The 56,667-nt window shown below is 67.9% G+C and carries 51 protein-coding genes and 2 tRNA genes (1 of these 53 only partly in view); 22 read left to right on the top strand and 31 right to left on the bottom strand.

Annotation, left to right across the window (positions count from 1 at the left end; translation table 11 throughout):
* The 6 genes from EV675_RS14485 to EV675_RS14460 all read right to left on the bottom strand — a co-directional run.
* On the bottom strand, positions 1-655 hold the 5' portion of the coding sequence (locus tag EV675_RS14485) for an ABC transporter permease (RefSeq protein WP_130358069.1). Its footprint begins 161 nt before the window's first position; the window shows 655 of its 816 coding nt (coding positions 1-655); its start codon is at positions 653-655; its stop codon lies beyond the left edge, outside the window.
* Positions 652-1,206, bottom strand: a complete 555-nt coding sequence (locus EV675_RS14480; RefSeq protein WP_130358068.1) for a VOC family protein — start codon at positions 1,204-1,206, stop codon at positions 652-654. The genes EV675_RS14485 and EV675_RS14480 overlap by 4 nt, the downstream gene beginning before the upstream one ends.
* A gap of 9 nt (positions 1,207-1,215) precedes the next feature.
* Positions 1,216-2,220, bottom strand: coding sequence for an ABC transporter substrate-binding protein (locus EV675_RS14475; protein ID WP_130358067.1), 1,005 nt, complete (start codon positions 2,218-2,220; stop codon positions 1,216-1,218).
* A 51-nt stretch (positions 2,221-2,271) separates the two neighbouring features.
* Complete coding sequence (locus EV675_RS14470) at positions 2,272-3,207, bottom strand: fumarylacetoacetate hydrolase family protein (RefSeq protein ID WP_130358066.1); 936 nt, start codon at positions 3,205-3,207, stop codon at positions 2,272-2,274.
* Positions 3,208-3,457: 250 nt separating this feature from the next.
* The gene (locus EV675_RS14465) at positions 3,458-4,141 is read right to left on the bottom strand and encodes a GntR family transcriptional regulator (protein WP_130358065.1); all 684 of its coding nucleotides are present in this window, start codon (positions 4,139-4,141) and stop codon (positions 3,458-3,460) included.
* 139 nt (positions 4,142-4,280) lie between these two features.
* On the bottom strand, positions 4,281-5,474 hold the full coding sequence (locus EV675_RS14460; RefSeq protein WP_130358064.1) for a urate hydroxylase PuuD: 1,194 nt from the start codon (positions 5,472-5,474) through the stop codon (positions 4,281-4,283).
* A 239-nt stretch (positions 5,475-5,713) separates the two neighbouring features.
* Between EV675_RS14460 and EV675_RS14455 the strand changes: the two genes are divergently transcribed.
* The 3 genes from EV675_RS14455 to EV675_RS14445 all read left to right on the top strand — a co-directional run bounded on the left by EV675_RS14455 (position 5,714) and on the right by EV675_RS14445 (position 8,439).
* Positions 5,714-6,319, top strand: coding sequence for a DUF2242 domain-containing protein (locus EV675_RS14455; RefSeq protein ID WP_165404614.1), 606 nt, complete (start codon positions 5,714-5,716; stop codon positions 6,317-6,319).
* A gap of 69 nt (positions 6,320-6,388) precedes the next feature.
* A complete protein-coding gene (locus EV675_RS14450; protein WP_130358062.1) occupies positions 6,389-7,870 on the top strand; it encodes an NAD-dependent succinate-semialdehyde dehydrogenase in 1,482 nt (493 codons plus the stop codon).
* A 140-nt stretch (positions 7,871-8,010) separates the two neighbouring features.
* Positions 8,011-8,439 (top strand): GNAT family N-acetyltransferase, encoded by a 429-nt coding sequence (locus tag EV675_RS14445; RefSeq protein ID WP_242621548.1) that lies wholly within the window; start codon positions 8,011-8,013, stop codon positions 8,437-8,439.
* Here the strand turns inward: EV675_RS14445 and EV675_RS14440 are convergent.
* The 9 genes from EV675_RS14440 to scpB all read right to left on the bottom strand — a co-directional run bounded on the left by EV675_RS14440 (position 8,436) and on the right by scpB (position 21,691).
* Entirely contained in the window at positions 8,436-10,136 is a 1,701-nt protein-coding gene (locus EV675_RS14440; protein ID WP_130358060.1) for a methyl-accepting chemotaxis protein, read from the bottom strand. The genes EV675_RS14445 and EV675_RS14440 overlap by 4 nt on opposite strands.
* A gap of 193 nt (positions 10,137-10,329) precedes the next feature.
* Positions 10,330-12,150 carry a translational GTPase TypA gene (typA, locus tag EV675_RS14435; protein WP_130358059.1) on the bottom strand — a complete coding sequence of 607 codons (1,821 nt, stop codon included), beginning with the start codon at positions 12,148-12,150 and terminating at the stop codon, positions 10,330-10,332.
* Complete coding sequence (truB, locus tag EV675_RS14430) at positions 12,147-13,085, bottom strand: tRNA pseudouridine(55) synthase TruB (RefSeq protein WP_130358058.1); 939 nt, start codon at positions 13,083-13,085, stop codon at positions 12,147-12,149. The genes typA and truB overlap by 4 nt, the downstream gene beginning before the upstream one ends.
* A gap of 33 nt (positions 13,086-13,118) precedes the next feature.
* Positions 13,119-13,583, bottom strand: coding sequence for a 30S ribosome-binding factor RbfA (rbfA, locus tag EV675_RS14425; protein ID WP_130358057.1), 465 nt, complete (start codon positions 13,581-13,583; stop codon positions 13,119-13,121).
* Between the two features lie 17 nt (positions 13,584-13,600).
* On the bottom strand, positions 13,601-16,519 hold the full coding sequence (infB, locus tag EV675_RS14420; protein WP_130358056.1) for a translation initiation factor IF-2: 2,919 nt from the start codon (positions 16,517-16,519) through the stop codon (positions 13,601-13,603).
* A 44-nt stretch (positions 16,520-16,563) separates the two neighbouring features.
* Positions 16,564-18,042 carry a transcription termination factor NusA gene (gene nusA / locus EV675_RS14415; protein ID WP_130358055.1) on the bottom strand — a complete coding sequence of 493 codons (1,479 nt, stop codon included), beginning with the start codon at positions 18,040-18,042 and terminating at the stop codon, positions 16,564-16,566.
* Positions 18,039-18,548: a ribosome maturation factor RimP gene (gene rimP / locus EV675_RS14410; protein WP_130358054.1), complete on the bottom strand. Its 510-nt coding sequence runs from the start codon at positions 18,546-18,548 to the stop codon at positions 18,039-18,041. The genes nusA and rimP overlap by 4 nt, the downstream gene beginning before the upstream one ends.
* Before the next feature lie 462 nt (positions 18,549-19,010).
* Positions 19,011-20,783 carry a 23S rRNA pseudouridine(2605) synthase RluB gene (gene rluB / locus EV675_RS14405; protein WP_242621450.1) on the bottom strand — a complete coding sequence of 591 codons (1,773 nt, stop codon included), beginning with the start codon at positions 20,781-20,783 and terminating at the stop codon, positions 19,011-19,013.
* Positions 20,780-21,691 (bottom strand): SMC-Scp complex subunit ScpB, encoded by a 912-nt coding sequence (gene scpB, locus EV675_RS14400; RefSeq protein ID WP_130358053.1) that lies wholly within the window; start codon positions 21,689-21,691, stop codon positions 20,780-20,782. Before scpB ends, rluB begins: the two co-directional genes overlap by 4 nt.
* A gap of 305 nt (positions 21,692-21,996) precedes the next feature.
* Here scpB and EV675_RS14395 point away from each other — a divergent pair, with 305 nt between their 5' ends.
* Entirely contained in the window at positions 21,997-22,914 is a 918-nt protein-coding gene (locus EV675_RS14395; protein WP_130358052.1) for a DMT family transporter, read from the top strand.
* Between the two features lie 28 nt (positions 22,915-22,942).
* On the opposite strand, the gene EV675_RS14390 is transcribed toward EV675_RS14395, so the two are convergent.
* Positions 22,943-23,212: a DUF1488 family protein gene (locus tag EV675_RS14390; RefSeq protein ID WP_130358051.1), complete on the bottom strand. Its 270-nt coding sequence runs from the start codon at positions 23,210-23,212 to the stop codon at positions 22,943-22,945.
* Between the two features lie 245 nt (positions 23,213-23,457).
* Between EV675_RS14390 and siaA the strand changes: the two genes are divergently transcribed.
* The 6 genes from siaA (at position 23,458) to EV675_RS14360 (ending at position 29,511) form a co-directional block, all read left to right on the top strand.
* The gene (gene siaA, locus EV675_RS14385; RefSeq protein WP_130358050.1) at positions 23,458-25,464 is read left to right on the top strand and encodes a biofilm regulation protein phosphatase SiaA; all 2,007 of its coding nucleotides are present in this window, start codon (positions 23,458-23,460) and stop codon (positions 25,462-25,464) included.
* Positions 25,464-26,006, top strand: a complete 543-nt coding sequence (gene siaB, locus EV675_RS14380; protein WP_130358049.1) for a biofilm regulation protein kinase SiaB — start codon at positions 25,464-25,466, stop codon at positions 26,004-26,006. Before siaA ends, siaB begins: the two co-directional genes overlap by 1 nt.
* A gap of 18 nt (positions 26,007-26,024) precedes the next feature.
* The gene (gene siaC / locus EV675_RS14375; protein ID WP_130358048.1) at positions 26,025-26,402 is read left to right on the top strand and encodes a biofilm regulation phosphoprotein SiaC; all 378 of its coding nucleotides are present in this window, start codon (positions 26,025-26,027) and stop codon (positions 26,400-26,402) included.
* 11 nt (positions 26,403-26,413) lie between these two features.
* A complete protein-coding gene (gene siaD, locus EV675_RS14370; protein WP_130358047.1) occupies positions 26,414-27,202 on the top strand; it encodes a biofilm regulation diguanylate cyclase SiaD in 789 nt (262 codons plus the stop codon).
* A gap of 147 nt (positions 27,203-27,349) precedes the next feature.
* Positions 27,350-29,371 (top strand): FUSC family protein, encoded by a 2,022-nt coding sequence (locus tag EV675_RS14365; RefSeq protein WP_130358046.1) that lies wholly within the window; start codon positions 27,350-27,352, stop codon positions 29,369-29,371.
* A gap of 63 nt (positions 29,372-29,434) precedes the next feature.
* Positions 29,435-29,511, top strand: a tRNA-Met gene (locus EV675_RS14360).
* Positions 29,512-29,666: 155 nt separating this feature from the next.
* On the opposite strand, the gene EV675_RS14355 is transcribed toward EV675_RS14360, so the two are convergent.
* The 8 genes from EV675_RS14355 to EV675_RS14320 form a co-directional block, all read right to left on the bottom strand.
* Complete coding sequence (locus tag EV675_RS14355) at positions 29,667-30,080, bottom strand: type II toxin-antitoxin system HicB family antitoxin (RefSeq protein WP_124689985.1); 414 nt, start codon at positions 30,078-30,080, stop codon at positions 29,667-29,669.
* A gap of 72 nt (positions 30,081-30,152) precedes the next feature.
* A complete protein-coding gene (locus EV675_RS14350; RefSeq protein WP_130360091.1) occupies positions 30,153-30,350 on the bottom strand; it encodes a type II toxin-antitoxin system HicA family toxin in 198 nt (65 codons plus the stop codon).
* Between the two features lie 223 nt (positions 30,351-30,573).
* Positions 30,574-30,650: transfer RNA gene (locus EV675_RS14345), tRNA-Met, on the bottom strand.
* Between the two features lie 41 nt (positions 30,651-30,691).
* A complete protein-coding gene (gene kce, locus EV675_RS14340; RefSeq protein ID WP_130358045.1) occupies positions 30,692-31,627 on the bottom strand; it encodes a 3,5-dioxohexanoate:acetyl-CoA acetone transferase in 936 nt (311 codons plus the stop codon).
* Between the two features lie 21 nt (positions 31,628-31,648).
* Positions 31,649-32,518 carry a fumarylacetoacetate hydrolase family protein gene (locus EV675_RS14335; RefSeq protein ID WP_130358044.1) on the bottom strand — a complete coding sequence of 290 codons (870 nt, stop codon included), beginning with the start codon at positions 32,516-32,518 and terminating at the stop codon, positions 31,649-31,651.
* A gap of 11 nt (positions 32,519-32,529) precedes the next feature.
* Positions 32,530-33,462, bottom strand: a complete 933-nt coding sequence (locus EV675_RS14330; protein ID WP_130358043.1) for a VOC family protein — start codon at positions 33,460-33,462, stop codon at positions 32,530-32,532.
* A gap of 9 nt (positions 33,463-33,471) precedes the next feature.
* The gene (locus EV675_RS14325) at positions 33,472-34,452 is read right to left on the bottom strand and encodes a Bug family tripartite tricarboxylate transporter substrate binding protein (protein WP_130358042.1); all 981 of its coding nucleotides are present in this window, start codon (positions 34,450-34,452) and stop codon (positions 33,472-33,474) included.
* 48 nt (positions 34,453-34,500) lie between these two features.
* Positions 34,501-36,135 carry an FAD-dependent monooxygenase gene (locus tag EV675_RS14320; protein WP_130358041.1) on the bottom strand — a complete coding sequence of 545 codons (1,635 nt, stop codon included), beginning with the start codon at positions 36,133-36,135 and terminating at the stop codon, positions 34,501-34,503.
* A gap of 84 nt (positions 36,136-36,219) precedes the next feature.
* Between EV675_RS14320 and EV675_RS14315 the strand changes: the two genes are divergently transcribed.
* The 6 genes from EV675_RS14315 (at position 36,220) to EV675_RS14290 (ending at position 41,539) form a co-directional block, all read left to right on the top strand.
* Complete coding sequence (locus tag EV675_RS14315) at positions 36,220-37,167, top strand: LysR family transcriptional regulator (protein ID WP_130358040.1); 948 nt, start codon at positions 36,220-36,222, stop codon at positions 37,165-37,167.
* A 62-nt stretch (positions 37,168-37,229) separates the two neighbouring features.
* Entirely contained in the window at positions 37,230-37,847 is a 618-nt protein-coding gene (locus EV675_RS14310) for an NUDIX hydrolase (protein WP_130358039.1), read from the top strand.
* 17 nt (positions 37,848-37,864) lie between these two features.
* Positions 37,865-38,620 carry a leucyl/phenylalanyl-tRNA--protein transferase gene (aat, locus tag EV675_RS14305; RefSeq protein ID WP_130358038.1) on the top strand — a complete coding sequence of 252 codons (756 nt, stop codon included), beginning with the start codon at positions 37,865-37,867 and terminating at the stop codon, positions 38,618-38,620.
* 7 nt (positions 38,621-38,627) lie between these two features.
* The gene (locus EV675_RS14300) at positions 38,628-39,455 is read left to right on the top strand and encodes an arginyltransferase (protein WP_130358037.1); all 828 of its coding nucleotides are present in this window, start codon (positions 38,628-38,630) and stop codon (positions 39,453-39,455) included.
* 14 nt (positions 39,456-39,469) lie between these two features.
* A complete protein-coding gene (locus EV675_RS14295) occupies positions 39,470-40,513 on the top strand; it encodes a quinone-dependent dihydroorotate dehydrogenase (protein ID WP_130358036.1) in 1,044 nt (347 codons plus the stop codon).
* Between the two features lie 198 nt (positions 40,514-40,711).
* On the top strand, positions 40,712-41,539 hold the full coding sequence (locus EV675_RS14290; RefSeq protein WP_130358035.1) for an IclR family transcriptional regulator: 828 nt from the start codon (positions 40,712-40,714) through the stop codon (positions 41,537-41,539).
* A 30-nt stretch (positions 41,540-41,569) separates the two neighbouring features.
* Here EV675_RS14290 and EV675_RS14285 read toward each other — a convergent pair whose 3' ends face one another.
* The gene (locus tag EV675_RS14285; protein WP_130358034.1) at positions 41,570-42,310 is read right to left on the bottom strand and encodes an SDR family oxidoreductase; all 741 of its coding nucleotides are present in this window, start codon (positions 42,308-42,310) and stop codon (positions 41,570-41,572) included.
* Between the two features lie 195 nt (positions 42,311-42,505).
* On the opposite strand from EV675_RS14285, the gene EV675_RS14280 reads away from it, so the two are divergent.
* Positions 42,506-43,417 (top strand): LysR family transcriptional regulator, encoded by a 912-nt coding sequence (locus tag EV675_RS14280; protein WP_130358033.1) that lies wholly within the window; start codon positions 42,506-42,508, stop codon positions 43,415-43,417.
* 63 nt (positions 43,418-43,480) lie between these two features.
* On the opposite strand, the gene pbpG is transcribed toward EV675_RS14280, so the two are convergent.
* The 3 genes from pbpG to EV675_RS14265 all read right to left on the bottom strand — a co-directional run bounded on the left by pbpG (position 43,481) and on the right by EV675_RS14265 (position 46,686).
* Positions 43,481-44,527 carry a D-alanyl-D-alanine endopeptidase gene (pbpG, locus tag EV675_RS14275; RefSeq protein ID WP_130358032.1) on the bottom strand — a complete coding sequence of 349 codons (1,047 nt, stop codon included), beginning with the start codon at positions 44,525-44,527 and terminating at the stop codon, positions 43,481-43,483.
* Between the two features lie 194 nt (positions 44,528-44,721).
* Positions 44,722-45,717 carry a tripartite tricarboxylate transporter substrate binding protein BugD gene (locus tag EV675_RS14270; protein ID WP_130358031.1) on the bottom strand — a complete coding sequence of 332 codons (996 nt, stop codon included), beginning with the start codon at positions 45,715-45,717 and terminating at the stop codon, positions 44,722-44,724.
* Between the two features lie 105 nt (positions 45,718-45,822).
* The gene (locus EV675_RS14265; protein WP_242621448.1) at positions 45,823-46,686 is read right to left on the bottom strand and encodes a DMT family transporter; all 864 of its coding nucleotides are present in this window, start codon (positions 46,684-46,686) and stop codon (positions 45,823-45,825) included.
* A gap of 299 nt (positions 46,687-46,985) precedes the next feature.
* On the opposite strand from EV675_RS14265, the gene EV675_RS14260 reads away from it, so the two are divergent.
* A complete protein-coding gene (locus EV675_RS14260) occupies positions 46,986-47,552 on the top strand; it encodes a phasin family protein (protein WP_130358030.1) in 567 nt (188 codons plus the stop codon).
* A gap of 223 nt (positions 47,553-47,775) precedes the next feature.
* On the opposite strand, the gene EV675_RS14255 is transcribed toward EV675_RS14260, so the two are convergent.
* Both EV675_RS14255 and EV675_RS14250 read right to left on the bottom strand, forming a co-directional pair.
* On the bottom strand, positions 47,776-48,588 hold the full coding sequence (locus tag EV675_RS14255) for a competence/damage-inducible protein A (protein ID WP_130358029.1): 813 nt from the start codon (positions 48,586-48,588) through the stop codon (positions 47,776-47,778).
* Complete coding sequence (locus EV675_RS14250) at positions 48,585-49,364, bottom strand: EI24 domain-containing protein (RefSeq protein WP_130358028.1); 780 nt, start codon at positions 49,362-49,364, stop codon at positions 48,585-48,587. Before EV675_RS14250 ends, EV675_RS14255 begins: the two co-directional genes overlap by 4 nt.
* 83 nt (positions 49,365-49,447) lie before the next feature.
* Here EV675_RS14250 and EV675_RS14245 point away from each other — a divergent pair, with 83 nt between their 5' ends.
* A complete protein-coding gene (locus EV675_RS14245; protein ID WP_130358027.1) occupies positions 49,448-49,828 on the top strand; it encodes a thioredoxin family protein in 381 nt (126 codons plus the stop codon).
* A gap of 42 nt (positions 49,829-49,870) precedes the next feature.
* Here EV675_RS14245 and hrpA read toward each other — a convergent pair whose 3' ends face one another.
* Positions 49,871-53,773: an ATP-dependent RNA helicase HrpA gene (hrpA, locus tag EV675_RS14240; protein WP_242621447.1), complete on the bottom strand. Its 3,903-nt coding sequence runs from the start codon at positions 53,771-53,773 to the stop codon at positions 49,871-49,873.
* Here hrpA and argA point away from each other — a divergent pair.
* The 3 genes from argA to EV675_RS14225 form a co-directional block, all read left to right on the top strand.
* The gene (argA, locus tag EV675_RS14235) at positions 53,758-55,110 is read left to right on the top strand and encodes an amino-acid N-acetyltransferase (protein WP_130358025.1); all 1,353 of its coding nucleotides are present in this window, start codon (positions 53,758-53,760) and stop codon (positions 55,108-55,110) included. The genes hrpA and argA overlap by 16 nt on opposite strands.
* 145 nt (positions 55,111-55,255) lie before the next feature.
* Entirely contained in the window at positions 55,256-56,224 is a 969-nt protein-coding gene (locus EV675_RS14230; protein ID WP_130358024.1) for a Bug family tripartite tricarboxylate transporter substrate binding protein, read from the top strand.
* A gap of 137 nt (positions 56,225-56,361) precedes the next feature.
* Positions 56,362-56,667: alcohol dehydrogenase catalytic domain-containing protein (locus tag EV675_RS14225; RefSeq protein WP_165404613.1), on the top strand; the 306-nt coding region annotated here is incomplete at its 3' end.

The raw sequence follows: 56,667 nt of genomic DNA, 5'->3' as shown, positions 1-56,667 counted from the left end.
CGAACTCGCCCACGATGGCGCCGATGACCGCCAGCGGCATCGCCGAGCGGCACCCGTCCATGATGGAGGGCAGCGCCGCCGGCACGTACAGGCGGCGGAACGTGGTCCAGGCCGGCGCGCGGATGGCCTTGAAGTGCTCGATCAGGTGGGCGGGCGTGCCGGCCAGTCCGCCCATGGTCGCGATCACGACCGGGAAGAAGGCGAACAGGAAGGCCATCAGGATCTTGGAGGCCGCCCCGTAGCCGAACCAGATCACCATCAGCGGCGCCAGCGCGATCTTGGGCAGCCCCTGGAACACCACGACCAGCGGATACAGCGCCCGCCGCAGCAGGGGCATCGCATGGATGGCCAATCCCAGCGCGATGCCGCCGATGACCGCCATCGCGAAGCCGGCCAGCACCTCCTGGGTCGTGACCCAGGATTGCACGACCAGCGCGGCGCGATGGGTCCACAGGCTTTCCAGCACCTTGGACAGCGGCGGCAACAGGTAGGGCTTGATGCCGAACATGTCGACGGCGCGCTCCCACAGCAGGGCCAGCAGCAGGCACAACACCGCGGGATCGATCACGCGGCGCCAGGTCTCGCCGGAAGGCAGCAGCCGCAGCGCGCGCCGCTCGGCGGTGGGCAGCGTGGTGGGTTGTACGTGCGCGTTCATGCCTGCCCCTCCTGCTCCCCGCCGCCCCGGGGCCCCCAATCGGGGGCCGGCACGACGAAGCGGGAAAAATGCCATTGATCGAAGGCCGCGAGATCGTTCCGCCACACCCGCGCGACATGCGGCTGCTCGGGCGTGACCTGCACCATTTCCGCGTAGAACTCGCAGTAGTTGCCGTCGGGATCCTTGAACACCAGGAACAGGTTCTCGCCCGGCCCGTGCTTGCCTATGCCGCGCACGATCTCGACGCCCTGCTCCTGCAGGTAGCGCGCCGCTTCCTCGATCTCCGCCAGGGAACCCAGCTCGTACGAGAAATGCTCCATGCCCGGGCGTCCCGGCGCATAGGTGGCCTCGCGCAAGGAGCCATCGGTGGGAATCTGCGCCAGCGCGAGATCGTGGTGATCGTGGCCGCAACGCAGGAACGCCATCTGATCCTCGATGTAGTCCGAGATCTCCAGCCCGACGATGTCGGTGTAGAAGCGCACCGAGGCCGCGAGATCGCGCACGTTCAGTACGACGTGCCCCAGCCTGCGCGGGCAAGGTCGAGTCGCCATGCTTGCCTCCTACTTCAGCAGATCGTTGGTATAGGTGTCCTGCGGCTTGACCTTGCCGTTCAGGCCGAAGGCCTTGTCGACGAACTGCACCGTCGAACGCATGCGATCGTCGCGCAGGTAGCCCAGCCCCTTGTCCCTGGCCTGCGGATCGACCAGCAGGTCCGCCATGTCGCGGATCTGGGCCAGGGCCACGCCCCGGTCGGTGACGGGGAACATCTTGACCATGAGATCGGCCGCCCGCTCGGGATTGGCGAAGGCATATTCATAGCCGCGGTAGGAAGCCTTCAGGAACTTGCGCACCATGTCGGGCCGCTTGCGGATGGTGTCCTCGCTGGCGGCGAAACCGCTGCCGTAGGCATCCAGGCCGAAGTCGCCGTACTCGATCCAGCCCAGCGGCACGCCGGCAGCGTCGGCCTGTTTCTGCGTGACGGCGCGGTTGCTGGCGCGCCAGCATTCGGCCAGGTCGATGCGCCCTTCGATCAGCGAGGCATCGACGACGGCCGGGTCCATGCGCAGCAGCCGGATGCTGTCGCGCGGCTGGCCGTTCAGCTCCAGCCATGCCGGCACCACGTTGTGGACCGGCGAGGCCGAGCCCCCGCCCAGCGTCAGCCCCTTCATGTCGGCGGGCGACTTGGGCTTGTGCCGCCGGGTATCGAAGCAGATGCCGGCCGGCCAGCGCGTGTTGAGCGCGCCCACCATGCGGATCTTGCCGCCGTTGGACCGGTTCAGGACCAGGCTGATGGGATCGACGTAGCCGAACTCGTATTGCCCCTGGTCCAGCTCGTTGGCGGTGCGGTTGCCGCCATAGCCGCGCTGGATGCTGACGTCCAGGCCCGCTTCCTTGAAGTACCCGAGTTCCTGCGCGACGATCACGCCCACGGAACTGCCCTGGGGCAGCCAGGCCATGTTGTAGGCGACCTTCTCCTGGGTGTGCGCCGCGCTTGCCCAGCCGATCAGCGCGGCCAGGCCCAGTGCCCGGCCCCACGCCGCGAAACCTTGCTTGCAGGGTTGCATGTCTTCTTCTCCATACGTCGTACAGCGAATGACCACGACTACCCGGCGCGCTCAGACCTTTTCGGCCTGCACCTGGTTGGACAGACGGCCGATGCCGTCGACGGAGGCGACCATGGTGTCGCCGGCCTTCAGGTAGATGCCCCGCCCCATGCCCACGCCGGTGGGCGTACCGGTGGCCACGACGTCGCCCGGCTCCAGCGTGACGATGGTGGACAGGTACGCGATCTGCTCGCGAACGGTCCAGATCATGTTGGCGGTGCTGTCCTGCTGCATGGGCTCGCCATTGACGTCCAGCCTGAGCTGCACGGCCTGGGGATCGGGAATCTGCCAGGACGGCACCAGCCACGGGCCCAGCGGCGCGAACGTGTCGTGGCACTTGCCCTGGAACCAGTCATGCTTGAAGGGATAGTCGGAGCGCACGTTCAGGTCGCGCGCCGACACGTCGTTCAGGATGGTGTAGCAGGCGACGTGCTCCAGCGCCCGCTCGGCCGTCACGCGGCGGCACCGCGTGCCGATGACGGCCGCCAGTTCCACTTCCCAGTCCAGCATGACCGTTTCCGGCGGAAGCTGGACCACGTCGCCATCGCCCACCACGGTGTTCGACAGCTTCAGGAACATGTAGGGCTTGCTCTGGGACTTGGCGGCCAGCACGGTGCCCATCTCGTTGGCATGGGACGCGTAGTTGGACGCGGCGCAGAAGATGCGCTGCGGCACGTAGGGGGCGGCGACCGTATGTTCACCGGCGGGCACCGGACGGATCGCGCCCGAGGCGGCCAGGCGCTCGGCCGCCGGGCCCGCCTCGCGCAGCCAGGGGGCGGTTTGCGGCCAGGCCGCCAGCATGTCGGCGACGCCGCCGCGGCAGGCTTCGGGCAAGGCCGGCAATCCCGCCGCCAGGGCGGCATCCAGGTCATACAGGCGCTGATCCAGGACCAGGGCGGGCGCCAGCCGGTCGGACCGGCGGTAAGTGGCAAGGGCAATCCAGGACATTCCACAACTCCTTTGTTGATGAAATCCGGTACAGCTTTGCATTCACTTTCCATAAATTGTGTGCAATTTTATTTTCCAGCACGCAAAACGGTCAAGAAAATGCGCATAGGGAGAAACGCGAAGGAAGCGGTGCCGGATGGCGGGAGATGGGAAAACAGGGGCCAGAACAAGGCCGCCCCGGGGTATGGAGCGCCCTCGCCAGGCAGTGAAGGGGAAACATGGCGTTCAGGACGAACAGCCGAAGGGAAGTTCAGGCGGCCGAGGCGGAAGGACGCCGCTCGCTGCCGAAGTGCTGCAGGACGTTCATCGCGGAATTGGCCGCATGGCTGTGCATGGCCAGCGCCGCGGCGTCGCCGTCGTGCTCGAGCAGGGCCTTGACCAGGGCTTCGTACTCGACGTGGGAATGCTGCAGCCGGTTCTCGGCCACGAAGAAGCCCTGCGCGCGGAACGGCGCCAGCCGCTGGCGCAGCCCCAGCGCGATTTCCTGCAAGGTCTTGTTGCGCGCACCCGCATAGATCAGCGCGTGGAATTCCTCGTTCAGGGCGGCATAGGCCTGGGAATCCCCGCGCGCCACCGCATCGGCCGCCTGCTGGTGAATGAATTCGATCCGCTTGCGGTCGCTGGGTGCCGCCCGCAGCGCGCACAGCTTGGCGCACAGCGCCTCGACCTCGCCGGAGGCCTCGAACAGGCCATCGAGGTCGGACTCGGCCATGACCGCCACGGAGAAACCTCGCCGCGGCAAATACTCGACCAGCCGGGTCGATGCCAGTTGGCGCAGCGCGTCCCTGACCGGGCTGCGCGAAACGTTGAAGCGGGTGGCGATGGATTGTTCGTCCAGGCGTTCGCCAGGCTGGAAGCGGCCGCGCACGATTTCTTCGGCCAGTTGATCCGCCACGGTCTGCGAAAGCGTCTTGCCGGGTCCTTTGTCCGTCATCTGGGAACCTTGTGCGAGGATGGTATCGATACGGAAATTGTCTACAAAAACAACCTACCGCATACAATCTTAGCACCGACGACGAGAGAAAAGGGGCTGCGCGGCAGCCCCCTTCTTCCCCTCCGATCCCCAGGCCACGTCAGTGTACCGGCGCACCCTCCTGGAACCAGCGCGCCAGCAGGGCCCGCTCGTCGTCGGTCATGCCCGTGGCGTTGTTCAGCGGCATGGTCTTCTGCACCACGGCCTGCTGGTAGATCGCCTGCGCGTGCGATTTGAGCAACTCGGGGGTTTGCAGCTGTATGCCCTTGTTCGCGAGCTGGGCGTTGTGGCACGCCAGGCACCGCTGCGCCACGACCTGCCGGACCTGTCCGATGTCCTGGGCGCCCAGCGGCGCCGACGGCGCGGCGGCCTTGTCCAAGCCGGGCGGCGCGATCGCCACGGCCACGCCCAACAACAGCGCGATGCCCGCCGCCGGATACCAGGGGTTGGTGATGCCCCTGTGGCGCAGCACGAAGAACTGGCGGATCAGGGCGCCCGCCAGCATCATGGCGATCAGCACCACCCAGTTGTGGGGGGCGGAATAGACCATGCTGTAGTGGTTCGACAGCATGGCGAACAGCACCGGCAGCGTGAAGTAGGTGTTGTGGACGCTGCGCTGCTTGCCCAGCTTGCCGTGGATGGGATCGACCGGCTCGCCCGCGCGCATGGCGGCGACGACCTTGCGCTGCCCCGGAATGATGACCATGAGCACGTTGGCGCTCATGATGGTGGCGATCATGGCCCCCACGATCAGGAAGGCCGCGCGCCCAGCGAACAAATGACAGGCCAGCCACGCGGAGGCCGCCACGAACAGCGCCACCGCGATGCCGACCTTGCGGTCCGCGCGCTCGTCGGTGCCCGCGACGCGGCAGATGATGTCGTACACCAGCCAGCCCACCACCAGGAAGCACAGCGCCGCCACCACCGCGGCCACGGGGCCCCAGTCGAACACGCTGCGGTCGATCAGATAGGTCCGGGCGTTGAACAGGTACAGCGCCACCAGCAGCGCGAAGCCCGACATCCAGGTGGAATAGCTTTCCCAGTAGAACCAGTGCAGGTGCTCGGGCAGGCGCTTGGGGGCGACGAGGTACTTCTGCGGATTGTAGAAGCCGCCGCCGTGCACGGCCCAGAGTTCGCCCGATACGCCCTTCTCGATCAGTTCGGGATCCTGCGGTTTCATCAGGCTGTTGTCGAGCCAGACGAAGTAGAACGAAGATCCGATCCAGGCGATGCCGGTGATGATGTGCAGCCAACGCAGCAGCAGATTGGCCCAATCAAGGATGTAGGCTTCCATGCCCTTCCTGCCAGAGACCAATGCTCACCACTGCGGGCGCTGTGAGCAGAACGGGTCGCGCCAGATGCGAAGCGCCGCGGCGACCGTACAATCAACGGGGGCCTGACGGCCCCCGCTTGTTACGGTTTGCATCTTCACCCGACGCGCCGCGGCTTGTCAATATCGTCCGCCGGCGCCCCGTGGACCCTGGGAATGGATCTTGCGACCCTCGCGCGCCGGGCTTGTACAGGAGGTACGCGATGATGTTCGTCTCCCGCCTTCGGCTGTTCGCCGTGTGCGCGACCACGGCCGGCGCACTGGCCGCCGGTTGTTCCCACTCCAGCGACCCGCTGGCCTACACCCGCAACGAATTCGCCCGCACCGACACCTACTCGCGCGGCTATCCGAAGGCGCCGGAAATGGTGTGCGAGGCCGGCAAGCGTTCGCTGCTGAGCCAGGGGTACACGCTGGCCGACGCGGGCCCGCGCTCGCTGGAAGGACACAAACAGTTCCAGAGCGGCGACAACTACAAGGAGATCACCTTCCGTCTGGTCTGCGAACCCGACCATGGCGGGACCACGCGGTCGATCGCCTTCGTCAACGCGGTCGAATCGACCTTCGCGCTGAAGAAGACCAACAACTCGGCCAGTGTCGGCGTCGGACTGCTGGGCTCCGTGTCCATGCCCTTCACTTCGTCGGACGACTCCATGGTCAAGACCGGCAGCGAGACCATCGCCTCGGACGACTTCTACAGCCGCTTCTTCGCGCTGCTGGAACAGTACATGCCATCCACCGCGCCGGCGCCGCAGGGCGAAGCCGCTGCGCCGGCCCCCAAGACGCCCGAGGGACAGCCCCGGTCCCCCTAGAGGCAGGCGGCCATCCGCTAGAATGGACGAGATGCTCCAGAACGGAGCCCCACGCCCGGAGACGAGTCCATGGATCGCCCTGTCGCCCCGCCCCAGCTGGCGGATTCCCGTCTTTTCAGAAACCAGGCCTACATAGGCGGCGCATGGGTGGACGCCCGTGACGGCGCCACTTTCGCGGTCGACAATCCGGCCGACGGCGGGACGCTGGCCCGCGTCGCCGACCTGGACGGCTCGCAGGCCGAGGAAGCCATCGCCGCGGCCCAGGCGGCGTTCGGTCCGTGGCGCGCCCGCACCGCCAAGGACCGCGCCGCCATCCTGCGGCGCTGGTTCGAACTGATCCTGGCGCATGCCGACGACCTGGCCGCGCTGATGACGCTGGAACAGGGCAAGCCGCTGGCCGAGGCCAAGGGCGAGGTCGCCTATGCCGCCTCGTTCGTCGAGTGGTTCGCCGAACAGGGCAAACGCATCGCCGGCGACACGCTGGCGCCGGTGGCCGCCGGCACGCGGATGCTGGTGCTGCGCGAGCCCATAGGCGTGTGCGCGGCCATCACGCCATGGAATTTCCCGCTGGCCATGATCACCCGCAAGGCCGGTCCCGCGCTGGCCGCGGGCTGCACCATGGTGCTCAAGCCCGCCGAGCAAACCCCGCTGTCCGCGCTGGCCCTGGCGGAACTGGCGCACCGCGCCGGCCTGCCCGCGGGCGTGCTGAACATCGTGACGGCCGACAGCGAACGCTCCATCGCCGCCGGCAAGGCGCTGTGCGCGAGCCCGGTGGTGCGCAAGCTCACCTTCACCGGCTCCACGCCGGTGGGCCGCATCCTGATGCAGCAAAGCGCGCCCACCATCAAGAAGCTATCGCTGGAGCTGGGCGGCCTGGCCCCCTTCATCGTCTTTGAAGACGCCGACCTGGACGCCGCCGTGGACGGTGCCATCGCCTCCAAGTACCGCAACGCCGGACAGACCTGCGTCTGCACCAACCGCTTCTACGTGCACGACAGCATCTACGATGCCTTCGTGCGCAAGCTGGCCGAGCGTACCGGCGGCCTGAAGGTGGGCAGCGGCTTCGACGCCGGCGTCGCCCAGGGCCCCCTGATCGACGAGGCCGCCATCGCCAAGGTCGACCAGCACGTGCAGGACGCCGTGGGCAAGGGCGCGCGGATCCTGGCGGGCGGCAAGCGACATGCGCTGGGCGGCCGCTTCTACGAACCCACGGTGCTGGCCGACGTGTCCGAGGATATGCTGTGCATGCGCGAGGAAACCTTCGGGCCGGTCGCTCCCGTGGTCCGTTTCCGCGACGAGGCCGACGTCATCCGCCTGGCCAACGACACCGAGTTCGGGCTCGCCTCGTACTTCTACAGCCGCGACATCGGCCGCATCTTCCGCGTGGCCGAGGCGCTGGAATACGGCATGGTCGGCGTCAACACCGGCCTGATCTCGAACGAGGTCGCCCCCTTCGGCGGCGTCAAGCAGTCGGGCCTGGGCCGCGAAGGTTCGGTCTACGGCATCGACGATTACCTCGAGATGAAGTACGTGTGCCTGGGCGGGATATGAGCGCGCCCGCCCGGCCGCCCGAAGGGCGCGCGGCCTCCCTCGGGCAGGATGTCGCGGAGCGACAGGAGGGTAGTCCAGCGAGCGTGCACGCCACGGTCCGGCCGGCGCGGCCGCAGGACGTCGCGCCCATCCTCGCCCTGATGCGCGGACTGGCGGAATACGAGAACCTGACCCATCTGTTCCTGGCCCGCGACGAGGACCTGCGGGACGCCTTGTTCGGGCCGCATCCGGCCGCGGAATGCCTGGTGGCGGACGTGGAAGGCGGCGTGGTGGGCTACGCCCTCTTCTTCCACAATTACTCCACCTTCCTCGGCCGCCGGGGCCTGTACCTGGAGGATCTCTACGTGCACCCCGACCAGCGGGGCCGGGGGCTGGGCAAGCGGTTGCTGCGCGCCCTGGCCGCGCTGGCGGTCGAGCGCCGCTGCGGCCGCTTCGAGTGGAGCGTGCTGGACTGGAACCAGCCCGCCATCGATTTCTACCAGGCCATGGGCGCCGACGTGCTGCCCGAGTGGCGCATCGTGCGCGTCACCGGCGAGGCCCTGGCGCGGCTGGGGTCCAAGGCCGGCTAGACCCGGAACATCCCCACCATCCGGTCCAGCCGCTCGGCCATCTCGCGCATTTCCTCGGCCGACCGGGCCGTCTCGCCCATGGCGGCCGTGGTTTCCTCGACCATCTGGGCAATGCTCTCGACCTGCTGAGCGATCGAGGTGCTGGCCGCCGATTGCTCCTTGGTCGCGTGCGCCACTTCGCGCACGCGCTCGAGCGAGGTGTCCGCGCTGGAGCTGATTTCGCGCAGCGACACCGCCACTTCGTCCGCTAGGCTGGTGCCCTCGGCCACCATGGGCAGGATGTGCTCCATCGTCACGGTGGATTCGGCCGTCTCGCGCTGGACCGCGCTGACCATTTCCTCGATCTCCACCGTGGCCGACGACGTGCGCTCGGCCAGCTTGCGGACCTCGTCCGCCACCACGCTGAAGCCCCGGCCCTGCTCGCCGGCCCGGGCGGCCTCGATGGCCGCGTTCAGGGCCAGCAGGTTGGTCTGGCCGGCGATCTCCTTGATCGAGGCGGCGATGGAGTTGATCTGCACCGCCCTTTCCTCCAGGCCGCGGATCTTGTGCGAGGCCTCGCCCACCGCGCTGGCGATGCGCTTCATGCTTTCGGCCGCGCTCATGACGCGGGTCTCGCCATCGCGGCATTTCTCGGCCACGCCCTCGGAATTGTGCTGGGTCTGGCTGGCCGCATCGGAGATGTGGGCCACCGACACCGTCAGTTCCTCGACCGCCGCAGCCATCGACGACGTTGCGTCGCTCTGCTGGACCGCCGCGGTGGAGACCTGGTTCACCGATTCGGCGATGCGATGGGCGTCGCGCTTCATGGTGGCCGCTTCCTCGCGGACGCGCGAGATCAGGTTGCGCACGGACTCCGACATCCTGGCGAAGCCGTCCAGCAGGCTGCCCGGCTCGGCATCCGGCAGCTTCTGGCTGAGATCGCCGCCGGCGGCGCGGCGCATGATGTCGAGCACGGCACGCGGCTCGCCGCCGATCTGGCGGATGACGCCGCGGGCGATGAGGCCGCTGGCCAGCAGCAGGACCACCGCCAGCACCAGCGCCGTGCCGATGCCGGTGACGAGCTGGCGCGAGATGACCTCGTCCAGGTCGTCGATGTACACGCCGGTGCCGATCACCCAGTTCCAGGGCTGGAAATGCTTATAGATGTTCAGCTTGGGCACGGGTTCCGTTTCGCCGGGCCGGGCGAACAGGATGCGCATGGTGCTCTGCCCGCCCCCTTCGCGCATGGCGGCCAGGCGCTCCTGCATGGCCACGCCCGGATCGCGCTTGTCGCCCGAGCGGGTGATGGCGTTGGAGCCGGCCAGCGCGGGATTGCCGCCGTTCATCACGATGACGCCCTGCTCGTCGGTGACGAAGATGTATTCGGTCTTGCCGTTGCTGCCGCCGTAGCGAAAACCCTGCAGCGCGGCCTTGGCGGCTTCCTGGGCCTGCTGCTGGGTCAACTGGCCCTTCTGCTGCAGTTCCTGGAAGTGATTGACGATCCCCCAGGCCCCCTGGGCGACGGTCAGGATCTCCGATTTCTTGGCCTCGAGCAGCAATTGCCGCTCGTTGTAGACGGACCCCCCCTGGACCGCCAGCAGCAGCACCACCGCCAGGGCCACCAGCGCCGCCAGCCGGCCCTTCAGCGACGACCGGGCCGTCAGGGAAGCCGGGACGGGACGTGTCTCGCCGCCGGAAAAACCACTCGTGTCATGCATTACCGCGCTCATTCGATCCCCTTGCACGCGACCCGCCGGGGCATGGCGCCCCGGCGCGGCGACGAAAACTCACTCAAGCCATTAACGGCATGCCCGGCGGGATCTGTATGGCGGAACACGGAGCCGGGCCAGCCGACAAACATGAAAAAAGGGAGCTTACGCTCCCCTTTTCCCTGGCCTTGCCGACGGCCCGTCAGGCGGCTTCGCGGCTGGCGCGCTTGCGGTCGTGCTCTTTCAGGTGCAACTTGCGCAGCCGGATGTTCTTGGGCGTGATCTCGACCAGTTCGTCGTCGGCGATGAACTCCACCGCGTACTCCAGCGTCAGCTGGATGGGCGGGACCAGGCGCACGGCCTCGTCCGTGCCCGAGGCACGGACGTTGGTCAGCTGCTTGCCCTTGATCGGGTTGACCACCAGATCGTTGTCGCGGCTGTGGATGCCGATGATCATGCCTTCGTACAGGGCCTCGCCGGGCGAGACGAACATGCGGCCGCGATCCTGCAGCTTCCACAGCGCGTAGGCCACGGCATCGCCGTCTTCCTGGCTGATCAGCACGCCATTGTGGCGCTCGCCCAGGGTGCCGTCGCGCACCGGCGCGTATTCATCGAACACGTGGCTGATCAGGCCGGTGCCGCGCGTCAGCGTCATGAACTCGCCCTGGAAGCCGATCAGGCCGCGGGCGGGAATGCGGTATTCCAGGCGGGTGCGGCCCTTGCCGTCCGAGGCCATGTCCAGCAGTTCGCCCTTGCGGCGGCCCAGCTCTTCCATGACCGAACCCTGGTGGCCGTCCTCGACGTCCACCGTCAGCAGTTCGAACGGCTCGCACTTGACGCCGTCGATGTCCTTGAAGACCACGCGCGGGCGCGAGACGGCCAGTTCGTAGCCTTCGCGGCGCATATTCTCCAGCAGGATGGTCAGGTGCAGTTCGCCCCGGCCCGACACCTCGAACACGGTGTCGTCGCCGGTATCGCGCACGCGCAGCGCCACGTTGGACTTGAGTTCGCGGTCCAGGCGGTCGCGCAGTTGGCGGCTGGTCACGAACTTGCCTTCGCGGCCGGCCAGCGGCGAGGTGTTCACGCAGAAGTTCATGGTCAGCGTCGGCTCGTCGACCTTGATCATGGGCAGCGCCTCGGGCGCCTCGGGCGCGCACACCGTGCAGCCGATGCCCAGTTCGTCGATACCGTTGATCAGGACGATGTCGCCGGCCTGCGCCTCGGGAACGATCTCGCGCTCCAGGCCACGGAACTTCAGCACCTGGTTGACGCGGCCCTTGATGGGGTTGCCTTCGGGACCGAACTTGATCACCACGTCCTGCAGCGGACGCACGCGCCCGCGGGTGATGCGGCCCACGCCGATCTTGCCGACGTAGCTGGAATAGTCCAGCGACACGATCTGCAGTTGCAGCGGACCGTCGGCATCGTCGTTGCGCACCGGCACCTTGTCCAGGATCACGTCGAACAGCGGCTTCATGTCGCCGCTGCGCACTTCCTCGGTCAGGCCCGCGTAGCCGTTCAGGCCCGACGCGTAGACCACCGGGAAATCGAGCTGCTCTTCGCTGGCGCCCAGCTTGTCGAACAGGTCGAAGGTCTGGTTGATGACCCAGTCCGGACGGGCGCCCGGGCGGTCGATCTTGTTGATCACGACGATGGGCTTGAGGCCCAGGGCCAGCGCCTTGCGGGTCACGAAGCGGGTCTGGGGCATCGGGCCCTCGACCGCGTCGACCAGCAGCAGCACGCCGTCCACCATGGACAGCACCCGCTCGACCTCGCCGCCGAAGTCGGCGTGCCCCGGGGTATCCACGATGTTGATGTGCGTGCCTTCGTATTCCACCGCGCAGTTCTTGGCCAGGATCGTGATGCCACGCTCCTTCTCGATGTCGTTCGAGTCCATGACCCGTTCGGCTATCTGCTCGTTCTCGCGGAAGGTGCCGGCCTGCCGCAGCAGCTGGTCCACCAGGGTCGTCTTGCCATGGTCCACGTGGGCGATGATCGCCACGTTGCGCAATGCGCGTGTCATGTCGTTTCCTTGAATGAAATCAATCTGTCGGGCTGCAGCCAGCCGTCCTCGCAGCGAGCCGTTCCCAGGAATCCACCGTCCGGTCCGGCAACCCGGACCTTGCCTGCATCTGTCTCGGCGGCCGCCGTGCCGGTTGCCTCGCCGGCGGCCATTCTTTCCTTGCGTCCCTGCATGAAGCGCCCGGCCGCCGCGGCATCCAGCCGCACGACCGGCAGGTCGGCCAGCAGCGACTCCATCGGCAGCAGCGCGCCGGCCGGATCGGCCAGGGCTTCCAGCCGCTCCAGCGTCCAGGCCTGGGCCAGGTCGAACCCCGCCGTGCGCGTGCGCCGCAGCGCCGTCAGGTGCGCGCCGCATCCCAGCGCCCGGCCGACGTCCTGCGCCAGCGTGCGGACGTAGGTGCCCTTGCTGCACGCCACGTCTATCGTCGCCGACCGTCCGGACAGCGACAACAGCCGCAGCCCGTGGATCGTGACCTGCCTGGGCTCGCGCTCGAGCTCGACGCCCTCGCGCGCATATTCGTACAAGGGCCTGCCGTCGCGCTTGAGCGCCGAATACATGGGCGGCACCTGCGAAATCCTGCCGACGAAGCGTGACAACACATCGAGCATCCGCGTCTCGTCCACGGCAGCCTCGGGATCCTGGCCGGGGAAGCCGACCGGCACCCCGGTACGGTCGCCGCTGTCGGTTTCCTCGCCCAGCGCCAGCGTGGCGGTATAGCTCTTGTCCGCGTCGAACATCCCGCCGGAGAACTTGGTCGCCTCGCCGAAGCACAGCACCATCAATCCTGTCGCGAACGGATCCAGCGTCCCGGTATGCCCCGCCTTGCGCGCATCCAGTATGCGCCGGGCGCGCTGCAAGGCATGATTGCTGGACAAGCCCTCGGGTTTGTCCAGCAACAACACACCATCCAGCGCACGCCCGCGTCGGGAAGCCATCGCAATCGTCGGAAAAAAAGGACGCGGCGCGGCTTACGCGCGGTCGTCGTCAGGAGCGGACGGTTCTGCCGGCGCGATACCCTCGCGCTCGTCCTGGCCGGTATGGCCGGATTCGGTCAGTTCGTCGGCCAGGACGCCCGGCGTGTTGGCCTGGGCGATCAGCCGGTTCATTTCCATGCCGCGCGACATCTGGCGGTCGTGGAAGAAATGCAGCGTGGGAACGGTGTGGATGTGCAGCCGCTTGAACAACAGCGAATGCAGCCAGCCCGCCTTCTCGTTCAGCGCGGTTTCGGCCTCGGACGGCTCGGCGCCCATGACGGTGAAATACACCTTGGCATGGGCGTAGTCGGGCGTCAGGTCCACGCCCGTAAGCGTGACCAGACCGGCGCGGGCCGTATCGACCTCGCGCTGGATCATCTCGGCCAGGTCCTTCTGGATCTGGTCGGCGAGCCGCTGGTTGCGGCCGCCGGGGAGCTTCTTCTGCCTGTGACGACTCATCTGCCTGCACGTGCCCCTTACAGGGTACGCGCCACTTCCTTCACTTCGAACACCTCGAGCTGGTCGCCGATCGCGATGTCGTTGTTGTTGCGCAGCGTGATACCGCAATCGAAGCCGGATTTGACCTCGCGCACGTCGTCCTTGAAGCGGCGCAGCGAATCGACCTCGCCGGTCCACTGGACCACGTTGTTGCGCAGCAGGCGGACCTGCGAATTGCGGCGGACCACGCCGTCGAGCACCATGCAGCCCGCGATGTTGCCGATGCGGGACACGTTGTAGACCTCGCGGATCTCGACCAGGCCGATGACCTCCTCGCGCTTCTCGGGGGCCAGCATGCCCGACATGGCCGACTTCACGTCATCCACGGCGTCGTAGATGATGTTGTAGTAGCGCACGTCGATGCCGTTGTTCTCGGCCAGCTTCTTGGCGCTGGCATCGGCCCGCACGTTGAAGCCGATGACGACCGCCTTCGAGGCGATGGCCAGGTTGATGTCGCTTTCCGACACGCCGCCGACCGCCGCGTGCACGACCTGCACGCGCACCTCGTCGGTGGACAGCTTGGTCAGCGCCTGGACCAGCGCTTCCTGCGAACCCTGGACGTCGGTCTTGACGATGAGCGCCAGCGTCTGCACGCCCTCGCCCATGTTGTCGAACAGCGACTCGAGCTTGGCTGCCTGCTGGCGGGCCAGCTTGACGTCGCGGAACTTGCCCTGGCGGAACAGCGCGATCTCGCGCGCCTTGCGCTCGTCGCTCAGCACCATCAGTTCGTCGCCGGCGGCCGGGACCTCGGTCAGGCCCTGGATCTCGACCGGGATGGACGGACCGGCTTCGGCGATCGGCTTGCCCACCTCGTCCAGCATCGCGCGCACCCGGCCGAAGCTCGCGCCGGCCAGTACCGCGTCGCCACGCTTGAGCGTGCCGCTCTGGACCAGGATGGTCGCGACCGGGCCGCGGCCCTTGTCCAGCTTGGCTTCGATGACCAGGCCCTTGGCCGGCGCGTCGACCGGCGCCTTCAGTTCCAGGACTTCGGCCTGCAGCAGCACCTGCTCGAGCAGCTCGTCGATGCCTGCGCCGGTCTTGGCCGACACGGGCACGAAGGGCGAATCGCCGCCGTATTCTTCCGGCACGACTTCCTCGGCCACCAGTTCCTGCTTGACGCGGTCGGGGTTGCTTTCGGGTTTGTCGATCTTGTTGATCGCCACGACGATGGGCACGCCCGCCGCCTTGGCATGGTGGATGGCTTCCTTGGTCTGGGGCATGACGCCGTCGTCGGCCGCCACCACCAGGATCACGATGTCCGTGGCCTGGGCGCCGCGCGCCCGCATGGCCGTGAACGCCTCGTGGCCCGGGGTATCCAGGAAGGTGACCACGCCACGCTCGGTTTCCACGTGGTAGGCGCCGATGTGTTGCGTGATCCCGCCCGCTTCGCCCGAGGCGACCTTGGCGCGGCGGATGTAGTCCAGCAGCGAGGTCTTGCCGTGGTCGACGTGGCCCATGACGGTCACGACCGGCGCGCGCGGCATTTCCACGGCGTCCGTGGCCGGCGCCTGGTCCAGGAAGGCCTCGGGGTCGTCCAGCTTGGCCGCGATCGCGGTGTGGCCGAGTTCCTCGACCACGATCATCGCCGTTTCCTGGTCCAGAACCTGGTTGATGGTGACCATCTGGCCCATCTTCATCAGGACCTTGATGACCTCGGCCGCCTTGACCGCCATCTTGTGGGCCAGGTCGGCCACCGAAATGGTCTCGGGCACGTGCACTTCGCGCACGATGTTCTCGACCACCTGCTGCGCCTTCTGGTCCTGGTGGCGGTTGCGGCCACCGCGGCCACCGCCGCGCCAACCGTCGCGGCTCGCGCCGGCGGTCGCGTCGCCGCGGGTCTTCAGGCCCTTCTTGCGCGAGGCATCGTCGGACCAGGTCGAGGCGACGGCCCCGGCCTTCAGGACCTTCTTGCCCGGCGCGGCCTTGTTGTCGTCCTTCTTGGCGGCCGGCGCGGCGGCAGCCTTGTTGTCCTGGCCTGCGGCGGCCTTCGCGGCCGGCTTGTGCAGCGTGCCGGCGATCGGCGCCGTCGGGGCGGCAGCCGGCGCGGGCGCCGGTTGCGGGGCATGCAGGACCTTGTTGCGCGGACGGCTCAGCATCTCGCGCAGCGCGGCGGCCTCGGCCTCGGCGGCACGGCGCGCCTTGTCGCGCGCTTCCGCGGCCTTGGCATCGGCCTTGCGCATTTCATCCGCCTTCTTGCGGGCTTCTTCGGCCTTGACGCGCGCCGCCTCGGCGCTCGTCGCAGCCTGGCTTGCTACGACATCGCTCACTGCAGCCCCTCCCTCGGGCACGGCAGGGTGGGTAGATTGGGCTGCTGCCGCCTCGGCGGCGGCGCGCTTGGCTTTCTCGGCTTCGGCCGCGGCTTCCTCGGCTTCCCTGGCCGCGCGCTCGGCGGCCAGGCGGGCCTGTTCCTCGGCTTCGCGCAGGCGCGCTTCGGCCTCGCGGCGTTCGCGTTCCTCGGCTTCGGCGCGCTCGCGTTCCTGCGCCTCCTGGCGCTCGCGCTCGAGGCGCTCGGCTTCCCGGGCCTCGGCTTCCACCTGGCTGGTGCGAACCTCGTCCTCGGGGCGGGCCTGGCCGGCTTCCAGTTCGGCGCCGTCGCCGGCGTCGCGCTTGATGAAGACGCGCTTCTTGCGCACCTCGACCTGGATCGTGCGGGCCTTGCCGGTGGCATCGGCCTGCTTGATCTCGGAGGTCTGCTTGCGGGTGACCGTGATCTTCTTGCGGTCCTCGGACGCACCATGGGCACGGCGCAACGATTCGAGCAGTTGTGCCTTGTCGCTTTCGGTGACGGTATCGTCGACCGACTTGATGCTTACACCCGCGGCGCGCAGCTGCTCCAGCAGTACGTTGGCGGGCAATTTCAGCTCGGTTGCGAACTGGGCGACAGTGTTACTCGACATTCGTTTCTCTTCCCCGGTGTGGCTGATCGACGGTATGGGCAAACTCAAGCCTGCTCGAACCAGTGCGCGCGCGCACGGACGATGAGCTGCTTGGCCTGCTCTTCATCGATGCCGGTCAACTCGATCAGTTCGTCGACGGACAGGTCCGCCAGGTCGTCGCGCGTAAGCACCTGGCCTTCCGCCAGCTTGGCGGCCAGCTCGGGCGTCACGCCTTCCAGACTCAGCAGATCCTGCGCGGTCTCGACCCGTTCTTCCTGCGCGATGGCCTCGGTCAGCAAGGCATTGCGGGCACGATTGCGCAGTTCGTTGATCGTGTCCTCGTCGAAGGCTTCGATCTCCAGCAGTTCCTGGATCGGCACGTAGGCGATTTCCTCCAGGCCCGTGAAGCCTTCCTCGATCAGGATGTCGGCCACTTCCTGGTCGACGTCCAGCTTGGACATGAAGGTTTCGCGCAGGGAGCTGTGCTCCTGCTCCTGCTTGGCCTGGCTTTCGTCAGGCGTCATGATGTTGATCTGCCAGCCGGTCAGCTCGGACGCCAGGCGCACGTTCTGGCCGCTGCGGCCGATGGCGATCGCCAGGTTGTCCTCGTCGACCACCACGTCCATGGCATGGCGGTCTTCGTCGACCACGATGGACTGGACGTTGGCCGGCGCCAGCGCGCCGATCACGAACTGCGCAGGATCCTCGGACCATAGCACGATATCGACCTGCTCGCCGCCCAACTCGTTGCGCACCGCCTGCACGCGCGAACCGCGCATGCCGACGCAGGTGCCGATCGGGTCGATGCGGCGATCGTGGGCGACCACGGCGATCTTGGCGCGCACGCCGGGATCCCGGGCCGCGCCCTTGAGTTCGAGCAGGCCCTGCTCGATCTCGGGCACTTCGTTCTCGAACAGCTGGGCGATGAACAGCGGCGTGGCGCGCGACAGGATGATCTGCTGGCCGCGGGCCTGGCGGTCGATGCCCTTCAGGTAGGCGCGCACGCGGTCGCCCACGCGCAGGTTTTCCTTCGGGATCATTTCCGAACGCGGCAGGCGCGCCTCGACCTTGCCGATCTCGACGATGGCGTCGCCCTTGTCCATGCGCTTGATGGTGCCGGACACGATGGACTCGCCGCGCTCCAGGAAGTCGTTCAGCAGCTGTTCGCGCTCGGCGTCGCGGATCCGCTGCAGGATGACCTGCTTGGCGGCCTGGGCGCCGATGCGGCCGAACTCGATGGGTTCGAGCGGCTCTTCGACGTAGTCGTCCAGTTCGATGTTGGGGACGACTTCGCGCGCTTCCGACAGCAGCGTCTGCTGGTCGGGCATCTGCAGGCCGGCCTCGTCGGGCACGACCAGCCAGCGGCGGAACGCCTCATGGTCGCCCGTCTCGCGGTCGATTGCGACACGAATGTCGACATCCTCTTTGTAGAGCTTCTTCATGGCGGAGGCCAGCGCGCTCTCGAGAGCACCGAACACCACGTCGCGCGTGACGTTCTTCTCGCGCGCCAGCGCGTCCACCAACAACAGAATCTCGCGGCTCATCGCTTTTTGCCCCTGAAATTCAGAACCGGATCCAGCTTGGCCCGCTCGATCTCGTCGAGCGTGAACCGCAGTACCTGGATATCCCCTTCCTTTGCTTCGAATTCGATGCCGAACGTCTCGGGTTCGGCGCCCTTGTCCGCCCCATCCGCCCGTACGGCCGGATCGGCGTCCGGCACGACCAGCGTGCCGGCGAAAACCTTGCGTCCCTCGAACGGCAGGCGCAGCTTGATCTGCGCGCGCTCGCCGGCGAACCGGGCGAAGTCCCTGGCGGTGCGCAGCGGACGGTCGGTGCCCGGCGACCCGACTTCCAGTCGCGCGTAGTCGATGTTCTCGACCTCGTAGACCCGCGACAGCTGACGGGAGACCGCTTCGCAGTCCTCGATGCGCACCCCGCCTTCGCGATCTATCGTGACACGCAGCAGCCCCTGCCCGGCGCGTTCCACGTCGACCAGTTCAACCCCCAGGCCCGCCAGGGATTGCTCGGTAAGCTGAAAAAGATCTGCCATGCCTCGTTATGCGCCCTCGTTCGTGAACGGCATGCCTGGCATGCCGCCGTGTATCGGCCGTGGCCCGTCGCCCGGCACAGGCCGGGGATCCGACGGACACGAACCGGAAAACCAAAAAAAAATGGGCTGCACGGCCCAGCCCATTTTGCGACATCGTCCGGATTGCGCGCTTACGCGCCGCATGATCCGAACGACCGCCTGTTCTGTTGTCGGAGGACTCAACCGGGGACCAGCCTTTGGGCACGAATGCCGCAAGCCGCCTTTCAACCGGAGAACCCTCCTGCCCTATACACACCAGCCGCCCACTGAAACATCGGGGGGACAGCCATCGCGCAAGGTGGAGACCGGCTCGAAAAGTGCCCTGTTCGCGCACTGAACCCTAAACGCGGTGTCTAGCCTGTAGATGGTAAGCCAAATCGACCATTTTTTCAAGTCAATGGCCACCGCGCCACAGGAGCCGGCCTAACCGCGCCCCCGGCGTGCCCGTCCGTTCGCCCCGCCCAGGAATCCCAGGTGGGATTCGTGCGCCGAGGCGCCACGGGGCTGGCGCTCCTCGCCCGTACCACGTCCGGCGCCCTTGCCCGCCTTCGGACCGTTGCCGCCATTGCCCCCCTTGGCGGGCCGGCCGCGCTGGGCCCGGCCGCCGGCACCTGCGCCGGCCTCGGACTTGCGGCCCTCGGGCCGGCCTCCCGGGCGGCCCGGGCCTTTCTTCCCGTGCTTGCGCCCGCCGGGTCCCCCGGCGCGCTCGCCGCCGCCGTGAGGGTGTCCGTTGGGCAGCCCACCCGCGAAGCTCTGGCCCGTGCCATACGGGTCGGAGGGAAAGCTTTGCGCCACGCCCGGCATCGCGGCCTTGCCGCCCTGGATGCGGCCCTTGCGGCCGACGCGGGCGCCGTGCATGCCGTTCTGCTCCAGCGTACCGAAGCCCGGCGGCAGCGCCGCCTCGTGCGACACGGGCTGCGCGCTGCGCCGGCCCCGGCGGCCGCCTTCCTCGTCGTCCGCGCGGACCAGGCCCAGCTGGACCTGCAGGGCGGTCACCAGCGAGGGATCGAGCTCTTCCCACCGCCCACGGCGCAGGCCGCGCGGCAGGGACACATCGCCGAAACGGGTGCGCAGCAGGCGGCTCACCACCACGCCCTGCGACTCGAACATGCGCCGCACTTCGCGGTTGCGGCCTTCCTGCAGCGTGACGCGATACCAGCGGTTGCTGCCGTCGCCGCCCAGGTAGTCCAGGGAGCCGAACGCGGCCATGCCGTCGTCCAGCTGCACGCCTTCGACCAGCGCCCGGCGCTGCTCGTCGGTCATCTCGCCCAGCACGCGCACGGCATACTCGCGTTCCTGCCCGTAGCGGGGATGCATGAGGCGGTTGGCCAGGTCGCCGGAAGTCGTGAAGATCAGCAGGCCTTCGGTATTCAGGTCCAGGCGGCCGATGGACAGCCACTTGCCGTTCTTGATCTTGGGCAGCCGCGAGAACACCGTCGCGCGGCCCTCGGGGTCGTCCTGGGTGACGATCTCGCCCGCGGGCTTGTGGTAGAGCACGACCCGCGGCGGACGCGTGGTGTGGCGCCGCTGCACCAGCTTGCCATTGACGCGGACCTGGTCGTTGGGCGCCACGCGCTGGCCGATGTGGGCGGGTTCGCCGTTGACCGACACGCGGCCGGCCACGATCAGCTCTTCCATTTCCCGCCGCGAGCCGATGCCGGCGTCGGCCAGCACCTTGTGCAGCTTGGGCATGACGGCCTCGCTGGACAGGTACTTGCCCAGGCGGCGCTTGAGGTCGGGAGCCTTGTCGAGGAAGGACAGCGCCTGGTCGGCCTCTTTCTCGGCCGCGCGCAGTTCCTCGGGACTCGGCTCGGGCAGCGCCAGCTGGGCGCCTTCGGCATCGGCCTGGACTCCCGCCTCGCGGCGCTTCTGGCCGCCGCGCCGCTGCTGTTGCGGCTTGGGACCCTTGCCCCCCCGGGGGCCCTTGGCGTCCTGGGATCCCTTCGCTTCGCGCGGCTTGCGCCGCGGCGGCTTGGCTTCGGCGGGGAACAAGGTGGCCTGCTCGCCTTCGGCGGCAGGCGCTTCGGCGGGGGCGCCGCCCTCCGGCGCGGCTTCATCGGCCGGCCTGCGGCGGCGGAAAGGCGTACGCAAATTGCGCCGGCCCCGGGCCTTTTCCTGCGCGGGCGCACCGGACTCCAACGGAGCGGACGCCTCCACGCTTTCGGCGGGAGGCATATCGTGCGTGGTTTCGTTCATGTATGGTCTTGGTTGCTTGTCTTCGTAACCGAGGACTCCTCGTCCTCGACGCCAGGCGCCGGCTCGGCGTCGGGCGCTTGCATATCGGTTTCCTCGTGGCCGGCGGGTTCGTCCGCGACGGCCTCGGCGGCGATGTCCTCGTCCGCCCAGGTGTCGCCGGGTTCGGCGCCCTCGGCAACGACGGCGTCCTCGACCACCTGCACTTCTTCGACGACCGCCGTTTCATCGACGACCGCCACTTCTTCGATGGGAGCAGCCTCGTCAATGACGACCGCCTCGGCGGCCGCGTCGTCATTGGCGGCGGCATCGGCTTCGACCGGGATGTCCTGCTCGGCCCCTTCTACCGCCAGGGACAGGTCCCCTGACCCGTCCAATCCGCTCAGCGCGGCGACGGACTCGGCCGACTCCAGCGGCGGCAGCTCGTCCAGCGCCTTCAGCCCCAGGTCGTCCAGGAAATGGCGCGTGGTGCCGAACAGCGCCGGCCGGCCGGGCGCGTCGCGATGGCCGATGACCTCGATCCAGCCACGATCCTCGAGGGTCTTGATGACCTGCGAGGACACGGTCACGCCGCGGATTTCCTCGATGTCGCCGCGCGTGACGGGCTGCCTGTAGGCCACGATCGCCAGCGTTTCCATGACGGCGCGCGAATACTTCGGCGGCCGCTCGGGATTGAGGCGTTCGAGATAGGGCCGCATGGCGGGCCGGCTCTGGAACCGCCAGCCGCTGGCCAGCGCAACGAGCTCGATGCCGCGCTCGGCCCATGACTGGTGTATGTCCTGCAACAGGCCGCGTAGCGTATCGTTGCCGACCTCGTCGGCGAACAGCTTGCGCAGTTCCGACAATTGCAACGGTTCCTGCGCGCACAAGAGCGCAGTCTCCAGCACGAGCCTTGCCTCGCTGGTGTTCATGAGCGTGTGATCAAACGGGCGTAATCCGTATGGTTCCCAATACGGGTTCTGATTCTTAGAGCATGTGGCCTGGACGACCGGCCCGACCTTCAGGGCGAGCTGGCGGAGTTCTACGTTATGCTGAACCGGCCTGTGATGATGCGGGAGCGTTTGGGAGCCGGGTTCGTGACCACCGGCAAGACCGGCCGCGCCTTGTCGGCGCGGGCGCAAGCCCCTGCAGCGGTTCTTAGTGTAGCGTCTGCACGCGCTTGTCACAAGCCTCCGGGCAAACCGGCCCCGCACGATCAACCCTGGCCCTCCACCCCATGCCTGCCTCCCGACTCTGGAACTCCGCCTATTTCCTCCTCATCACCACCGTGCTGTTCTGGTCGGGCAACTTCATCGTGGGACGCGCGGCGGGCGGCACCGTTCCGCCCGTCGCGCTGGCCTTCTGGCGCTGGGCCGGCGGCACGCTGATCCTGCTGGTGCTGACGCGCCGGCATTGGCGGGCCGACCTGCCGGTCATCAGGCGGCACGTGCCCATCCTGCTCCTGCTGTCGCTGCTGGGCATAGCCGGCTTCAACACGCTGGTCTACATCGGCCTGCGCGAGACGTCCGCGGTCAACGCGCTGCTGATGCAGTCGGCCATCCCCATGGTGACGCTGCTGTTCTCGTTCCTGCTGCTGGGCCAGCGCGCCACCCTGGCCCAGATGGCCGGCGTGGCCATTTCCCTGGCGGGCATCGCCGCCATCGCCACCCGCGGCCGGCCGCAGGACCTGCTGGCCTTCGCGCTCAATCCCGGCGACGCCTGGATCGTCGCCGCGGTCGCGGTCTGGGGCCTGTACACCACCCTGCTGGCCCGCCGCCCGGCCATCCACCCGCTCAGCCTGCTGACCGTCACCTTCCTGATGGGCACGCTGATGCTGCTGCCCCTGTACCTGTACGAGCATGCGCAGGGCGCGCGCATCGAAACCGGCCTGCCCAGCACGCTGGCCATCGCCTACGTGATCCTGCTGCCCGGCATCGTCGCCAATTTCTTCTACAACCGCGGCGTGGAACTGATAGGCGCGGGGCCCGCCAGCCTGTTCATCCACCTGATGCCGGTCTTCGGCACGCTGCTGGCGGTCGTGTTCCTGGGCGAGCGGGTCCATCCCTTCCACCTGGCGGGCATCGGCCTCATCGCGAGCGGCATCGTGCTGGCGACGGCCGCGCGCAGGCGGGCCGCGGCGCGGCCATCGTCGTGATGAAAAAGAACCGGCGCCAGGCCGGCGGCTAGGCGCGGAAGTCGCCCGTGCCCAGTTGGACGATTCCGCTGGTGGGCGTGCCGAGAGTTTCCGCCGCCGCGGTCAGGATCTCGTGCCGGCCCCGGTGGAAAGCGGCCAGCAGCGCGTCGGCGGACGCGTCCGAGGCGCCGAAGTGCTCGCGCAGCACATCGGCGGAAATTTCGAACTCCTGGGATTTGCGGCCCTCGAACCGGGCGGTGAAGCGAACGGCGCCGTCCAGCACGGCGGGCCGGACTTCTCTGGCAAGCTCCGTGGTCATAAGCCTGTCTCCGATAGTCTGAACCAGCGGTCGTCCCCAGGCCCTGGCGGCGACCGATTCGCGCATCGCGATCCTTGACTCTAGGCCCAATGGCCGCGCGCGTCCACTGCGCTCCGGGTAATGCGATGCATAAGCCCCACCCCGCCTGCGGGCTGCGGCGCAACGTTTCGTTGCATGAGCCGCGCGCGCCCGGCACAATCGCGGCTTTGCCGGATCGGCATGTCGCGCTTGTCAAGGAAATCCGCATGGCCATGCTGGGTCTGAGGGGTAAATCGCTGCTGGCACTCCTGTTCGCCTGCGCCGTGGCACTGGTGCCGGCGGCACTGCTGGCCTGGCAGGGCATCAATGCCGTGCGCGAGTATTTCGGCGTTGCCTACGCCCGCAACCACACGCTGCTGAGCGAGCAGAAGCTGCTGGCCCCGGTCATGCGCGAACTGGCGCTGGCCCAGCGCATGGCCAGCTCGACCCTGACCCTGGACTGGATGCGCGACCCGGCCAATCCCGACAAACGCAGCCGCTTCTTCCGGGAAGCCCGCGGCTACCAGCACGATTTCCGCGACCATTCCTATTTCGTCATCGACGGCACGCCGTCCTACTATTACAACGACGACAAGGGTCCCACGGTCGAAACGCCCCGCTACACACTGAAACGTTCCGAACCCAAGGACGCGTGGTTCTTTTCGACCATGCAGGACAGCGCGCCCTACGACCTGCAGATCGACGTCAACCACGTCCTGGGCGTGACCAAGTTCTGGTTCAACGTGCAGGTGCGCGACGGCGAGGAACGGCTGGGCATGATAGGCACGGGCCTGGACCTGACCACCTTCCTGAAGGGCTTCATGGAGGGCGTGGAGCCGGGCGTGACCACCATCATCTTCGACCGCCAGGGCAACATCCAGGTCCACCCCGACGCCACCCGCATCGCCTTCAAATCCATGACCGCCGAGGAAACCGCCCAGCGCACGGTCCAGGGGCTGGTGGCCCGCGATGCCGAGCGCACCCGGCTGCAGCAGGCCATGGCCGACGCCCTGGCCACCCCCGGCAACGCCATTCCGCTGTTCGCCACGCTGAACGGCGCGAAGTCGGCCGTCGCGCTGGTCTATCTGCCCGAGCTGCGGTGGTACGTCCTGACGTCGGTGGACCTGGGCATCGCCCGCATCGTCAACTACCAGTGGCTGGTGCCGGCGCTGCTGGCGCTGGCCGCCGTGCTGTTCCTGCTGCTCCTGGGCTTCGGCTACGCGGTCGACCGGCTGATGCTGGCGCCCCTGCGCCGGCTGCAGCACACGGCCCAGGCGATTTCGGCCGGCCGCTACGACGTCACCCTGCCCGAAGGCGGCAGCGACGAAATCGGCGAACTGAGCCGGGCCTTCGGGGTCATGGCCGAGAAAGTCCGCTCGCATACCGCCGAGCTGGAACAGCGGGTGCGCGAGCGCACCCAGGCGCTGGAAGAAGCCAACGAGCGCATGGCCGCCACCCACAAGACCATCGACGACTCCATCGACTACGCCAGCCTGATCCAGCGCGCGATCCTGCCCGACCGGCAGCTGGTGCAGTCCCTGGGGCGGCACCATTTCGTGCTGTGGAAGCCCCGCGACGTGGTGGGCGGCGATTTCTACGTGTTCCGGGCCGATGGCGACAACTGCCTGCTGGGCGTGGTCGATTGCGCCGGCCACGGCGTGGCGGGCGCGCTGATGACCATGCTGGCCCGCGCCGCCATCGACCACGCCATTTCCGAGGCCGGTCCGGGCGATCCCGCGGCCATCCTGACCCGCACCGACGCGGCCATGCGGGCCATGCTGAGCGACGCCGAACTGCCGCGCGCCCTGGCCACCAACATGGACGCGGCCCTGGTCTACGTGGACCGGCATGCTGGACAGTTGCGCTTCGCCGGCGCGAAAATGACGCTCTACGCCAGCAGCGGCGACGCCGTCGAGGAATACAAGGGCGCCCGCCGCGCCCTGGGGGAAAAGCGCGTCGGGGAATATGCCAACGTCACGCTGCCCCTGGCCGATCGCACGTTCTACCTCGTCACCGATGGCCTGCTGGACCAATCCGGAGGGGAACATGGCTTCAGTTTCGGAAATCGCCGCCTGGTCGACCTGCTGCAGTCGGTGGCCGGGCTCCCGCTCGACCAGCAGGCCCACGCCGTCACCCAGGCATTGGTAGACTACCAGGGCCGCCAACCGCAGCGCGACGATATCACCGTCTTGTCATTCAAGTTCGAGCAGGCCAACCTTAGCGCGGAGTCATGATGGATTCGATCGACCTTTTCGCCATGCGCGAAAGCTTCACCCGCGACCGCATCATGCTGTGTTTCAACGGCCCCATCTCGCGCAGCCTGATCGAGGAAATCGGCAATGCGCTGCGCAACTACCTGCAGGCGGAGCAGGTGCAGCCCTCGGCGGCCATGGACGTTTTCGGCGCATACATCGAAATGACGCAGAACATCCGGCACTATGCCAGCGCCCAGGGCTATGCCGAGCACGAAGCGATGGCCACCGTCATCGTGGCCAACAAGGAAGACGGCCGCCACGTCGTGTCGGCCGGGAATGTGGTGGAAATCGCCGACGGCCATTCGCTGCTCGAACGGATCAACATCCTGGCCCGGCAGGACAAGGCCCAGCTCAAGGCCAGCTACAAGGAACAACTGCGCAAGCCACGCGACGCGGGGGCCAGCAGCGGCTCGGGGCTGGGCCTGATCGACATCGCCCGCAAGGCCAGCGAGCCGCTCAGCGCCTCGCTGCAGGAAATCGACGCGGGCCGGGCGTTCTTCAGCCTGAGCGCCGTCATCTAGCAAACGAGTACCAGCATCATGAGCAACCTCACGATTACAGGCAGCCAGTCCACCCCCGCCATTTCCGGCGACTGGGACGCCGGCGTCCTGACCATGACCGGCGATTCCTACCCGGAAAACTCCTTCGACCTGTTCAACCAGGTGATCGACTGGGTCGAACGCTTCCTGGCCGAGGCCAGGCGTCCGCTGTCGCTGGAGCTGCACCTGCTCTACCTGAACACCAGCAGCGTCCGCGCCATCATGGACGTCTTCGACCTGCTGGAGGACGCGCATGGCGGCGGCCACCCGGTTTCGGTCAACTGGCATTACGATAGGCGTAACGAACGGGTGGCCGAACTGGCCGAGGAATTCAAGGAAGACTGCAGTTTTCCTTTTGCCATCGTCGCCCACGACTGACCTTCACGACCATGAAACGCGACATCGAGGACCTCGGCCGGCGCATCGAGCAGTTGCTGGCCCAGCCGGAGTACCAGGACCACCCGCTGCGCGCGGCCCTGGACGAAATCTGGCGCGCCTTCCTCGACCAGACGACCCGGCTCGATCGGGTCACCCACATCTCCGACGGCTACCAGACCCTGGCCAAGGAGCGCGAGAACGACCTGGACGAGCGCTTCCAGAAACAATTGCGCAAACTGGAGAAGCTGGCCCGCATCTCCGACCACTACCAACGCATGATGCAGGACCTGAACGTCGCCCTGAGCGACGCCTCCAACCGCGACGTCCTGACCGGCCTGGCCAACCGCCGGCACCTGATGCACCGGCTGAAGGAAGAAAGCCAGCGCGCGTCGCGCTCGGGCCAGCCGTACACCATCGCCATGCTGGACATCGACCACTTCAAGCGCATCAACGATACGCTCGGACATGCCGCCGGCGACCGCGCCCTGATCGAAGTGGGCCGCATCCTGCAAAGCTCTCTGCGCGAGTACGACCTGTGCGGGCGCTGGGGCGGCGAGGAATTCATGATGATCATGCCCGGCACCACCCTGGTGTCGGCGCAGGCGCTGTCGCAGCGGGTCTGCACGCGCATCCGCGAACACGCCGGCGCGCCGGACGTCGGCCAATCCATCAGCGCCAGCGTGGGCATCAGCGCCTATCGCCACGGCGAACACTATTCCGACACCGTCGAGCGGGCGGACGCGGCCTTGCTCGAGGCCAAGCGCCGGGGCCGCGACTGCATCGTGCTGTCCGAGGTCTGAGGCCCCGCCTGGTCCACGCCAGACGCTGAAATAGGACGATGGGGCCCGAGCCTCTATAATCGTCCCGCGGTCCGCCCGGACGGCACCGCAAAGCCGGACACCACGATCCGGCAGAGCTGGAGGAGGCTCAGTTTCAACGGGCCATCGATGCACATCCAGCCTTTTCTCCTCTTTCCCGCTCTTCGCCACCCCGCCTCGCGCAGCTTCGCGCTGAGGCTGGCCGCCGCCTCGATACTGGCCATGGCGGCCGCGACCGCCTTCTCCATCGCCAACCCCTGGTGGGCGGCCATGGCCGTCTGGATGATCGGCCAACCCACGCGCGGACTGCTGCTCGAGCGCAGCCTGATGCAGTTGCTCGGTACACTGGCCGGAGCCCTGGCTGCCGTCGGGCTGACCGCGCTGACAGGCGGCGCCCCGGCCCTGCTGCTGACCGCGCTGTGCGTATGGATGGGGCTGTGCTGCGGCGCCAGCAATCTGCTGCGGCACCAGCGCGCCTACGGCGCGGCCCTGTGCGGACTGACCACCGCCGTCATCGTCGTGCTGACGGCCGGCACGCCGCTCGACACGGCCGCCTTCGCGGCGGCGCGCATGCTCGACAATCTGATAGGTATCGCCGCCTCGCTGCTCGTCATCGCGTTGTGGAACCCGCCCTCTCCCGCGACCGCCCTGCTGGAGAAGACCCGCGACCTGCTCTGCGCGACGCTGGGCCATGCCGCCCGCCTGCTCGGGCCTGGCGGGCTTCCCGACACTCCGTCACGCGAGCGCAAGCTCGTAGCGGCGCTGGCCGGACTGGAGGCCACCGCCGAGGACACGACGGCCGGCTCGCTGTCCCAGCGGCGCCGGCTCAAACCCATGCGCGGCCTGCTGGCGGGACTGCTCGACCTGATCGCCATCATGCCGGCGCTGCGACTGCACGCGCAGGCGCTGGCCCCGAACCACGCGGAAGACCTGGAGCAGTTGCGGGCCAGCCTGGACGACTTGGCCGAGACCATCCAGGCCGGACGCGGATCCTCGCTGGCCATCGTCCGCACAGCGACCCGCCGCCTGCGCGGCGCCGATCCGCTGTTCGACACCTGCCTGGACGAATTCGAACAGGCGCTGGCGGCCATCACCGCGAGCTACCGGAACATGGCGGCAACGCTGCCGGAGCCCGCCCCCTCGTCCACCGCCGCCCATGCGGACATCGCCGGCGTGCGCATCGCCGCGTGGCGCGGCGTGGCCATCTCGGCGCTCGCGGCGGGAGCATGGCTGGCATCCGGTTGGGAACCCCTGCGCTACTTCATGCTGGGCGCATGCATCTTCACCGCCTTGTTTGCCTCGGTCGACGAACCGGTGCCGCTCATGCGGCGCGTATTGGCCGGTGCCTCCGCGGCCGCAGTCGCGGCCTTCGTCTGGCGCGTGGGCGTCGCACCCGTCGTACCCCACCCCTGGCTGTCGCTGGCCCTGGCCTCGCCCCTCATCCTGGCCGCCGCCACGGCCCAGGCGCATCGCGGCACGGCCTTCATCGGCCTGGCCTTCAACATGCTGTTCGCGGTGCTGGCGCAGCCCGTCAATGCCGAGCCCGCCGAACCGATGGCACTGCTCACGGTCGAACTCATGCTGCTGGCCGGCATCGCCTGCAGCTACGCCGCCTACCGGTGGCTGATCCCGATGACCACCCTGCGCCGCCGCCGACACATCCATCGCGCCATCCGCGCCGAGATCGCCGCCATCGCGCAGCGGGCAGGCACGCCCACGCGCGCGGCGCGCCACCTGGCCCGCCTGCGCTTCCTGATCCTGGCACTGATCGCGCGCTCCGGCACGGAAGCCCCCACCGCCGACGGCGCGCTGGCGGCACTGTCCTTGGGCCACGCGCTGGCGCGCATGGGCCATTTGCTCGACCGGCGGCCCGAGGCGCCGGAAGCGCCATGGATAGGCCTGGCCCTGCACGCCATGAGCAAACCGCTGGCCACGCCGCACGATGCCGGCGCAACACTGCGCAACTACGCCAACCGGGCCCGTGCGGCGGCCACCTGCGCCGCCGTGCCCGCCGCGTGCTGGCTGGAGGAAGCCGCGGAGCACCTGGCCGGGCACACGGCATTCTTCCGCGCGCAGCCTGCACCGGCATGGGCGCAGCGGATCGCGGATCTTTCTTCTTCGCGTGCAGGGGAAGACGGAGAACGCGCGTGAAGGCACCTTCCCATGCTCCAGTTTGCATTGGAAAGATGACAGGGATATAATCTTTTTCTCAGACGCGGGGTGGAGCAGTCTGGCAGCTCGTCGGGCTCATAACCCGAAGGTCACAGGTTCAAATCCTGTCCCCGCAACCAAATAGAAAACGGCCTCGATCGCATTGCGACGAGGCCGTTTTGCTTTGCATCCCTCAACCAAACGCGCCCTCGGCGTCGATATCCTCCGCTGCGTGCGGGGCAGCTCTTTGCCCGCGCCACGCCGCCTCCGGCCGACGATCTCTTTCACCTGCTTGTTAACGCACCGACAAGCTCAGCTCTCGCCCTAGGCTGGCAAGCGCGGCAGCAATGGTATCGATCTTGGTGGCATGGCCCAGGTCCATGATGCGGGTGACTTCCTGCTTGCGCGTTCCCAGCCGGCGCGCCAGTTCCACCGGCGCTACGTCCTGGCGGACCATTTCGTTGAGCAACAGGACCTTTGCCCACAGGCTGGCAGGTAGTTCAACCAGGACCTCACCGGCCTGGGCCTTGGACGGCAGGGGTACGGCCCGCCGATCCTCGAAATAGAAGTCCATGGCCGTGCGCAATGCATCGGCCGCTGCAGCCTCGGCTTCCTCGCGGGTATCCGCAGCCGTCAGAGCTTCGGGGATGTCGCGGAACGACACCATGAAAACGTTGCCATCCGGTTCGATTCGAGCGGCGTAGCGCATCTGATTACCTCTTTGCGTTTGCGTTCGGTGGTGCGGTGAAATGCGTTTGGGAAGTCCCTTGCGGCCCCTCAATTACTTGATCCCCAGTTGCTTGAGAATCGCCTTTCTCAGCCCTTCCCCAAGCTCCTGGCTTGGGTGCCTTGGCAGAGTGGTCTGCTTGCCCTGGTAGTACACCTTTGTGTGACCGGCGCCTTCCTTGAAGGTGGCGCCCTGGGCAGCTAACCATCGCCGGAACTCGTTAACTTTCCCCTCATCCCCGCGTTTGTCGATCTATGACAAGAGTAAACAAAAAAGATTACATGGTCAGCAAAAAAGATGACCAATGGTCGCCTTCAATATGCTGATTTTTGTCTCATCGCCACGGTGACAGACCTCCGGGCTAGACCTGGGTCTGTGGCATTAATGGCAGGGGAGGTTCTTGAGCAAACACCCTTGAACGGAAGGTGCAAAGCAAAACGGCCTCGTCGCAATGCGATCGAGGCCGTTTTCTATTTGGTTGCGGGGACAGGATTTGAACCTGTGACCTTCGGGTTATGAGCCCGACGAGCTGCCAGACTGCTCCACCCCGCGTCTGAGAAGAAAGATTATACACGTACTCGCATGACCGTGCTTTACGCCGCCAGCGCCACCTTCCCCCTCCCCTTCAACCCCAGCATCTCGCGCGCCTCGTCCGGCGTCGCGATCCCGAAGCCGAAGGACTCCAGGATCCCGCGTATCTTGCCCACCTGCTGGGCGTTGGAGGTGGCCATCTCGCCCGGCCCGATGGACAGCGAATCCTCCAGCCCGACCCGCACGTTGCCGCCCATCAGCGCGGCCTGGGTGACCAGCGGCATCTGGTGGCGGCCGGCGGCCAGGACGGACCATTGGTAGCTGTCGCCGAACAGCTTGTCGGCGATGCGTTTCATGTGCACGAGGTTCTCGGGATCGGCGCCTATGCCGCCCAGCACGCCCAGCACGAATTGCAGGAAGATCGGACCCTGTACCAGTCCCCGGTCGACGAAGTGCTTGAGGTTGTACAGGTGGCCGACGTCGTAGCACTCGAATTCGAAGCGGGTGCCGTGCGCCCTGCCCAGGTGTTCGAAAATGGTTTCGATGTCGCCGAAGGTGTTGCGGAAGATGGCGTTGCGGGTCTTCTCCAGGTGCTCGCGCTCCCACGGGAAGGTGAAGTCCTTCATCTTGTCCAGCACGGGGAACAGCGCGAAATTCATCGACCCCATGTTGCACGAGGCCATTTCCGCCGAAGCGTCGATGGCTCCGGCCAGCCGCTGTTCGAGCGTCATGGTGTGCGAGCCGCCGGTGGTGATGTTGATGACGGCGTCGGTCTGGGCGTGGATACGCGGCAGGAATTGGCGGTAGACCGCGGGCTCGAAGGCGGGCCTGCCGTCGGCCGCGTGGCGGGCGTGCAGGTGCAGGATGGCCGCGCCGGCGCGCGCCGCGTCCACCGCCTGCTCGGCGATCTGGTCGGGCGTGATGGGCAGGTGCGGCGACATGCTGGGGGTGTGCACCGATCCGGTGACGGCGCAGGTGATGATGACTTTTCTGGGCACGAAGAGGCTCCTGGGCAGGCGTTACGCCGGCTCGGCGACGACGCGGTTTTCGATGTGGCCGATGCCGTCGATCTCGACGCGCATCACGTCGCCGATCTTGAGGAAGGCAGGCGGATCCATGGCGGCGCCGACGCCCGAGGGCGTGCCGGTGGCCAGGATGTCGCCGGGCTCCAGCGTCATGACGGTGGACAGGTAGGCGATCTGGTCGTAGATGCTGTAGATCATCTCGCCGGTCCGGGCTTCCTGGCGCACCTCGCCGTTGATGCGCATGCGCAGGGTCAGCGCCAGCGGATCGGGCACTTCGTCGTCGGTGACGATCCAGGGTCCGATGGGGCCCGTGGTGTTGAAGGACTTGCCCAGGGTCATGGTGGCCGAGCGCCGCTGCCAGTCGCGCACCGACACGTCGTTGCAGACGAGATAGCCGGCGATGACTTCCCTGGCCTGCTCCGCCGGGACGTGGCGGCAGCGGGTGCCGATCACCACGCCCAGCTCGGCTTCGTAGTCGAGCTTGTCGGACACTCGCGGCATGTGCACCGGGTCGTAGGGGCCGTTGATGCAGCTGACCTGTTTGTTGAACCAGACCTGGCTGTCGGGCACGTCCACGCCGGCGCGCCTGGCCTCGACCACGTGCTTGCCGTAGTTCATGCCGATGGCGAGGTATTTGGCCGGATCGGGCACGGGCGCCTCCAGCCTGACGTCGGCCAGCGGGTACGCCGGCGCGCGCTCGGGATCGACGTCGCGCGCGCGCTGCAGCAGCGCGCGCCCGCCGGCGAGCAGGCCGCGCATGGTGGCGGGCAGCGCCGGGTCGGCGGCCGCGAGGTCGATCACGCGCGTACCCTCGACCTTGCCGATGGACGTCCTGCCGCGATGGGAGAAAGTGACGAGTTTCATGGGTTCCTTGTTCAAGCGGAAGAAGATGGTCCTGCCAGGGCCTGCGCCAGCGCATCGGGCGGCAGGTGGCCCCAGTCGCTGATGCGGTCGTATTCGCGCACGTCGTTCCAGTCCTCGCCCACTGTGCGGCCGGTGGCGCCGATCTCGACACGCCAGCCGTCGGGGCCCAGGCTGTAGAAACTGACCATGCCATCGTTGGCGTGCTGGCCCAGCGTGTTGGCGAGCGGCGTGCCGGCACGCAGCGCGCGGTCGTAGGCCAGGCCCACGCTGCGCACGTGCGCGACCTCGAAGTTGATGTGGTGCAGGCGCTGCGGAACCTCGGGCCGGGGCAGATAGGCGATGGCCAGCGAATGGTGGCGCGGGTTGCAGTGAAAGAAGGAGACGTGCATTTCGATCGCCCCCATGGGCAGCCGCAGCCAGTCCGACAGGACCAGCCCCAGGCCGTCGATGGCGAAGCGGCGGGCCGAGTCGTATTCCTCGGCGCTGCCCACGGCGAAGACGAAGTGGCCGAAGCCCTGCCCCGCCGTGACGAATCCCTCGGGAAAGTGGGGGCTCGCGAAGGGCGTTGCCGCCTCTTCCAGCCCCGTCACCAGCTCCAGCGGGATGCCCCAAGGGGTCTGGACCACGGTCAGGTCCCGCACGCGCCGGGCCGCGCGCTCATCCGCCGTGCCGGCCCTCATGCGCCACCCCTGTGCCGACAGCCGTCCCAGCACGCGGTCGTATACCTGCGCGTCGCCCGCCTCGAAGCCCATGCAGGCGGCATCGTTGCGCTCGCCCTTGCGCACCCATACCCGCTGGGCCTTGCCATCGACCCGCCAGGTGGCGGCGCCGTCTGCGGCAGCCTCGCCGGGCATCAGGCCCACGACCTCGGTCAGGTAGTCGCCCAGGGCCGCCGGCGCCGTGCTGTCCAGGCCGATGTAGGCCGCTTCCAGTCCTGTCCTCACGCCGGCCTCCTATTGCTGCACCGGCTGGGCGTTCACGTCGCGCAGCACCTTCTCCCAGCGCGCACGCTCGTCCCGCCAGTAGTTGCCGAACGCCTCCACCGACATGGGCTTGGGGTAGACGCCCAGGGTATCGAGCTTGTCGACCACGTCGCGTTCGGCCAGCACGGCGGCCAGGTCGCGGTTGATGCGCTCGATGGCCGGCTTGCCCGTGCCTTGCGGCGCGACGACCGCGAACCAGCCGTTGATGACCAGCGAGGGATAGGTCTCGGACGCCGCGGGCAGGTCGGGACGATTGGGCACCCGCCCTTCGGAGAACATCACGACGGGCTTGAGCCGGCCGCCCTTGATCATGGGCTCGATGGGCGGCACGCCGTCGATCAGCATCTGGGCGTCGCCGCCGACCACGGCCGAGATGCTCTGGGAACTGCTGGAGAAAGGCACGGCGCGCAGCGGCACGCCGGCGGCACGCGACAGCATGTCCACCGCGAGATTGGGCACCGAATACAGGAACGTGGTCGACACCACGAAGCTGTCGGGCTGGCGGCGCGCCATGGCCAGCACGTCGGCCAGCGTGTTGGCGGGCGACGAGGCGCTGACCGCCGCCATCATGGGGCTGATGCCCACCATGGCCACGGGCTGGAAGTCGCGCACGATGTCGACCTGCGAGCTCTTGTACATGTAGGGCGTAAGCGTCAGTACCGACGCCGGGGTGAACACGAACATGTGGTCGTCGCGTTCGGCCGACTTCACCGCCGCCAGTCCGACCAGGCCGCCGGCGCCGGGCTTGTTCTCGACGATGACGGGCTGGCCCCAGATCCTGGACAGCTTGTCGCCCAGCAGCCGGGCCATGATGTCGGGCGCCGTTCCGGCCGCCCCGGGCAGGACCAGCCGCACCGGGCGGGTCGGCCAGGCGGCCGCTTGGGCCGTACCGGCCAGGCAGGCCGCCAGCGCGAGGCCGGCGGCGATCCATGTGCGTCGTGATGTCTTCATGTGTCTGTCTCCTGGGTGGTTTCTTGTGTAATGGCGCCGGGCCGGCGCTCAAGCGTGGACTGCGATGCGTCCCGCCGCGAGCTCCAGCGCCGCCGAGCCTTCCTGTGGATCGTCGCCCCGCCATGCGACGTACTGGTCCGGCCGGATCAGGGCCAGGTCGGCGCCGTACAGCTCGCGCAAGCCTTCGGCGGGCGGGGCGACCACCGTCAGCGGGATGCCCGCGCCCGCCGCCTGGGCGGCCAGCGCCCGCGCCGCGTCCTGCGCGGCCGGGCGGGTAGCGAGCAGCGTCATCCCGCGGAAGGCGAAATGGTCGAACAACGACGCCCCGCGCTCCCTGCCCGGCGCCAGCCACGCATGCGGCGCGCGGCATCCCGGGCGCGCGGTCTGCACATAGCGCGTCGAATCCCACGGCTCGTCCGCCCCGTCCGGCTCGTGAGCCAGCACCGGAGACCGCTCGTAGCGGCTGCCCAGCACCACGCCCAGCGAATCGAACTCCTGGCGCTTGGAAACGAGGATGGCCTGCTCCGCCTCCCGCCGCGCGGCATCCCCAGCCGGCCCGTCGGCCTCCAGGCCCTCGCGCCACAAGCTGCCGGAGCTGTGCGACAGGTTGTGCACGGCCTCGTCCACCACCCGGCGATGCACCTGGCGGCGCTCCGCCTCGTAGCTGTCCAGCAGCGCCGGGCCGCCCCAGCCATCCAGCGCCGCGGCCAACTTCCAGCCCAGGTCGACGGCGTCGCCGATGCCCATGTTCATGCCGTGGCCGCCGAAAGGTGGGTGCAGGTGGCAGGCATCGCCGGCCAGGAACACCCTGCCCTCGCGGTAGCGCGTGGCGATCAGGCGATGCGCGGTCCATTCGTCTCGATGACGGATATCGATCGGGATGTCCAGGCCCAGCGCGGCGCGCATCAAGCCCTCGATGGCCGGCTCCTCGCCGTCGCGGCGGGCGTAGCCGAAGGTCCACATGTCGTTGCCGTCCAGCGGCGCGACGACCGCCGGCGCTTCCGGATTGACCAGCCAGTACATGACGGCCGGCCCCAGCCCGTGCATGCCGGCCAGACCCGGCGCGTGGAAGATGATGTTGCGGTGATGGGAAAGCGGCGACACGCCCTCCATCCGGATGTCCAGCCGCGCGCGCACGGTGCTGCGGGCGCCGTCCGCGCCAGCCATGTAGGCGGCCCGCACGCGCAGCGGTCCGTCCGGGCCCGCCAGCACCGCCTCGACGCCCCGGTCCGACTGCGAAAAATCCTCGAGCCGGGTCGAGAAGCGCACCTGCACGCCGGGCAGGCGCTCGGCATGGTCGCGCAGCACTTCCTCGACCTTGTATTGGGGCACCCACTGCGCGTGCTCGGGAAAACGCTCGTCGCGCAGCGGCGAGCAATAGAACGCATTGGCGAACCGCGCCAGTTCGCGGCCGGCCAGCCGGGTCGCGAACACCACGTTGGACGGATAGTCGACGCCGAAGGGGGCGACCCGTGCCAATTCGCCGGCCACGCCCCAGCGCCGCATCAGTTCGCGCGAACGCACGTTGGTGGTCTTGGCGCGGGGCGCGAGTCCCACCCGGTCGTGCTGCTCCACCACCAGGCAGCGCCTTCCCTGCATGCCCAGCTCGATGGCCAGCGCCAGTCCCACGGGACCCGCTCCGATCACCAGCACGTCGGTTTCCAGCAGCGTCTCGCCCGCCATGCCGTCTCCTTCCTGTGTTCTTGAATTGACAGCAGCTTAGGCATTCGGCGAAGCTCTGGAAAGATCATTACCTTGATATAGGTTATGAATAATCCAGATAACCAGGATCCCCAGATCGCCGACCTGCGGGCAGTGCTGGCGCTGATCGAGGACGGCACCGTCACCCGCGCCGCCCGGCGGCTGGGCCTGACCCAGTCGGCGCTGAGCTACCACCTCGACCGCATGCGCAAGCGCTTCGCCGATCCGCTGTTCGTCCGCGTGGGCAACCGCATGGCCCCCACGCCCTTCGCCCAGCGGCTGGCCGAACCTGCCGCGCGGGTGCTGCGCATCGTGGAAACCGAGATCGCCGGGCTGGCCCGCTTCGATCCCGCCGTGACGGACCGGGAATTCCGCATCGGCGTCAACGAGATCGGCGCCATCGTGCTGGTGCCCAAGCTGATGAAGCGCCTGGCCGAGGTTGCCCCCCTTGCCCGCCTCGCTCCCACGCAGGTATCGCCCGACACCATGGCCGCGGCGCTGGAATCGGGCGAACTGGACGTCGTCGCCGGCCATGTCTCGCGCCCGCACGACGCCCTGCTGCGCCAGCATCTCTACCGCCGCGCCTACGTCTGCGTCGCCCGCCGCGACCACCCCCGCATCGGCGACACCATGACCCTGCGCGAATTCGGGCGCACGCCGCAGGTCCAGTCCCCGTCCGTGCCCATCACCTTCGCATGGATCAACGACCAGTTGCGCAGGCACGGCGTGCAGAGCCAGGTGCGGCTGACCACCGAGCACGTGGCCGCGATTCCCTTCATCGTGGCGGCCAGCGACCTGATCGCCATCATTCCCGACGAGGTCTACCACCTGTTCCGGCCCATCGCGCCCATCAAGAAAGTCCGGCTGCCGCTGCGCATCCCGTCCATCGACGTGCACCAGTACTGGCACTCGCGCGTGGCCGGGGACCCGGCGAACCAGTTCTTCCGCTCGGTGGTCTATGCGGTGGGCTGCGAACGCCAGCCCGCCTCGCCCGGCGACCTCTCGTATACTTGACGGACCTCCCGGATCTCCGCAACCGCCGGGGCGCAGCGCCGCCTCCGCCCCCTGGACCAGCCATGACCGCTTCCGCACGCGCCCTCACGTACTTCCCGGCTCCGCGCTCCCAGCGCTACTGCTCCCAATGCGGCAACCTGCTGACCCGCCGCATCCCCGACGACGACAACCGCGAACGCGATCTGTGCGACCACTGCGGCGCGATCCACTACCAGAATCCGCGCATGGTCCTGGGGACCATTCCCGTCTGGGAAAAACAGGTGCTGCTGTGCCGCCGGGCGATCGAGCCGCGCCATGGCTACTGGACCCTGCCCGCCGGCTTCATGGAGCTGGGCGAGACCACCGCCCAGGGCGCCGCCCGCGAGACCCAGGAAGAAGCCGGCGCCCGTATCGAGATGGGGCCGCTGTTCGCGGTGCTGGACATTCCCCACGTGGACCAGGTCCACATCTTCTATCTCGCGCGCCTGACCGACGTCGAATTCGAGCCGGGCCCCGAAAGCCTGGAAGCCCGCCTGTTCGACGAGGACGAGATCCCGTGGGACGACCTGGCCTTCCGCTCGGTCTCGACCGCGCTCAGGCTGTTCTTCGCCGACCGGGAGCGCGGCGTGTTCCAGATCCACAGCGACACCCTGCTGCGCGGCCCCGAACCGGTTCCCGCGGTCTCCACGCCCGCCCCTTGAGCCCCCCGCGTCCACGCATGCCGGCCCTGCTGGAGCCGGACACGCCCTTCCCGCCGCTCGACGACGCGCTCGAGGATCCCCCGGGCCTGCTGGCCGTGGGCGCCGACCTGTCCGTCGAACGGCTGCGCGCCGCGTACGCGCACGGCGCCTTCCCGTGGTACCTGCCGGGCGAACCCATCCTGTGGTGGAGCCCGGACCCGCGCATGGTGCTGTTCACCGACCGCTTCTCGCCTTCGCACTCGCTGCGCAAGAAACTGCGGCAGGTCGAACGCGACCCCGCCATCGAGGTCAGGGTGGACACGGCGTTCGACGACGTCATGCGCGCCTGCGCGGCGCCGCGCAGCGACGAGCGCCCCGCCACCTGGATCACCCTGCCCATGCAGCGGGCCTATCGGCTCTGGCACCGGCACGGCCAGGTGCATTCGGTGGAAACCTGGATCGACGGCGAACTGATGGGCGGCCTGTACGGCGTCAGCCTGGGCCGGATGTTCTACGGGGAATCGATGTTCACCCGGGTGGCCGACGGTTCCAAGATCGCCCTGGCCTACCTGGTACGCTTCCTGCGCCGCCACGGCGTGGAGATGATCGACTGCCAGCAGGACACGCGCCATCTGGCCTCGCTGGGGGGCACGACGATTGCCCGCGCGCAATTCCAGCAGCTGATTGTAAAATTCACCCGGATGCCCGAGCTTCCGTGGCGGTCGGGCAGGCTGCGCCACGACGGCGAGATCGTCGATCTGGACGCACCCCACGCTGCGGCCGATCCCGGCTGAACCGCGCATGACGCATCTTCGAGAACTCCCCTTCGCCGCGCTGCAGTTCTACGCGACCGCCCCCTACCCGTGCAGCTATCTGGGCGACCGGATGGCGCGCTCGCAGGTGGCCACGCCCAGCCACCTGATCAACGCCGACGTCTATTCCGAGCTGGTGCGCATGGGATTTCGCCGCAGCGGCGTGTTCACCTACCGGCCCCACTGCGACGGCTGCCGCGCCTGCGTGCCGGTGCGGGTGCCGGTGGACCGCTTCCTGCCCAACCGCACCCAGGCCCGCACCTGGAAGCGCCATGCCGACCTGCAGGTCTTCGTGGCCGAACTGGCCTATTCGTCCGAACACTACGCGCTCTACCAGCGCTACCAGTCGACCCGCCACCGCGGCGGCGGCATGGACCAGGACAGCCGCGAGCAGTACGCCCAGTTCCTGCTCCAGAGCCGCGTCAACACCCGCCTGGTCGAATTCCGCGACCGGCAGGGGTGCCTGCGCATGGTGTCCATCATGGACGTGCTGTCCGACGGCCTGTCGTCGGTCTATACCTTCTTCGATCCCGACATGAAGGGCAGCCTGGGCACCTGGAACATACTCTGGCAGCTCGAGCAATGCCGACTGCTGGAGCTGCCTCATCTCTATCTGGGATACTGGATAGAACAAAGCCCGAAGATGGCCTACAAGGTGAACTTCCGGCCGCTGGAAATGCTGGTCAACGGCGAATGGCGCGAGTACGCCGGCCCGCCGGCCGCCCAGCCCGCCGCGCCGGCCGTCATCGATACCAGCCGCCTGCACGCCTCCACCCGCCACGGCCATCCCGACGATGCGCCGTCCTCCACCTCCTGACCCCCATCCGCCTGATGTCCGCGTTTTTTCAAGCCTATCCGCTGCTGCGTCCAGCCCTGTTCGCCCTGGAACCCGAAACCGCCCATGCCCTGACCCTGTCCACGCTGCAACGCGTGTACGACATGGGATGGACGCGTCCCGCCCGCGTGCCGGACCGCCCCGTCACCGTCATGGGCCTGACGCTGCCCAACGCGGTCGGCCTGGCCGCCGGCCTGGACAAGAACGGCGGGCATATCGACGCACTGGGCAGCCTGGGCTTCGGCTTCATGGAAATCGGCACGGTCACGCCCCGGCCCCAGCCCGGCAACCCGCTGCCCCGCCTGTTCCGCCTGCCGCGCGCCGAGGCGCTGATCAACCGCATGGGCTTCAACAACGACGGACTGGCCGTGTTCCTGGCCAACGTCCAGCGCAGCGGCTATCGCGCGCGCGGCGGCATCCTGGGACTGAACATAGGCAAGAACGCCGACACGCCCATCGACAAGGCGGCCGACGACTATCTGGCCGGGCTCGAGGCGGTGTATCCGCATGCCGACTACGTCGCCATCAACATCTCGTCGCCCAACACCCAGAACCTGCGCAGCCTGCAAGGCGCCGACGAGCTGTCCGGCCTGCTGCGCCAGCTCGACCAGGCCCGGGACACCCTGGCGGCCCGGCACGGCCGCCGCGTGCCGCTGGCGGTCAAGATCGCGCCGGACCTGGACGAAGGCCAGATCGACGCCATCGCCGACCTGCTGCCCCGCCATGGCATCGACGGCGTCATCGCCACCAATACCACGCTGTCCCGCGATGCCGTCCAGGGCCTGCCCCATGCGGGCGAAGCCGGCGGCCTGTCCGGCACGCCGGTACGGGAAATGTCGCTGCGGGTGGTCGAACGCCTGCGGCGCCAGGCCGGCGGCGCGCTGGCCATCATCGGCGTGGGCGGCATCCTGGAAGGCCGCCACGCGGCCGAGAAGCTCGCGGCGGGCGCGGACGCGGTCCAGCTCTACACCGGTCTCATCTATCGCGGGCCGGCGCTGGTCGGGGACTGCCTGGCGGCCGTTTCGCGGGCTCGACGCTAGCCTCGGGTTATCCCCGTGTGCCTTGTATGACAACGGGGGATGTTGCGTCGCGGAAATTCATTGCATTGGCGTTATACTGAACCTATAAGAAATGGCCTGCTGCAATGCAGAAAGGCCACCCATCTGCGGTGTAATGGAACTATGAAATTTCACCATATGGGATAAACTAGCTTCATCGCGTAGAGACTCACCACGACAATGCCAAGAGTCACGACCCCCGACGCGGCCATGATCGCCCCGTCCGCGGCACCCGCGCCGCAGATCGCCATCCAGGTGCTGGAACGCACCATGCACCTGCTCGACGCCCTGGCCGAACATCCCGATCCTGTCAGCCTGAAGGAGCTGGCCCAGGCCACCGGCCTGCACCCGTCCACGGCCCACCGCATCCTGAACGACCTGGTCGCCGGCCGCTACGTCGACCGCGTCGACAGCGGCATGTACAGCCTGGGCATGCGGCTGCTGGAACTGGGCCACCTGGTCAAGGGCCGGCTGAACGTGCGCGACGCCGCCATCACGCCCATGCGCATGCTGCATCGCCTGACCGGCCAGACCGTCAACCTTTCGGTGCGCCAGGGCGACGAGATCGTCTACATCGACCGTGCCTACAGCGAACGCTCGGGCATGCAGGTGGTGCGCGCCATCGGCGGCCGCGCCCCGCTGCACCTGACCTCCACCGGCAAGCTGTTCCTGTCGGCCGACGATGCCCGATTGATACGCGCCTATGCGCTGCGCACCGGCTTGCACGGCCATACCGCCAACAGCCTGACCGACCTGGCCAAGCTCGAACGCGAACTGGACCAGGTACGCGCCAAGGGCTATGCCCGCGACAACGAGGAACTGGAAATGGGCGTGCGCTGCATCGCGGCCGGCGTCCATGACGACACGGGCAAGCTGATTGCCGGCCTGTCGATCTCGGCGCCGGCGGACCGCATGCAGGACGGCTGGATCGATGCCCTGGTGGACACCGCGGGCCAGATCTCCGACGCCCTGGGCTACGAGCCGTCGCACGCGGTATCGGCCGCCTGACCGGAGGGGCTGGCGCGGCGCCGGCCCGCCTCAGGCAAAGCCGCCGTTGGCCCGCAACACCTGCCCATTCACCCAGCCGCCATCCGGGCCCGCGAGAAAGGACACCGCGGCGGCGATCTCCTCCGGCGTGCCCAGGCGCTCCAGCGGCGCCAGCCGCGCGATCTGGTCGATCTGCTCGGCCGTCTTGCCATTGAAGAACAGCTCGGTGCCGACCGGTCCCGGCGCCACCGCGTTGACCGTGACGCTTCGCCCGCGCAGTTCGTTCGCCAGCACCCGCACCAGCCCCTCGACCCCCGCCTTGGAGGCGATGTAGGGGCCGTAGGACGGGAAGGCGCGGGCGATGACGCTGGTGGAAAGCGCGATGATGCGCCCGCCCTCGCCCACGTGCGCGGCGGCCTGTGCCAGCACCAGGAAGGCGCCGCGCAGGTTCGTGGCGATCACCCTGTCGAAATCGGCCAGGCTGGCCGGAGCGATCGGCGCCATCGGCATGACGCCCGCGCTGTTGACCACGACGTCGATCCGGCCATAGGCCTGCCGGGCGCTGGCGAACAGCGCGGCCACGTCCTCTTCGCGCCCCACGTCCCCCTGGACCGCCAGCGCCCGGCCGCCGGCGGCCTGGATCGCGGCCACGGTTTCCTGCGCCTTGGCGGCATTGCCCGCGTAGTTGACGACCACCGCGTAGCCATCGGCCGCCAGCCTGCGGGCAATGGCGTGGCCGATGCCTCGCGAACCTCCGGTGACGATGGCGGTTTTCGTGATGTCCGTACTCATGAGTTTTCCTGATATGAAAATGCCCCCACGCTTGCCGCTTCGCGGCGGCGCTGCCCCCCCCCAAGGGGGCGCTTTCATCTTGGGGCGGCCCGGCGATGAAAAAGAAGAAAGTATGGCGAGCATTCTTCTTGTTTATTGAATTGAGATAAACCCTGCTAAATTGGCATATCAATTCAATGACAGACAACAATCCCCGTGGACCGCTTCGAATCGCTCCAACTGTTCACCCGCATCGTGGAACTGGGCAGCTTCAGCCGGGCCGCGATGGCGCTCGACATTCCCCGGGCCACCGCCACCCACGCCATCAAGGAGCTGGAAGCCAGGCTGGCGACGCGCCTGCTCGAACGCACCACGCGCCATGTCCGTCCGACACTGGATGGCCAGGCCTTCTATGAGCGCTGCGTGCACGTGCTGAGCGAGCTGGACGAGGCCGAGTCCTCGCTGCGGCATGTGGCGTCGAATCCGCGCGGCGTCCTGCGCGTGGACATGCACGGCACGCACGCGACCCGCATCGTCCTGCCCAGCATAGACGGGTTCCGCGATCGCTATCCGGGCATCGACCTCGTCGTCAGCAGCGGCGACCGGCTGGTCGACCTGGTCCGCGAAGGCGTCGATTGCGTGATACGCGCGGGCCGCCCGCGCGATTCGTCCCTGGTCGCCCGGCCGCTGGCCGTCATGCCCCAGGTCGTCTGCGCCAGCCCCGCCTACCTGGCCCGCTTCGGCACGCCGCGCCATCCGGACGATCTGGCGGGGCATCAGGCCGTGCGATTCTTCGCCAGCCAGGGCACGGCCGACTACCCGCTGGAACTGGTGATCGACGGCCAGGTCCGCAGCTATGCGCTGGGAGGCTGGATGTCGGTGAACGATGCCGAGAACTACGTGACCTGCGCGCTGCGCGGCTGCGGCCTGATCCAGTTGCCGCGCTTCCATGTCCTGGACGAACTGCGGGACGGACGGCTGGTGGAGGTCCTGGCCGAATGGCCCAGCCCGGACCTGCCGCTGTCGGTGCTCTACCCGTCGCACCGCCAGTTGTCCCCGCGCGTGCGGGTATTCATCGACTGGCTGCGCGCCCTGTATGAGGACAGGTTCGCGCCCGCCGCACCCTGAAGGCGCGCGAAAAAACAAACGCCGCGCAAGCGCGGCGTTGTCGGGGCTTGGAGAAACGGCGGCCTACAACGCGCCGATCTCTCGCTGGACCCACTGGCGGATGCGCTGGGCATCGGCCGTGCGCGTGAGCGAACCGACCGAATCGAGCAGCACGATGGCCATGTCGCGGCCGCCGATGTTGGCCAGCATGACCAGGCAGCGCCCGGCTTCGTTGATGAAACCGGTCTTGGACACGATGATGTTCCAGTCGGAACGCGCCACCAGGCGGTTGGTGTTGCGGAAGGTCTGGTGCCGGCCGGCGACCTCGACGGAGTACTCGGTATCGGTCGTGTACTGGCGGATCAGCGGACGCTGCGAACCTTCGCGCATCAGGCGCACCAGGTCGCGGGCGCTGGAGACGTTCTCGCTCGACAGGCCGGTGGGCTCGACGTAATGGGTATCCTGCATGCCCAGCGCCACGGCCTTCGCGTTCATGGCCTGCACGAACGCCGGCAGGCCCCCGGGATAGTTGCGGCCCAGCGCGTTGGCGGCGCGGTTCTCGGAAGACATCAGCGCCAGGTGCAGCATGTCGGCCCGCGACAGGCGCGTACCCACCGACAGGCGGGAATGCGTGAACTTGTGCGTGTCGATGTCGTCGGTCGTGATCTCGATCATCTCGTCCAGCGGCAGGCCGGCATCGACCACGACCAGCGCGGTCATCAGCTTGGTGATGGAGGCGATGGGAGCGACCGCGCCCTCGTTCTTGGCGAACAGGACGTCGGAGGAATTCAGGTCCTGCACGAAAGCCACGCTGGAACGCAGCGACAGATTGCCGTCGGCGTCCTCGAGCGCGGCGGAGGGCGCATAGGAAGCATGGCGGATGCTGGCGGCGGCGACGGCCTTCCTGGGTGCCGCCTTGGCGGCGCGCTTCTTGGCGGAGGCGGTCTTGGCAGCCTTGGCGGACTTGGTGGGCTTGGCCTTGGCGGCCGTGGCCTTCTTGGCCGGCTTGGCCTTGGCGCTCTTGGTCGTGGTGGCCGCGTAGGCGACGGGAGCAGCGGCGGGCAGGACCAGCCCGGCGGTTAGCGCGCACATCAATGAAACCGACAGAATCCTCTTTCTGATGCGCGCCATGTTTCCTCCGGTAACGACTCAGCCCAGGCGCCGCAGCATATCAGATTTCGAGCCAAAAATCTCCATTAAATGAACGACTTAGCGCGCACTTTTTAAGTCGTTATTTAAATACCACGGCAAAAATTACAAAAAACACCATGAAATGGGGGCGGCGTCCCCTGGGACAGCCGCCCCCGCAGTCGCGAATGGCGGGGTCAGTCGGCGTAGACGCCGGCCTTCTTGATGACCGCGCCCCACTTGGCGGTTTCGGACTTGACCAGCGTGTCGAGCGCCGCCGGCGTGGCCTTGTCGTTCAGCACGATGGCGCCCAGTTCGGTCATGCGCTGCTTGAACGCGGGATCGTCCAAACCGGCCTGCAGCGAGGCCTGGAGCTTGGCGACGATCTCGGGCGAGGTGCCCTTGGGCGCCCACAGGCCGTGCCAGATGCCCACCGAGAAGTCCTTCAGGCCCGACTCGTCCAGCGTCGGCAGGTCCGGCAGGCTGGGCACGCGGGTCTTGCTGGTGACCGCGTAGGCCTTGACCTTGCCGGCCTTGATCTGCCCGGTGGTGTTGGTGGTCTGGTCGCACATGAAGTCCACCTGCTTGCCCAGCAGGTCGTTCATGGCCGGCGCGGTTCCCTTGTAGGGAATGGTCTGGAACTCCGAGCCTATCGTGCTCATGAACATCAGGCCGCACAGATGCGACGCCGAGCCGATGCCGGCGTTGGCCATCGACAGCTTGCCGGCGTTCGCCTTCACGTAGGTCAGGAATTCCTTGATGTTGGCGGCCGGGAAGTTCTCGCGCGCGATCAGGGTCATGGGCACGTCGACGGTCAGCCCGACCGGCTGGAAGTCATGGGCCTGGTCGTAGCTCAGCTTGCGGTACAGCGCGGGCGCGGTCGAGAAGCCGATGTGCATCAGCAGCACCGTATAGCCGTCGTTCGGCGCCTTGGCCACGCGGGCGGTGCCGATGGTGCCACCGGCCCCGCCGACGTTCTCGACCACCACGGTCTGGCCCAGCGACTTGCGCATGGCCTCGGCCAGCGAACGCGCCACCACGTCGGTGGGACCGCCGGCGGCGAACGGCACGATCATCGTGACCGGGCGGGTGGGATAGCCCTGCGCCATCGCCTGCGTAGGTGCGAGGACGGCCGCGCTGGCCAGGGCCGCGGCCCCGATCGCCACGGACACAGCTTTCTTGTGGATAGCCATTCTTTTATCTCCTGCCTCGTTGAATAGGTGCGCCGCGAGCCGACAATTCCCGCGGCGGTGAGACGAGTTTAAGGGATGGAAACCACGAAGCCGTGACGGTTTCGCCTATCGTTTCCCCTGAGCCCAGGCCACCGCGAAGGCCGACAGCGCCATGCCGGCCACCATGGTCGCCGTCAGCGGTTCGTCGAAGGCGGCCCAGGCCATCAGCGCCGTCACCGCCGGGGTGAGATACATCAGGCTCGCCACGCGCGTGGCCGCGCCGCGCCGGATCAACAGGAACAACAGGCAGATGGCGCCTATCGACAGCGCGAAGACCGACCACGCCCAGGCGCCCGCCAGCGCCCAGGTCCACTGCACCGCCATGGTCTCGAACCACCAGGCCGCCGGCAGCACCACGGCCAGCGAGGCGCCGAACTGCAACAGCAGCCCGGCCCGCAGGTCCACCCCGGGACAGAAGCGCCGCTGATAGACCGTACCGGCAGTGATGGAGAGCAGCGCCGCCACCGCGAAGGCCAGGGCCTGCCACGTCAGGCCCAGCGTGCCGATGCGGTTGCCCACCACCAGGGCCACGCCCACGAATCCCAGGACCAGCCCGGCCCACTGCCGCGCGGAGGGCGGCTCGCCCATCCAGCGGCCGGCCACTGCGGTCAGCAGTGGCTGCAGCCCCACCACCAGCGCCGCCAGGCCCGCCCCCATGCCCAGGTGGATGGCGATCCAGACGCCCCCCAGGTAGCCGGCCTGCAGCAGCACCCCGGCCACCGCCATGTGGATACCCTGGCGCCGGCTCGGCCAGGCGATGCCGGCGCCGATGCTGAACGGCGCCAGTACCGCCAGCACGCCGGCGAAGCGCATCGAAAGAAAAGTCAGGGGTTCGGCGTAGGGCAGGCCGTAGCGGGCGACGACGAAGCCGGTGCTCCAGATCAGGACGAAGAATGGGGAAATCAGGCGTGATGGCAGCGGGGAACCCACGACGGCGGCCTTTCGGATCGGATCAGTCGGGAAGTGTAGCCGCCGTGCCACGCCTCGCACCATGCAGGGGCGCGCGAAGGGCCCCTGCATCGCGCATCGCACCAAAAAAATGTGGCGCAACGCAACACATTCGCGGCCGGAGCAGCTTGACTTTCGACCATACGTCCTTAAAATACGTTTTGTGCATTGCAGCAAAGACGCTTACCGCGATACGGTGCGTGCACCAGGATCGGGCTTTTTGGGGCGTACTCCCCTTGTTTCCCGGTCGCCTCGTGTAGACAGTCCTCAAGGAGCCCCCTATGTTTGCCACCCCCGAACGCGCCCTGGCCACCCAAAAAGCCGCCTTCGACGCCCTGCTCGCCGCGCAGAACACCGCCTTCGCCGGCTTCGAGAAGCTGGTCGACCTGCACCTCAAGGTGACCAAAGCCACGTTCGAAGAGGCCTCGCTGAAGGCCCAGGAAGCCTTCGCGCTGAAGGACGGCCAGGAAGCGCTGGCGTTCGTCTCCGCGCTGGCCCAGCCCAACGCCGAAAAGGCGCTGGCCTACAGCAAGCACGTGTACGACATCGTCTCCGGCGTGCAGAACGAATTCACCCGCCTGGGCGAAGCCCAGATCGCCGAACAACAGCGCCAGCTGTCGGACGTGGTCGAGCAACTGGCCAAGAACGCCCCGGCCGGCTCGGAAAGCGCCCTGGCCCTGCTGAAGTCCTCGCTGGCCACCGCCACCTCGGCCTACGAATCGGTGAACAAGGCCGCCAAGCAGGCTGCCGAGCTGGCCGAGTCCAACCTGAGCGCCGCCGCCAACGCGACGTTCAAGGCCGCCGCCGAAACCGGCAAGACGACTCGCGCTCGAAAGACTGCAGTCTAAAGACTGCAGTCTCAGGGAGGACCACCCCCTACGCGCTTCGCGCGCCCGGCATGGTGAGCCCCCAGCCGCTACGCGGCAGCCCCCCTGGGGGGCCGGGGCCCGCCTTGGGGCGGCCCGGCACCGGGCCCCGTAGGGGGCGGCACTGGCGGACCGGCGGAGCCGGATCCGCTGTGCCCTGGGTAAAAAAGCGAAGAACGGTGTTCGTTCTCCGCTTTTTTGTTTTTTAGGTTGATGCGGCGGCGAAGACGCCGCCCAGGCGGCGGGCTTCGTCGCGCAGCATGGCCAGGGCCTGTGCCGCGCTGTCGGGGTCGCCCTTGACGCCCAGTTCGATGTGGCGCCGCTTGCCCTCGCCCATGCTGGGCAGGCTGAACACCTTCACGCCCGGCCAGCGCCGCTCGATGGCTTCCATCACGGGGGCGATGCTGGACTCGGCCAGTTCGAACACCATGAACGAGTGCTCCACGTGCGGCACCGCGTGGTGCAGCCCCGCGTAGCGGTGGTCCAGCGTCCATTCGATCATCGGCCACGCCATCACCGGGAAACCCGGCACGAAGGTATGGTCGCGGATGAAGAACCCCGGGATCTTGTTGTATGGATTGGGCACGATCTCGCTGCCCACCGGAAACTCGCCCATCTGCAGGCGCCGCAGGTTGTCCGGCGCCGTCATGTCGGCCGTGCCAGACCCCTGCGCGGCGGTTTCCGCGCAGCGCTGCGTGATCAGCTCGCGGGCCTCGTCGTGCAGCGCCAGCGGCAGGTCCAGCGCGGCCGCGGCCGCCTGGCGCGTGTGGTCGTCGGGCGTCGCGCCTATGCCGCCGCACGAGAACACCACGTCGCCGCTCGCGAAGCTGCGCCGCAGCGCGGCGACCAGCTCCTCGCGATCATCGCCCAGGAACTGCGCCCACGACAGCCGCAGGCCGCGCGCGCCCAGCAGCTCCACGATCTTGGAAAAATGCTTGTCCTGGCGACGGCCCGAGAGGATCTCGTCGCCGATGATGATCAGGCCGATACGGCGATGGGAAACGGCAGTGTCGTTCATGGCGTGGTTTCGCTGCGCAAGCGGCGCAGCGCCTCGAGTGCGAAGTGCGAGAACAGGAGCGCGGAAAACACCGGCAGCAGGAACCAGGCCGGCGGCAGCAGGTTGAGCAGCGAGCAGATCAGCCCCAGCCCCCAGAAGCCGCGATTGTGCCGTGCCATCAGGATGCGCCGTTCTTCCGGCGAAGCATGCTCGATCATGGCGTCGAGCCGCAGCATGCGGGTGAAGGCGAAGGCCCACCACGCGATCGGCAACAGCACCGCCAGCGGCGGCAGCAGCCACAGCGGCATGGTCAACAGCCACCCCAGCACGAACAGCGTGGTCACCCACACCGCGTTCCAGACGCTGGCCACCGTGGCGTTGCGGCCGCGCCGCTGCAGACCCGGATAGTCGTTCTGTTCCAGGTTGCGCAGCACCAGCGGCATGATCAGCACCGCCGCCACGACCAGCCCCAATATGCCCGACAGCGGCAACAGGATCAGCGTCGCCACGACGGGAATCAGCCACAGCTTCAGCGACGCGATGCCGATCGCCACCAGCATGCCGTCGATCTGCCCCATCAGCGGCAGCGAGAACAGGGTTCCTTGCAGCCACTCGGTCAGCGGCGTCCAGAACAGCCAGATCAACACCACGGCGCCCACCAGGGCGACCAGGAACGGCAGCAGCAGCGCCAGCAGCATGGGGCCGCGGAACTGGGACACCACCGCGCGCCCGAAGGCCAGTCCCACGCCTTGCAGGCCGGCGCTGGCGTCACCGCGTTCGACAGGAGAAGAAGTCATCGGAGCTCCGGGAATTCAGCCACGGTTGCAAGTATGACGCATGGCACAGGCATAATGGCTACAACTCCCTACTTCCTCGCATCATGGCCGTCCATCTTCCCGACACCGGCGCCAGCGATCTCTCGCGGCGCCTCGACGATCCGCAGACCATCCTGGTGGCCTGCCTGTGCGCGGCATGGTGCGGCACCTGCCGCGAATACCTGCCCAAGTTCGAAGACCTGTCCAGCCGCTTCGAAGACCACGTCTTCCTGTGGGTGGACGTCGAGGAACATCCCGACCTCCTCGACGACCAGGACATCGAGGACTTCCCCACCCTCCTGATCCAGAACGGCAACCAGACCCTGTTCTACGGCCCCATGCTGCCGCACATCGGCCACCTGGAACGCCTGCTCGAAAGCCTGCAGACCGACAGCCCCCCGCCCAACCTGCCGGGGGCGCCGGAGCTGCGACGCAGCCTGACCTGATCCCTCCTGCAGGAACGCCCGGACACGGCCGTCTGAAGAACCCTAGCGGTTCAACGCCTCCCAGCTCTTCTGCAGCCGCTTGACCGAAACCGGCATGGGCGTGCGCAACTCCTGCGCGAACAAGGCCACCCGCAGTTCCTCCAACATCCACCGGAACTCGTCCAGCTTCCCATCCGGCACCCCCTTGCGCGCCGCCCGGGCCCGCTGGTAGGGCACCAGCAGCTGATTCAGGTCCGCCAGCAGGCGCGCATCGCGCGCCGGATCCGCGCGCAGCTTGTCGATCCGCGCCTGGACCGCCTTGAAATACCGCGGAAAATGCGACAACTGCGAGAACGGCGTCTCGCGCACGAACCACTTTCCCATCAGCCCGCGCATCTGCTGCTCGATGTCCGCATGGGCCGCGGCATGCGGCTTGGCCTGCGGCAGCTTGCGCTGCGCCGCGGCCCATTCCGTCAGCACCGCAGCCACCAGGCGCGCGATTTCCTGCGCCAGCAGTCCCACCCTGCCCTTGCCTTCCGTGCGCCGCTGGGCGAACGATGCCGCGTCCGAGGGCCACGGATCGGCCAGGCAGGCCTGCGCCAGCGCCGCGTCAACGATCTGGTCGCGCAGTTCCTCCTGCGTGCCCAGGGGCATGTAGAGCATGCTCATCTGCGTCATGCCGGTCAGGTTCTTCTCCAGGAACTTGACCTGTTCCTTCAACTGCAGCCGGAACAGCCGCAGCAGCCCCGCGCGGTGATGGCGCGCGGCCTCGTCCGGATCGTCGAACACGTCCAGGTCGCAGTGCGCGCCGCGATCGACCAGCGCGGGATAGCCGATCACCGACAGGCCGCCGCGCTTGATCTCCATCAGCTCCGGCAAGGGCCCGAAGGTCCAATCCGTCAGGTTCTCGTGCGCCAGCGCCTGCGCCACTTCCTTGTCGCGCGCGGCCACCTGCTGGAACGTGGCCTGCGCCTCGCGCCCCAGTTGCGCCTTCAGGTGCGACAGGTTGCGGCTCATGTCCAGCATGCGGCCGTACTCGTCCACCACGCGGAAGTTCATGGACAGGTGCGCAGGCAGCGTCTCCTGCTTGAAGTCCGACGGCGCCAGTTGCACCGTGGTCCGCTCGCGCACGTCGGCGATCAGCGCCTCGACCAGCCCGCGGTCCGGCTTCTGCGCCTGCTCGAACCACCGGTCGTAGAAGCCCGCCGCGTACTCGGGCAGCGGCACGCAGTGCCGGCGCAGCTTCTGCGGCAGCGACTTCAGCAGCAGATGGACCTTCTCCTTCAGCATGCCCGGCACCAGCCACTCGCAGCGCGCCGGATCGAGCTGGTTCAGCGCGAACAGCGGCACCGACAGCGTCACCCCGTCGCGCGGCGAACCGGGCTCGAAGTGGTAGTCGAGCGCCATGTCGATCCCGTGCAGCGACAGCTTCTTGGGAAACACCTCGGTCGTGACGCCCGCGGCCTCGTGTCGCATCAGCTCGTCGCGCGACAGGAACAGCAGCTTGTCGCCCGACTTGCGCGCTTCTTCCTGGTACCACTTCTCCAGCGTCACGACCCGGTTCACGTCGGTCGGCACCTGCCGATCGTAGAACGCGAAGATCAAGTCCTCATCGACCAGGATGTCGGGCCGGCGCGACTTGTGCTCGAGCTTCTCGATCTCGGCCACCAATTTGCGGTTGTGCGCGATGAAGGGCAGCCGGCTGTCGAGTTCGCCGGTGACCAGCGCCTCGCGTATGAACAGCTCGCGCGCCTGACGGGCATCGATGCGTCCATAGTCGATCCGGCGGCCGGCGTAGACGGTCAGCCCGTACAACGTCGCCCGCTCGTTGGCGACCACGCGGCCTTCCTTTTTCTCCCAGCGCGGATCGGACCAGTTCTTGCGCAGCAGGTGGCCGCCCACGCGTTCGATCCACGTCGGGTCGATGCGCGCGATGCAGCGCGCGAACAGGCGCGAGGTCTCGACCAGTTCGGCCGCCACGACCCATCGCCCCGCCTTCTTCGCCAGCCGGGAACCCGGATGGATGAAGAAGCGTATGCCGCGCGCGCCCAGGTACTGGGCTTCCTCGTCGGACTTGTAGCCGATGTTGCCCAGCAGCCCGGAAAGCAGCGCCAGATGGATCTGTTCCAGCGTGGCCTCGGTCTGGTTCAGGCGCCAGCCATGCTCGCCCACGACCGCGGCCAGTTGCGAATGCACGTCGCGCCATTCGCGCATGCGCACCGGCGACAGGAAGTTCTGGCGCAGGTTCTCCACCAGCTTGCGCTGCGACTGCTTGTGCTCGACCGCCTCGTTGAACCACTTCCACAGCTTCAGGAAGGCCATGAACTCCGACCGCTCGTCGGCGAACTTGGCATGGGCCTGGTCGGCCGCCTCCTGCGCGTCCATGGGCCGGTCGCGCGGGTCCTGCACCGACAGCGCGGCCGCGATGATCAGCACCTCGCTCAGGCAGGACTGGTCGCGCGCCGCCAGGATCATGCGGCCGATGCGAGGGTCCACGGGCAGCCGCGCCAGTTCCCGCCCCACGGGCGTCAGTGCGTTGTCCTCGTCGATCGCGCCCAGTTCCTGCAGCAGGTGGTAGCCGTCGGCCACGGCCCGCCCCGGCGGCGCCTCGACGAAGGGGAACTGCTCGATGTCGTCCAGCTTCAGCGACTTCATGCGCAGGATGACGCTGGCCAGCGACGAGCGCAGGATCTCCGGGTCGGTAAACGGCTGGCGCGCGGCGTAGTCGGTGTCTTCGTACAGCCGGATGCACACGCCCGGCCCGATACGGCCGCAGCGGCCTGCCCGCTGGTTGGCCGAGGCCTGGCTGACCGGCTCGATGCGCAGCTGTTCGACCTTGTTGCGCCACGAATAGCGCTTCATCCGGACCAGCCCGGTGTCGACCACGAACCGTATGCCGGGCACCGTCAGCGAGGTCTCGGCCACGTTGGTGGCCAGGACGACGCGGCGGCCGCTGCCCTTGGGATGAAAGACCCGTTCCTGCTCGGCCTGCGACAGCCGGGCGAACAGCGGCAGCACCTCGGTACCGGGCGGATGGTGCTTGCGCAGGGCCTCGGCCGCCTCGCGGATCTCGCGCTCGCCGGGCAGGAACACCAGCACGTCGCCGGCGCCGTGGCGGGCGCACTCGTCCACGGCATCGACGATGGCGTCGATCAGGTCGCGTTCCTCGTCGCGGGACAGGTTCTCCTTCTCGCGCGTCCGCTCGGGCTTCCTGGCCGGCTGCTCGTCGGCGTCGCTGGCCTGCATGCCGCGGGTATCCACCGGCCGGTAGCGCACCTCCACCGGATACAGGCGCCCCGAGACATTGATGACCGGCACCTCGGGCTGGCCGGGCAGGCTGAAATGCCGGGCGAAGCGTTCCGCGTCTATGGTTGCCGACGTAATGATCAGTTTCAAATCCGGCCGCCGCGCCAGCAGCTGGCGCAGGTAGCCCAACAGGAAATCGATGTTCAGGCTGCGCTCGTGCGCCTCGTCGATGATGAGCGTGTCGTAGGCGCGCAGCCACGGGTCGCGCTGCGACTCGGCCAGCAGGATGCCGTCGGTCATGAGCTTGACCGAGGCCCCGGGGGCCGTGCGGTCGTTGAAGCGGACCTGATAGCCCACCACCTCGCCCAGCGGCGTGCCCAGCTCCTCGGCGATCCGGCGCGCCACCGAGGTCGCCGCCAGGCGCCGCGGCTGGGTGTGGCCGATCATGCCGGCCACGCCACGTCCGGCGTCCAGGCAGATCTTGGGCAACTGGGTGGTCTTGCCCGACCCGGTCTCGCCGCTGACGATGATGACCTGGTGCGCCGCCAGGGCGCGCGCGATCTCGTCTCGCCGGCCGCTGACGGGCAGGTCTTCGGGGTAGGTAATGGGCGGAACCGGGTTGCGCCGTCGTGCCAAAGGCACATTCTTGCTGGATTGTGCGACCATGAGAAGAACTTGGGTTAACCCATCATTATAATTTTGGGATGAACGCAGCCGCACAACCTCCCGACCCCGATCCTGCCCCCTCCGACCTGCACGCCCGGTTCGTGCAATGGTTCCGCGAGGTGGCGCCCTATGTCCACGCCTTCCGCGGCAAGATCTTCGTGGTGGCTTTCGGCGGCGAACTCGTCCAGGCCGGCGCCCTGAACGTCCTTATCCAGGACCTCTCGCTGCTCAGCGCCCTGGGCATACGCCTGGTGCTGGTCCACGGCTCGCGCCCCCAGGTCAACGAGCAGCTCCGGCTCAAGGGCATCCCCTTCCAGTTCGGCCGTGGCCTGCAGATGACCGACGCCGCCGCGCTGGAATGCGCCAAGGAAGCGGCCGGCGAAATCCGCCTGGACATCGAGGCGGCGTTCAGCCAGGGCCTGCCCAACACGCCCATGTCCCATTCCCACATCCGGGTCATCTCGGGCAATTTCATCACCGCCCGGCCGGTCGGCGTCATCGACGGCGTCGATTACCGCCATACCGGCCAGGTGCGCAAGGTCGACGCCGAGGCCCTGAACCTGGCGCTGGGCCAGGGATCCATCACGCTGCTGTCGCCGCTGGGCTTCTCGCCCACCGGCGAGGCCTTCAACCTTTCCATGGAAGACGTCGGCACCGCCGTGGCCGTGGCCCTGCGCGCCGAAAAGCTGATCTTCCTGACCGACGCCCCCGCCATCCAGGACAAGGAGGGCAACGTCGACACCGAGCTGGCGCGCGAAGACGCCGATGCCCTGATCTCCCAGGGCGACGTGGACGCGGGCACGGCCGTGGTGCTCAAGCACGCCTCGCGCGCGGTCAAGCTGGGCGTGGCGCGCGCGCATCTCGTGCCCTTTGACCTGGACGGCGGCGTGCTGCTGGAGGTCTTCACCCACGACGGCGTGGGCACCATGGTCGTGGAAGACACGCTGGACGACCTGCGCCCGGCCACCATCGACGACGTCGGCGCGATCCTGCACCTGATCGAGCCGCTGGAAGTGGACGGCACGCTGGTGCGCCGCGGCCGCGGCAGCATCGAGCGCGACGTCGAGAAATTCTCGGTCAGCGAACACGACGGCGTCATCTACGGCTGTGCGGCGCTCTACACCTACCCCGAGGAAAAGATGGCCGAGATGGCCGCGCTGACCGTCAACCCGCAGTGGCAGGGCACGGGCGAAGGCGACAAGCTCCTGCGCCACATCGAAAGCCGCGCCCGGGCGGCGGGCATCACGCGGCTGTTCGTGCTGACCACGCGCACCGCGCACTGGTTCATCAAGCGCGGCTTCGCCCAGGGCAGCGTGGCCGACCTGCCCAAGGACAAGCAGGCGCACTACGACCGCAGCCGCAACAGCCAGGTGTTCATCAAGCGGCTATAAAATGCATTTACATGTATTTATATTGAACTCATATCAGAACAAACTCTGATATTTAATGTATTTACATATTTCTTGCTCCGCATTACCTTAGGCTGAAACGACCCTCGCGCCCGCCCACCGGCGTCCGCAAAGCCAAGGAGCAAGCATGAACGTGCATCGCAGGCAATTCGGCGCGGCGGCGCTAGCCATGGCGGCGGCCTGGGCCGCCGGCGCGCAGGAAAGCTATCCCTCGCGGGCCATCACCCTGGTGGTGGCCTACGCCCCGACCGGCGACACGGACGCCATGGCGCGTCTTTACGCGGCCAAGCTGTCGGCCCGCCTCAAGCAGCCGGTGGTGGTCCTGAACCGCCCGGGCGCGGCCGGCACCATAGGCAGCCGCCACGTCAGCCAGGCCGCGCCGGACGGCCATACCCTGCTGTTCGCGCCCAACACCGTGGCCACCGCGCCTCTGGTCATGAAGCCCGAGGCCCTGACCTACGACGTGCTGAACGACTTCGCCCCCATCGTCCAGACGTCGATCTGCCCGTTGATCCTGGTGGCCAACCCCGCCACCGGCTTCAAGACCCTGGCCGACGCGGTGGACGCCGCGCGCGGCGGACGGCAACTGTCCTTCGGCACGCCCGGCCCGGGATCCCCCATGCACATCGCCGGCGAATGGCTGAACCGCGCCGCCGGCATCGGCATCCAGCACGTGCCTTACCGCGCCAACGTGGCGGCCCAGATAATAGGCGGCCATGTGCCGCTGGGCTACGTCACCCTGGGCACCGTCGCGCAGTACCTGCAGGCGGGCAAGGTCACCGCCCTCGCCGTCACCGATCCGGCCCGCTCGTCGTTCCTGCCCCAGGTGCCGACGATCGCCGAGTCCGGCTACCCCGAGGTCGCGGTGGGCGCCTGGCACGGGTTCTTCGCGCCCAGGGGCACCCCCGACCATGTGGTGGCGCTGCTCAACCGCCACCTGAACGAGATCCTGCGCATGCCGGACGTGATCGAGACGCTGAAGCACTTCGCGGCCGAACCGGTGGGCGGCCCTCCCTCCCGCCTCAAGGAACTGGTCGCGGCCGACCACCGACGGCTGGGCCGGATCATCGGCGAACTCGGCATCCGCGCCGACTGACCGAAGCGTCCGCAAACGGCCGAGAGATCCATTTCGGCCAATTTGCGGCGGACGGCGGCCATCCTCCGGGCGAGACGCCCGCTGCCCACGCACGCGCGGCTATATTGCCGCCGCATACGCCGCTAAAGGAGCAGCCCATGAAGACCAAAGCCGCGATCGCCTGGAAGGCAGGCGCGCCCCTGACCATCGAAGAAGTGGACCTGGAAGGTCCGCGCGCCGGCGAAGTGCTGATCGAAGTCAAGGCCACCGGCATCTGCCACACCGACTACTACACCCTGTCGGGCGCCGACCCCGAGGGCCTGTTCCCCGCCATCCTCGGCCACGAGGGCGCCGGCATCGTGGTCGATGCCGGCCCGGGCGTCTCGACCCTGAAGAAGGGCGACCACGTCATCCCCCTCTACACGCCCGAGTGCCGCCAGTGCAAGTTCTGCCTGTCGCGCAAG

Origin of the sequence: Pigmentiphaga kullae, assembly GCF_004216695.1 — a bacterium.
GTDB lineage: Bacteria > Pseudomonadota > Gammaproteobacteria > Burkholderiales > Burkholderiaceae_B > Pigmentiphaga > Pigmentiphaga kullae.
This window is presented reverse-complemented; position numbering and strand designations above follow the sequence as displayed.

What these genes read in the sequence shown, in the direction of transcription:
- EV675_RS14480 (WP_130358068.1), bottom strand. Translation starts at nt 1,206, where the DNA reads ATGGCGACTCGACCTTGCCCGCGCAGGCTGGGGCACGTCGTACTGAAC.
- EV675_RS14475 (WP_130358067.1), bottom strand. Translation starts at nt 2,220, where the DNA reads ATGCAACCCTGCAAGCAAGGTTTCGCGGCGTGGGGCCGGGCACTGGGC.
- EV675_RS14470 (WP_130358066.1), bottom strand. Translation starts at nt 3,207, where the DNA reads ATGTCCTGGATTGCCCTTGCCACTTACCGCCGGTCCGACCGGCTGGCG.
- EV675_RS14465 (WP_130358065.1), bottom strand. Translation starts at nt 4,141, where the DNA reads ATGACGGACAAAGGACCCGGCAAGACGCTTTCGCAGACCGTGGCGGAT.
- EV675_RS14460 (WP_130358064.1), bottom strand. Translation starts at nt 5,474, where the DNA reads ATGGAAGCCTACATCCTTGATTGGGCCAATCTGCTGCTGCGTTGGCTG.
- EV675_RS14455 (WP_165404614.1), top strand. Translation starts at nt 5,714, where the DNA reads ATGATGTTCGTCTCCCGCCTTCGGCTGTTCGCCGTGTGCGCGACCACG.
- EV675_RS14450 (WP_130358062.1), top strand. Translation starts at nt 6,389, where the DNA reads ATGGATCGCCCTGTCGCCCCGCCCCAGCTGGCGGATTCCCGTCTTTTC.
- EV675_RS14445 (WP_242621548.1), top strand. Translation starts at nt 8,011, where the DNA reads ATGCGCGGACTGGCGGAATACGAGAACCTGACCCATCTGTTCCTGGCC.
- EV675_RS14440 (WP_130358060.1), bottom strand. Translation starts at nt 10,136, where the DNA reads ATGCATGACACGAGTGGTTTTTCCGGCGGCGAGACACGTCCCGTCCCG.
- typA (WP_130358059.1), bottom strand. Translation starts at nt 12,150, where the DNA reads ATGACACGCGCATTGCGCAACGTGGCGATCATCGCCCACGTGGACCAT.
- truB (WP_130358058.1), bottom strand. Translation starts at nt 13,085, where the DNA reads ATGGCTTCCCGACGCGGGCGTGCGCTGGATGGTGTGTTGTTGCTGGAC.
- rbfA (WP_130358057.1), bottom strand. Translation starts at nt 13,583, where the DNA reads ATGAGTCGTCACAGGCAGAAGAAGCTCCCCGGCGGCCGCAACCAGCGG.
- infB (WP_130358056.1), bottom strand. Translation starts at nt 16,519, where the DNA reads ATGTCGAGTAACACTGTCGCCCAGTTCGCAACCGAGCTGAAATTGCCC.
- nusA (WP_130358055.1), bottom strand. Translation starts at nt 18,042, where the DNA reads ATGAGCCGCGAGATTCTGTTGTTGGTGGACGCGCTGGCGCGCGAGAAG.
- rimP (WP_130358054.1), bottom strand. Translation starts at nt 18,548, where the DNA reads ATGGCAGATCTTTTTCAGCTTACCGAGCAATCCCTGGCGGGCCTGGGG.
- rluB (WP_242621450.1), bottom strand. Translation starts at nt 20,783, where the DNA reads ATGAACGAAACCACGCACGATATGCCTCCCGCCGAAAGCGTGGAGGCG.
- scpB (WP_130358053.1), bottom strand. Translation starts at nt 21,691, where the DNA reads ATGAACACCAGCGAGGCAAGGCTCGTGCTGGAGACTGCGCTCTTGTGC.
- EV675_RS14395 (WP_130358052.1), top strand. Translation starts at nt 21,997, where the DNA reads ATGCCTGCCTCCCGACTCTGGAACTCCGCCTATTTCCTCCTCATCACC.
- EV675_RS14390 (WP_130358051.1), bottom strand. Translation starts at nt 23,212, where the DNA reads ATGACCACGGAGCTTGCCAGAGAAGTCCGGCCCGCCGTGCTGGACGGC.
- siaA (WP_130358050.1), top strand. Translation starts at nt 23,458, where the DNA reads ATGGCCATGCTGGGTCTGAGGGGTAAATCGCTGCTGGCACTCCTGTTC.
- siaB (WP_130358049.1), top strand. Translation starts at nt 25,464, where the DNA reads ATGGATTCGATCGACCTTTTCGCCATGCGCGAAAGCTTCACCCGCGAC.
- siaC (WP_130358048.1), top strand. Translation starts at nt 26,025, where the DNA reads ATGAGCAACCTCACGATTACAGGCAGCCAGTCCACCCCCGCCATTTCC.
- siaD (WP_130358047.1), top strand. Translation starts at nt 26,414, where the DNA reads ATGAAACGCGACATCGAGGACCTCGGCCGGCGCATCGAGCAGTTGCTG.
- EV675_RS14365 (WP_130358046.1), top strand. Translation starts at nt 27,350, where the DNA reads ATGCACATCCAGCCTTTTCTCCTCTTTCCCGCTCTTCGCCACCCCGCC.
- EV675_RS14355 (WP_124689985.1), bottom strand. Translation starts at nt 30,080, where the DNA reads ATGCGCTACGCCGCTCGAATCGAACCGGATGGCAACGTTTTCATGGTG.
- EV675_RS14335 (WP_130358044.1), bottom strand. Translation starts at nt 32,518, where the DNA reads ATGAAACTCGTCACTTTCTCCCATCGCGGCAGGACGTCCATCGGCAAG.
- EV675_RS14325 (WP_130358042.1), bottom strand. Translation starts at nt 34,452, where the DNA reads ATGAAGACATCACGACGCACATGGATCGCCGCCGGCCTCGCGCTGGCG.
- EV675_RS14320 (WP_130358041.1), bottom strand. Translation starts at nt 36,135, where the DNA reads ATGGCGGGCGAGACGCTGCTGGAAACCGACGTGCTGGTGATCGGAGCG.
- EV675_RS14315 (WP_130358040.1), top strand. Translation starts at nt 36,220, where the DNA reads ATGAATAATCCAGATAACCAGGATCCCCAGATCGCCGACCTGCGGGCA.
- EV675_RS14310 (WP_130358039.1), top strand. Translation starts at nt 37,230, where the DNA reads ATGACCGCTTCCGCACGCGCCCTCACGTACTTCCCGGCTCCGCGCTCC.
- aat (WP_130358038.1), top strand. Translation starts at nt 37,865, where the DNA reads ATGCCGGCCCTGCTGGAGCCGGACACGCCCTTCCCGCCGCTCGACGAC.
- EV675_RS14300 (WP_130358037.1), top strand. Translation starts at nt 38,628, where the DNA reads ATGACGCATCTTCGAGAACTCCCCTTCGCCGCGCTGCAGTTCTACGCG.
- EV675_RS14295 (WP_130358036.1), top strand. Translation starts at nt 39,470, where the DNA reads ATGTCCGCGTTTTTTCAAGCCTATCCGCTGCTGCGTCCAGCCCTGTTC.
- EV675_RS14290 (WP_130358035.1), top strand. Translation starts at nt 40,712, where the DNA reads ATGCCAAGAGTCACGACCCCCGACGCGGCCATGATCGCCCCGTCCGCG.
- EV675_RS14285 (WP_130358034.1), bottom strand. Translation starts at nt 42,310, where the DNA reads ATGAGTACGGACATCACGAAAACCGCCATCGTCACCGGAGGTTCGCGA.
- pbpG (WP_130358032.1), bottom strand. Translation starts at nt 44,527, where the DNA reads ATGGCGCGCATCAGAAAGAGGATTCTGTCGGTTTCATTGATGTGCGCG.
- EV675_RS14270 (WP_130358031.1), bottom strand. Translation starts at nt 45,717, where the DNA reads ATGGCTATCCACAAGAAAGCTGTGTCCGTGGCGATCGGGGCCGCGGCC.
- EV675_RS14260 (WP_130358030.1), top strand. Translation starts at nt 46,986, where the DNA reads ATGTTTGCCACCCCCGAACGCGCCCTGGCCACCCAAAAAGCCGCCTTC.
- EV675_RS14255 (WP_130358029.1), bottom strand. Translation starts at nt 48,588, where the DNA reads ATGAACGACACTGCCGTTTCCCATCGCCGTATCGGCCTGATCATCATC.
- EV675_RS14250 (WP_130358028.1), bottom strand. Translation starts at nt 49,364, where the DNA reads ATGACTTCTTCTCCTGTCGAACGCGGTGACGCCAGCGCCGGCCTGCAA.
- EV675_RS14245 (WP_130358027.1), top strand. Translation starts at nt 49,448, where the DNA reads ATGGCCGTCCATCTTCCCGACACCGGCGCCAGCGATCTCTCGCGGCGC.
- argA (WP_130358025.1), top strand. Translation starts at nt 53,758, where the DNA reads ATGAACGCAGCCGCACAACCTCCCGACCCCGATCCTGCCCCCTCCGAC.
- EV675_RS14230 (WP_130358024.1), top strand. Translation starts at nt 55,256, where the DNA reads ATGAACGTGCATCGCAGGCAATTCGGCGCGGCGGCGCTAGCCATGGCG.